This window comes from Bradyrhizobium betae, assembly GCF_008932115.1.
GTDB lineage: Bacteria > Pseudomonadota > Alphaproteobacteria > Rhizobiales > Xanthobacteraceae > Bradyrhizobium > Bradyrhizobium betae.
Genome location: NZ_CP044543.1, coordinates 6257727 through 6312872 on the forward strand (window position 1 = coordinate 6257727; position 55146 = coordinate 6312872).

58 protein-coding genes (2 of these 58 running past the window's edge) are annotated in these 55146 nt (G+C 65.0%); 26 read left to right on the plus strand and 32 right to left on the minus strand.

The genetic code is table 11. From position 1 onward, the window contains the following. From F8237_RS30125 to F8237_RS30135, 3 genes are all read left to right on the plus strand, one after another. A protein-coding gene (locus tag F8237_RS30125) for a division plane positioning ATPase MipZ (RefSeq protein WP_151649765.1) crosses the window boundary here: on the plus strand, nucleotides 1–518 show its 3' portion. Its footprint begins 406 nt before the window's first position; only the last 518 of its 924 coding nucleotides appear in the window; the start codon falls outside the window, past its left edge; its stop codon occupies nucleotides 516–518. 344 nt (nucleotides 519–862) lie between these two features. Beyond that, nucleotides 863–1723, plus strand: coding sequence for an alpha/beta fold hydrolase (locus tag F8237_RS30130; RefSeq protein WP_151649766.1), 861 nt, complete (start codon nucleotides 863–865; stop codon nucleotides 1721–1723). A 138-nt stretch (nucleotides 1724–1861) separates the two neighbouring features. Further along, nucleotides 1862–2611: a VWA domain-containing protein gene (locus F8237_RS30135; protein WP_151649767.1), complete on the plus strand. Its 750-nt coding sequence runs from the start codon at nucleotides 1862–1864 to the stop codon at nucleotides 2609–2611. Between the two features lie 4 nt (nucleotides 2612–2615). Here F8237_RS30135 and tehA read toward each other — a convergent pair whose 3' ends face one another. After that, on the minus strand, nucleotides 2616–3611 hold the full coding sequence (gene tehA, locus F8237_RS30140) for a dicarboxylate transporter/tellurite-resistance protein TehA (protein ID WP_151649768.1): 996 nt from the start codon (nucleotides 3609–3611) through the stop codon (nucleotides 2616–2618). Nucleotides 3612–3756: 145 nt separating this feature from the next. Between tehA and F8237_RS30145 the strand changes: the two genes are divergently transcribed. After that, on the plus strand, nucleotides 3757–4491 hold the full coding sequence (locus F8237_RS30145) for a DnaJ domain-containing protein (RefSeq protein WP_151649769.1): 735 nt from the start codon (nucleotides 3757–3759) through the stop codon (nucleotides 4489–4491). A gap of 217 nt (nucleotides 4492–4708) precedes the next feature. On the opposite strand, the gene F8237_RS30150 is transcribed toward F8237_RS30145, so the two are convergent. After that, nucleotides 4709–6550, minus strand: coding sequence for a D-alanyl-D-alanine carboxypeptidase (locus F8237_RS30150; RefSeq protein WP_151649770.1), 1842 nt, complete (start codon nucleotides 6548–6550; stop codon nucleotides 4709–4711). A 391-nt stretch (nucleotides 6551–6941) separates the two neighbouring features. On the opposite strand from F8237_RS30150, the gene F8237_RS30155 reads away from it, so the two are divergent. From F8237_RS30155 to clpA, 3 genes are all read left to right on the plus strand, one after another. Continuing rightward, complete coding sequence (locus F8237_RS30155) at nucleotides 6942–7280, plus strand: phasin family protein (protein WP_015685562.1); 339 nt, start codon at nucleotides 6942–6944, stop codon at nucleotides 7278–7280. Between the two features lie 444 nt (nucleotides 7281–7724). After that, nucleotides 7725–8057, plus strand: coding sequence for an ATP-dependent Clp protease adapter ClpS (gene clpS, locus F8237_RS30160; RefSeq protein ID WP_015685564.1), 333 nt, complete (start codon nucleotides 7725–7727; stop codon nucleotides 8055–8057). A gap of 305 nt (nucleotides 8058–8362) precedes the next feature. Continuing rightward, complete coding sequence (gene clpA / locus F8237_RS30165; RefSeq protein WP_151649772.1) at nucleotides 8363–10762, plus strand: ATP-dependent Clp protease ATP-binding subunit ClpA; 2400 nt, start codon at nucleotides 8363–8365, stop codon at nucleotides 10760–10762. 71 nt (nucleotides 10763–10833) lie between these two features. On the opposite strand, the gene F8237_RS30170 is transcribed toward clpA, so the two are convergent. The 6 genes from F8237_RS30170 to F8237_RS30190 all read right to left on the minus strand — a co-directional run bounded on the left by F8237_RS30170 (nucleotide 10834) and on the right by F8237_RS30190 (nucleotide 14556). Next, a complete protein-coding gene (locus tag F8237_RS30170; RefSeq protein WP_162006278.1) occupies nucleotides 10834–11292 on the minus strand; it encodes a peptidase associated/transthyretin-like domain-containing protein in 459 nt (152 codons plus the stop codon). A gap of 128 nt (nucleotides 11293–11420) precedes the next feature. Beyond that, a complete protein-coding gene (locus F8237_RS30175) occupies nucleotides 11421–12842 on the minus strand; it encodes an MFS transporter (RefSeq protein ID WP_151649774.1) in 1422 nt (473 codons plus the stop codon). A gap of 155 nt (nucleotides 12843–12997) precedes the next feature. After that, entirely contained in the window at nucleotides 12998–13327 is a 330-nt protein-coding gene (locus F8237_RS30180) for a c-type cytochrome (RefSeq protein ID WP_151649775.1), read from the minus strand. A 1-nt stretch (nucleotide 13328) separates the two neighbouring features. After that, the gene (locus F8237_RS36525) at nucleotides 13329–13490 is read right to left on the minus strand and encodes a hypothetical protein (protein ID WP_167527499.1); all 162 of its coding nucleotides are present in this window, start codon (nucleotides 13488–13490) and stop codon (nucleotides 13329–13331) included. A gap of 129 nt (nucleotides 13491–13619) precedes the next feature. Then, the gene (locus F8237_RS30185; protein ID WP_310473108.1) at nucleotides 13620–14003 is read right to left on the minus strand and encodes an aldo/keto reductase; all 384 of its coding nucleotides are present in this window, start codon (nucleotides 14001–14003) and stop codon (nucleotides 13620–13622) included. Then, nucleotides 13918–14556 (minus strand): HAD family hydrolase, encoded by a 639-nt coding sequence (locus tag F8237_RS30190; RefSeq protein WP_151649776.1) that lies wholly within the window; start codon nucleotides 14554–14556, stop codon nucleotides 13918–13920. The genes F8237_RS30185 and F8237_RS30190 overlap by 86 nt, the downstream gene beginning before the upstream one ends. 502 nt (nucleotides 14557–15058) lie before the next feature. On the opposite strand from F8237_RS30190, the gene F8237_RS30195 reads away from it, so the two are divergent. Continuing rightward, nucleotides 15059–15253: a hypothetical protein gene (locus F8237_RS30195; RefSeq protein ID WP_151649777.1), complete on the plus strand. Its 195-nt coding sequence runs from the start codon at nucleotides 15059–15061 to the stop codon at nucleotides 15251–15253. Between the two features lie 34 nt (nucleotides 15254–15287). Here the strand turns inward: F8237_RS30195 and F8237_RS30200 are convergent, their stop codons facing one another. Then, nucleotides 15288–16304, minus strand: coding sequence for a TRAP transporter substrate-binding protein (locus F8237_RS30200; RefSeq protein WP_162006423.1), 1017 nt, complete (start codon nucleotides 16302–16304; stop codon nucleotides 15288–15290). Between the two features lie 39 nt (nucleotides 16305–16343). On the opposite strand from F8237_RS30200, the gene F8237_RS30205 reads away from it, so the two are divergent. The 4 genes from F8237_RS30205 to tsaA all read left to right on the plus strand — a co-directional run bounded on the left by F8237_RS30205 (nucleotide 16344) and on the right by tsaA (nucleotide 19078). After that, a complete protein-coding gene (locus F8237_RS30205) occupies nucleotides 16344–17363 on the plus strand; it encodes a lytic transglycosylase domain-containing protein (RefSeq protein WP_244626014.1) in 1020 nt (339 codons plus the stop codon). A gap of 103 nt (nucleotides 17364–17466) precedes the next feature. Beyond that, nucleotides 17467–18207, plus strand: coding sequence for an AzlC family ABC transporter permease (locus tag F8237_RS30210; RefSeq protein ID WP_151650723.1), 741 nt, complete (start codon nucleotides 17467–17469; stop codon nucleotides 18205–18207). Beyond that, nucleotides 18204–18554 (plus strand): AzlD domain-containing protein, encoded by a 351-nt coding sequence (locus tag F8237_RS30215; RefSeq protein ID WP_151649780.1) that lies wholly within the window; start codon nucleotides 18204–18206, stop codon nucleotides 18552–18554. The genes F8237_RS30210 and F8237_RS30215 overlap by 4 nt, the downstream gene beginning before the upstream one ends. Nucleotides 18555–18586: 32 nt before the next feature. Beyond that, nucleotides 18587–19078, plus strand: a complete 492-nt coding sequence (tsaA, locus tag F8237_RS30220; protein ID WP_015685586.1) for a tRNA (N6-threonylcarbamoyladenosine(37)-N6)-methyltransferase TrmO — start codon at nucleotides 18587–18589, stop codon at nucleotides 19076–19078. Between the two features lie 338 nt (nucleotides 19079–19416). On the opposite strand, the gene F8237_RS30230 is transcribed toward tsaA, so the two are convergent. The 5 genes from F8237_RS30230 to F8237_RS30250 all read right to left on the minus strand — a co-directional run bounded on the left by F8237_RS30230 (nucleotide 19417) and on the right by F8237_RS30250 (nucleotide 23639). Next, on the minus strand, nucleotides 19417–20442 hold the full coding sequence (locus F8237_RS30230; protein WP_151642626.1) for an IS110 family RNA-guided transposase: 1026 nt from the start codon (nucleotides 20440–20442) through the stop codon (nucleotides 19417–19419). Nucleotides 20443–20626: 184 nt separating this feature from the next. Beyond that, nucleotides 20627–21055, minus strand: a complete 429-nt coding sequence (locus F8237_RS30235) for an HIT family protein (RefSeq protein ID WP_151649781.1) — start codon at nucleotides 21053–21055, stop codon at nucleotides 20627–20629. Between the two features lie 66 nt (nucleotides 21056–21121). After that, a complete protein-coding gene (locus F8237_RS30240) occupies nucleotides 21122–22363 on the minus strand; it encodes a GNAT family N-acetyltransferase (RefSeq protein ID WP_151649782.1) in 1242 nt (413 codons plus the stop codon). A 56-nt stretch (nucleotides 22364–22419) separates the two neighbouring features. Further along, nucleotides 22420–23166 carry a glycerophosphodiester phosphodiesterase gene (locus F8237_RS30245; protein ID WP_151649783.1) on the minus strand — a complete coding sequence of 249 codons (747 nt, stop codon included), beginning with the start codon at nucleotides 23164–23166 and terminating at the stop codon, nucleotides 22420–22422. Nucleotides 23167–23171: 5 nt separating this feature from the next. After that, nucleotides 23172–23639: a RidA family protein gene (locus F8237_RS30250; RefSeq protein WP_015685590.1), complete on the minus strand. Its 468-nt coding sequence runs from the start codon at nucleotides 23637–23639 to the stop codon at nucleotides 23172–23174. A gap of 248 nt (nucleotides 23640–23887) precedes the next feature. Here F8237_RS30250 and F8237_RS30255 point away from each other — a divergent pair, with 248 nt between their 5' ends. Next, the gene (locus F8237_RS30255; RefSeq protein ID WP_015685591.1) at nucleotides 23888–24733 is read left to right on the plus strand and encodes a cell envelope integrity EipB family protein; all 846 of its coding nucleotides are present in this window, start codon (nucleotides 23888–23890) and stop codon (nucleotides 24731–24733) included. A gap of 74 nt (nucleotides 24734–24807) precedes the next feature. Beyond that, a complete protein-coding gene (locus tag F8237_RS30260; RefSeq protein ID WP_151649784.1) occupies nucleotides 24808–25209 on the plus strand; it encodes a RidA family protein in 402 nt (133 codons plus the stop codon). Nucleotides 25210–25221: 12 nt separating this feature from the next. Here the strand turns inward: F8237_RS30260 and F8237_RS30265 are convergent, their stop codons facing one another. Then, nucleotides 25222–26511 carry a DNA polymerase IV gene (locus F8237_RS30265; RefSeq protein WP_151649785.1) on the minus strand — a complete coding sequence of 430 codons (1290 nt, stop codon included), beginning with the start codon at nucleotides 26509–26511 and terminating at the stop codon, nucleotides 25222–25224. Further along, nucleotides 26508–26819 (minus strand): DUF3572 domain-containing protein, encoded by a 312-nt coding sequence (locus tag F8237_RS30270; protein WP_143845793.1) that lies wholly within the window; start codon nucleotides 26817–26819, stop codon nucleotides 26508–26510. The genes F8237_RS30265 and F8237_RS30270 overlap by 4 nt, the downstream gene beginning before the upstream one ends. A gap of 229 nt (nucleotides 26820–27048) precedes the next feature. Between F8237_RS30270 and F8237_RS30275 the strand changes: the two genes are divergently transcribed. After that, complete coding sequence (locus tag F8237_RS30275; RefSeq protein WP_015685597.1) at nucleotides 27049–27414, plus strand: response regulator; 366 nt, start codon at nucleotides 27049–27051, stop codon at nucleotides 27412–27414. Nucleotides 27415–27428: 14 nt separating this feature from the next. Then, nucleotides 27429–28802, plus strand: a complete 1374-nt coding sequence (locus F8237_RS30280; RefSeq protein WP_151649786.1) for a PleD family two-component system response regulator — start codon at nucleotides 27429–27431, stop codon at nucleotides 28800–28802. Between the two features lie 297 nt (nucleotides 28803–29099). On the opposite strand, the gene F8237_RS30285 is transcribed toward F8237_RS30280, so the two are convergent. Beyond that, nucleotides 29100–29702 (minus strand): TetR/AcrR family transcriptional regulator, encoded by a 603-nt coding sequence (locus F8237_RS30285; RefSeq protein ID WP_151649787.1) that lies wholly within the window; start codon nucleotides 29700–29702, stop codon nucleotides 29100–29102. A gap of 127 nt (nucleotides 29703–29829) precedes the next feature. On the opposite strand from F8237_RS30285, the gene F8237_RS30290 reads away from it, so the two are divergent. Next, complete coding sequence (locus F8237_RS30290) at nucleotides 29830–31062, plus strand: MFS transporter (RefSeq protein ID WP_151649788.1); 1233 nt, start codon at nucleotides 29830–29832, stop codon at nucleotides 31060–31062. A gap of 118 nt (nucleotides 31063–31180) precedes the next feature. Here the strand turns inward: F8237_RS30290 and F8237_RS30295 are convergent, their stop codons facing one another. From F8237_RS30295 to F8237_RS30310, 4 genes are all read right to left on the minus strand, one after another. Next, nucleotides 31181–31702 carry a DUF6789 family protein gene (locus F8237_RS30295; protein WP_244626015.1) on the minus strand — a complete coding sequence of 174 codons (522 nt, stop codon included), beginning with the start codon at nucleotides 31700–31702 and terminating at the stop codon, nucleotides 31181–31183. A 388-nt stretch (nucleotides 31703–32090) separates the two neighbouring features. Further along, complete coding sequence (locus F8237_RS30300) at nucleotides 32091–33329, minus strand: acyltransferase family protein (protein WP_244626016.1); 1239 nt, start codon at nucleotides 33327–33329, stop codon at nucleotides 32091–32093. A gap of 344 nt (nucleotides 33330–33673) precedes the next feature. Beyond that, nucleotides 33674–33841 (minus strand): 50S ribosomal protein L33, encoded by a 168-nt coding sequence (gene rpmG, locus F8237_RS30305; protein ID WP_008139339.1) that lies wholly within the window; start codon nucleotides 33839–33841, stop codon nucleotides 33674–33676. Between the two features lie 124 nt (nucleotides 33842–33965). Continuing rightward, nucleotides 33966–35291 carry an LLM class flavin-dependent oxidoreductase gene (locus tag F8237_RS30310; RefSeq protein WP_151649789.1) on the minus strand — a complete coding sequence of 442 codons (1326 nt, stop codon included), beginning with the start codon at nucleotides 35289–35291 and terminating at the stop codon, nucleotides 33966–33968. A 232-nt stretch (nucleotides 35292–35523) separates the two neighbouring features. On the opposite strand from F8237_RS30310, the gene F8237_RS30315 reads away from it, so the two are divergent. Continuing rightward, complete coding sequence (locus F8237_RS30315) at nucleotides 35524–36066, plus strand: hypothetical protein (protein ID WP_162006279.1); 543 nt, start codon at nucleotides 35524–35526, stop codon at nucleotides 36064–36066. On the opposite strand, the gene F8237_RS30320 is transcribed toward F8237_RS30315, so the two are convergent. From F8237_RS30320 to topA, 4 genes are read right to left on the minus strand one after another with little or no spacing between them, the layout of a single operon-like run. Continuing rightward, nucleotides 36067–36816: an NUDIX hydrolase gene (locus F8237_RS30320; protein ID WP_151649791.1), complete on the minus strand. Its 750-nt coding sequence runs from the start codon at nucleotides 36814–36816 to the stop codon at nucleotides 36067–36069. It abuts the gene before it with no gap. A 33-nt stretch (nucleotides 36817–36849) separates the two neighbouring features. Then, on the minus strand, nucleotides 36850–37290 hold the full coding sequence (locus tag F8237_RS30325; protein WP_151649792.1) for a DUF983 domain-containing protein: 441 nt from the start codon (nucleotides 37288–37290) through the stop codon (nucleotides 36850–36852). Then, the gene (gene rnr, locus F8237_RS30330; protein ID WP_151649793.1) at nucleotides 37284–39641 is read right to left on the minus strand and encodes a ribonuclease R; all 2358 of its coding nucleotides are present in this window, start codon (nucleotides 39639–39641) and stop codon (nucleotides 37284–37286) included. Before rnr ends, F8237_RS30325 begins: the two co-directional genes overlap by 7 nt. Before the next feature lie 8 nt (nucleotides 39642–39649). Continuing rightward, entirely contained in the window at nucleotides 39650–42397 is a 2748-nt protein-coding gene (gene topA, locus F8237_RS30335; RefSeq protein ID WP_151649794.1) for a type I DNA topoisomerase, read from the minus strand. A gap of 281 nt (nucleotides 42398–42678) precedes the next feature. Between topA and F8237_RS30340 the strand changes: the two genes are divergently transcribed. Continuing rightward, nucleotides 42679–42864 carry a hypothetical protein gene (locus F8237_RS30340; RefSeq protein WP_244626017.1) on the plus strand — a complete coding sequence of 62 codons (186 nt, stop codon included), beginning with the start codon at nucleotides 42679–42681 and terminating at the stop codon, nucleotides 42862–42864. Nucleotides 42865–43201: 337 nt separating this feature from the next. Further along, nucleotides 43202–43510 (plus strand): GIY-YIG nuclease family protein, encoded by a 309-nt coding sequence (locus tag F8237_RS30345; protein ID WP_151649796.1) that lies wholly within the window; start codon nucleotides 43202–43204, stop codon nucleotides 43508–43510. A 115-nt stretch (nucleotides 43511–43625) separates the two neighbouring features. Here F8237_RS30345 and F8237_RS30350 read toward each other — a convergent pair whose 3' ends face one another. Continuing rightward, nucleotides 43626–44093: a winged helix-turn-helix transcriptional regulator gene (locus tag F8237_RS30350; RefSeq protein ID WP_151649797.1), complete on the minus strand. Its 468-nt coding sequence runs from the start codon at nucleotides 44091–44093 to the stop codon at nucleotides 43626–43628. Nucleotides 44094–44215: 122 nt separating this feature from the next. On the opposite strand from F8237_RS30350, the gene F8237_RS30355 reads away from it, so the two are divergent. Next, nucleotides 44216–44995, plus strand: a complete 780-nt coding sequence (locus F8237_RS30355) for an SDR family oxidoreductase (RefSeq protein WP_162006280.1) — start codon at nucleotides 44216–44218, stop codon at nucleotides 44993–44995. Nucleotides 44996–45172: 177 nt separating this feature from the next. Further along, nucleotides 45173–45355, plus strand: a complete 183-nt coding sequence (locus F8237_RS30360) for a hypothetical protein (RefSeq protein WP_151650726.1) — start codon at nucleotides 45173–45175, stop codon at nucleotides 45353–45355. A gap of 58 nt (nucleotides 45356–45413) precedes the next feature. On the opposite strand, the gene F8237_RS30365 is transcribed toward F8237_RS30360, so the two are convergent. After that, complete coding sequence (locus F8237_RS30365; RefSeq protein ID WP_151649799.1) at nucleotides 45414–46022, minus strand: FMN-dependent NADH-azoreductase; 609 nt, start codon at nucleotides 46020–46022, stop codon at nucleotides 45414–45416. Nucleotides 46023–46105: 83 nt separating this feature from the next. Between F8237_RS30365 and F8237_RS30370 the strand changes: the two genes are divergently transcribed. Beyond that, nucleotides 46106–46516, plus strand: coding sequence for a winged helix-turn-helix transcriptional regulator (locus F8237_RS30370; RefSeq protein WP_151649800.1), 411 nt, complete (start codon nucleotides 46106–46108; stop codon nucleotides 46514–46516). A gap of 77 nt (nucleotides 46517–46593) precedes the next feature. Here the strand turns inward: F8237_RS30370 and dprA are convergent, their stop codons facing one another. Continuing rightward, entirely contained in the window at nucleotides 46594–47736 is a 1143-nt protein-coding gene (gene dprA, locus F8237_RS30375; protein ID WP_151649801.1) for a DNA-processing protein DprA, read from the minus strand. Nucleotides 47737–47826: 90 nt separating this feature from the next. On the opposite strand from dprA, the gene F8237_RS30380 reads away from it, so the two are divergent. Next, on the plus strand, nucleotides 47827–49071 hold the full coding sequence (locus tag F8237_RS30380) for an amidase (RefSeq protein ID WP_151649802.1): 1245 nt from the start codon (nucleotides 47827–47829) through the stop codon (nucleotides 49069–49071). Here the strand turns inward: F8237_RS30380 and F8237_RS30385 are convergent. From F8237_RS30385 to F8237_RS30400, 4 genes are all read right to left on the minus strand, one after another. Beyond that, nucleotides 49063–50262 (minus strand): patatin-like phospholipase family protein, encoded by a 1200-nt coding sequence (locus F8237_RS30385; RefSeq protein ID WP_162006281.1) that lies wholly within the window; start codon nucleotides 50260–50262, stop codon nucleotides 49063–49065. The two genes, F8237_RS30380 and F8237_RS30385, sit on opposite strands and share 9 nt — an antisense overlap. Before the next feature lie 149 nt (nucleotides 50263–50411). Continuing rightward, nucleotides 50412–51008, minus strand: coding sequence for a glycerol-3-phosphate 1-O-acyltransferase PlsY (gene plsY, locus F8237_RS30390; protein ID WP_151649804.1), 597 nt, complete (start codon nucleotides 51006–51008; stop codon nucleotides 50412–50414). Nucleotides 51009–51055: 47 nt separating this feature from the next. After that, entirely contained in the window at nucleotides 51056–52357 is a 1302-nt protein-coding gene (locus F8237_RS30395; protein WP_151650727.1) for a dihydroorotase, read from the minus strand. Between the two features lie 5 nt (nucleotides 52358–52362). Continuing rightward, nucleotides 52363–53310, minus strand: a complete 948-nt coding sequence (locus tag F8237_RS30400) for an aspartate carbamoyltransferase catalytic subunit (protein WP_151649805.1) — start codon at nucleotides 53308–53310, stop codon at nucleotides 52363–52365. Between the two features lie 225 nt (nucleotides 53311–53535). On the opposite strand from F8237_RS30400, the gene F8237_RS30405 reads away from it, so the two are divergent. Continuing rightward, nucleotides 53536–54300, plus strand: a complete 765-nt coding sequence (locus F8237_RS30405) for a M15 family metallopeptidase (protein ID WP_151650728.1) — start codon at nucleotides 53536–53538, stop codon at nucleotides 54298–54300. Between the two features lie 19 nt (nucleotides 54301–54319). Then, on the plus strand, nucleotides 54320–55146 hold the 5' portion of the coding sequence (locus F8237_RS30410) for an acyl-CoA dehydrogenase family protein (RefSeq protein WP_151649806.1). Its footprint extends 817 nt past the window's final position; only the first 827 of its 1644 coding nucleotides appear in the window; its start codon is at nucleotides 54320–54322; the stop codon falls past the right edge of the window.

Sequence of the window (55146 nt, forward strand, 5' to 3'; positions counted from 1 at the left end):
ACACGCTGGTCACGCCGATCAACGACAGCTTCCTCGATTTCGACGTGCTCGGCACCGTCGATCCCGCCAACTATGCCGTGACGGGCGAGAGCCACTACGCCGAGATGGTGCGGGATGTCAGGCGCAAGCGCCGCCAGCTCGACGGCTCCTCGACCGACTGGATCGTGGTGCGCAACCGCCTGTCGATGCTCGGCTCCCGCAACAAGCAGCTGGTCGCCGACGGCCTGAAGGATTTGTCGCTACGGCTCGGCTTCCGCTACGTCGACGGTTTCGCCGAGCGCGTCGTCTATCGCGAGTTCTTCCCGCGCGGCCTGACCGCGCTGGACGATATCGACGAGGCCACGCTGGGCATGCGGCCCAATCTCGGCCATCTCACCGCGCGGGAGGAGGTGACGAGCCTGCTCCGCCAGCTCAAGCTGCCGCTCGACGAGCGTGGCCGCCGCCGTGCGGCAAATCGCGCCGAATGGTTCAGCCAGGTCGACAAGCCGCTCGAGGTTCACGACATCCTCGGCGCCTGACGCGGCGGTATGCCGCTACTTCAGGTCGATCGAAACAGCCGGTTCCCGCGGGAACTGCGGCTTCGCTCGGCCGTTTTCATCTCACGTTTACCGCGAAATTGAACCGACCCGAGACTGGTTGCGTCCGATGGTGACCTGCACCCCGACGTAGCCGTATGAGAACGGGATGCCCAAGAAACGTGTGCGACGCACAATGAAAGGGCTGCCAGTTCACAATATTTGGCCTTCCTGTCACGCGGCCGTGACGTATATTAGGGAATAGGCGACCAGGGGCCGAAAAGCCCCGGAAGAACACGATTTTCAACAGGGGTTCAGGCCGGAAGTGCCTGAGGCTGAGGACGAAAATGAAGCGTGGAATTGCCGTTCTGGTTTCGGTCAGTGCCCTCTGCGGCATCGCCTATTTCACGGCGAGCAAGTGGGCGATCAGGCACGAGACCATCACCTTCTACGACGCCTCGCGCGACAACCGTCCCGTGCCTGTCGATATCGCGATCCGTCGCGACAAGGAAATGCAGGCCAATGCCGGCATGATCACGATGCCGGTTGCCGTGATCAATCACGGCAACACCGTCAAGAACACCGAATACGGTTTCCTCGCCAACGTTTTCGCGGCGCGCGGCTATCTCGTCGTCAGCCCGCAGCACGATCTGCCGACCGATCCTCCGATGGTGACCAAGCCGGGCGAGCTCTATGTCGGCCGTTTGCCGCAGATCCTTCGCGGCGTCGCCAACATCCATCTCGCCATGCAGGAGATGAAGAAGGTTCAGCCCAACGCCGACTATGAAAAGGTGACGATGGTCGGCCATTCCATGGGCGGCGACATCACGATGTATTTCGCCAAGCAGTACCCGGATGAGGTCAAGAAGGTCGTCACGCTCGACAATCTGCGCGTGCCCTTCGTCACCGCGGGCAAGTTCAAGATCCTGTCGTTCCGTTCGTCGGATCCGCAGTTCAAGGTCGATGCGGGCGTGATCCCGACCGACGAGGAATGCGAAAAGGCCGGAATCCAGGTCGTGAAGACCGAATTCCAGCACAACGACATGCGTGACACCGGTCCGGATGCCGCCAAGAACTCGATCCAGGGCATGCTCGATAAATTCCTGAGCGACACCGACAGCGAGGTGGGCCCTGTCGACACGCGCTCGTCGCCTCCCAATATCCTCGAGCCCGGTCCGGTCGCCTTGATGGCACCAGCCAAGAGCTAGCTACAACTCAGCTAGCGGCAACTCGCAGCGATTCCCGACCTTCAGAGCCTCCGCCGGCCACCGCCTGCGGAGGCTTTGCACATTGACCGGGCCGTGTGCGCTGACCACATTAGCCGCTCACGGAAGGTCAAAGCAGGAATGTCGGGCGAACCCATCAAACCGCGCGGCCGCGGTGCCGTCTCGGCGCAGCAAGAGGGCGCGCTGCCGCAGGCCAGGACCTCGACCGCGGAGGATATCGCCGCCTTCGTCGCCAAGGCGCAGGCGCTGTCGCCGCATGCGCCCGGCGCCAGGGGGCGGTTGATCTTCGCGCTCGATGCGACGATGAGCCGGCAGCCGACCTGGGACATGGCCTGCGCACTCCAGGCCGACATGTTCCGCGAGACGGCCGCGCTCGGCAGTCTCGACATCCGCCTGGTCTATTATCGCGGCCTCAACGAGTGCCGCGCCTCGGGCTGGATCTCCGACAGCGCCAGGCTCGCGACGCTGATGAGCAAGATCGATTGCCGCGGCGGTGACACCCAGATCGGCAAGGTGCTGAGCGAGGCGCGGCGCGAGGCGGTCGCCTCCGGCGTGCGGGCCGTGGTGTTCGTCGGCGACGCCATGGAGGAGAAGGTCGACGATCTCTGCGCCAAGGCCGGCGAGCTCGGCATGCTCAAGGTGCCCGTATTCCTGTTTCAGGAGGGCCACGACGCCGCGGCCGAGCAGGCGTTTCGCGAGATCGCTCGGCTGACCGGCGGGGCCTGGTGCCGGTTCGATCCAGGTGCCGCGGCGCAGTTGCGCGAGCTGTTGCGGGCTGCTGCGGCCTATGCCGCCGGCGGCCGCGAGGCGCTGCTGAAATTGGCGAAGAGCGCGAGCGGCGCGGCGAAGCTGATCGGCCAGATGAAGTAACTGGTCAGGCTGGCGTCGCTTGCGTCGGAGGTGGTGCTGCGACCGACGGTGGTAACAGCCGTCCTTGCAGGATCAGGCGCAGAGTGCCGAGCGCGATCAATCCGACCACGATGTTGGCGGCTCCGAACAGATACGGCGCAAGCAGCGCGATCGCTCCGGTGTCGCCGTGTCCGGCCATGCGGATCGGCGCGATCGCAAGCGCGGTGGCACCGAAGGTGAAGCCCCAATACGACACGGAGAACGGCTGCTCCATGATCCATGGCAGCAGTCGAAGCAGCAGGAGCGCCATCATCAGACCGTAGCCGACCAGGACATGCGCGACCATGTCGGGCACGCCGCCATTGATGGCGAGATAGGCGACCGCGCCGACTGCGGGCGGTGCGAGCTGGATGCCGAGCGTCGGCCGCAGCGCGACCGGAAGCGTCGCGGCCGTGTAGAGCCGGTGCAGCAGCACGGATTCAATCGCGAGCCAGGAGAACAGCGCGACACCGAAGGCGAGCTGTCCCCAATCGGGATAACCGAGCACGGAAGAGGCCGCGGCGGTGACGAAGCCACCGGCAACGGTCGGCAGGTAGAGGACCGGCGTCGTCGAGGTGTGGTCACGGTTGCCCCGCCACAACAGGCCGGTTCGCCACAGGGCGAAGCCGAGCGTGAACGTTGCGCCAAGGCCGAACAGGATGACGGCGGAAGGCCGCGAATAGGGTTCCGCGGCGATCGCGATCAGCATGGTGGAGACGCCGGCGAGGCCAATGAAGCAGCACTGTATCGGGTGATGGGCTTCGCCGAGCGACTCGGCGCGCGCGAGGATCCAGCGCAGGATGAAGAGAACGAGCAGGAGCGCCCAGACGATGAAGGCGAGGGCGAGCAGGATCTCGCCGACGATCGCCGGCAAGTGCCAGACCTGGTGCGCGGCGCGCCATGCATTGCCGAGGCCAGCGAACCCGAGCACGATGCCGAAGAAGGCGGCCGGCACGATTGGCGGCTTGAATCTCTGGCTCATCGTCTTCCCTGATATCCACCTGGACAAGCGTGTGATTGCCGACGCGCCGGACTATCGGGCAAACCAACTCATGCTGTCACCATCCAGCGGTGGACGCACCGAAGGACGCCATGCTTTTTGACAAGAGGGCGACTATATTCCGGCCATGACCCTGATCCTCGGCGCTGTCGCTGTTATCACGCTTTATCTGCTGCTCCAGATGTTCCGATCCGCCAACCCGGCGGTGCTGGCGCGCACCATCAAGTTCGGTGGCGGCGTGCTGGCGCTGGCTGTCGCAGCCTTCACGGGCCTGCGGGGCGAGCTGGTGGTGGCAATCCCGCTCGGGATTTTCGGTGCCGGGCTGCTGGGCTGGACGCCATTGGCGAACGCCGGCTTCGGCAATATCGGCGGGTTGTTCGGCGGCGGCGGCGGCGGTGCGACGCGCCCGGCCGGTCAGGCCTCGCGCGTGCGCTCGCCATTCCTGGACATGCGGCTCGACCACGATTCCGGTCAGCTCGCAGGCCAGATCGTCGCGGGGCCTCATGCCGGGCGCGATCTCGACGAGTTCGATCTCGCCGGCCTGTTGGCGATGGCTCCGGGGTTCGACGCCGAGAGCGTGGCCTTACTTGAAAGCTATCTGGACCGCCGGTTTCCCGCCTGGCGTCAGAACGCGCAAGGCGATGCGGCAGGGCGGCAGCGCCACACGGCGGCGAGCGGCAAAATGACGGCGGAGGAAGCCTATCAGATCCTTGGCTTGCAGCCGGGCGCGGGGCGCGACGACATCAGCCGGGCTCACAAGTCCCTGATGAAGAAACTCCATCCCGACCAGGGGGGCTCGACGTATCTCGCTGCCCGTGTGAACGAGGCCAAGGATACTCTGCTTCGTACGCATAACGGCTAACTCCGGCACCACGCTACAAACGCCCGTCCGTATAAGCTCCGCTTGCTCTGTCTGCCGTCGCCCCGATGCCCGCCATTGTCGGCGTGGTCGATCCCTTGAGTAAAAATTTAACCGTAAATCGTTGACGAGAGGTTGTCGCGGAACCGGCATCGGTGCCCGCCCAAAACAAAAATGCCCGCGCAAGGCGCGGGCATTTTGATTGGGGCGGTACGAAAGATCAGTTGCGGACGGTGATGCAGGAGATGTCGGCGCGCTTCAGGGCGCGGCAGACGGCTTCGGCCTGGTCACGTTCGAGCCCGGCGAAGCGGGCGCGGTAGAGCTTGCGGTTGTCCTTGGCGACGACAGGCTCGGTGAACGGATCGGCCTTGCTGAGCAGGCCGCGGGCCGAGCTGCGCGCGGCATCGATGCGCTGCTGGGCTTCGTTCTCGCTCTCGAGCGCACCGACCTGAACGATCCACCCGCTGTGCATGACGACCGGCTTGGTGGTGGCGCTCATCTGGATCGGCTGCGGCGCCGGATCGGCGGACGCAAGCTTCGCCGTGGCAGGGGCGGGCGCGGCGGCGGTCGCGGCCGGCAGCACGCCGAGGATGCCGTTGCCGGTGCCAAAGCCCGCCGGCTGACGGGGCATTTCGTTGCGGGCAATCTCGGCCTTGGGCGTTTCCGGCTGGCTTGCGATCTCGGGCTTGTTGATGAGATCGGCGCGGGCGACGACGGCGCCGGAGGTCTCCGCGACGTCGGAGCGGGACGCAATCGTGTTGGTCACCTGCGGGGCAACCTGAGCTGGCGCGGCGGAGGCGAGCTTCACGGCGCCGGCCTTGACCTGAACGGTCTTGACCCGAACCGGCTTCATCGGCTCGGACGACCCGGGGATGATCGAGAGCGGCTGGCTCGAGATCACGCCATTGGTGAGCGGCGCGGGTTCGATCTTGGACTCAGTCGGCCGAACTTCAGGCTTGGCTTGAGCCGGCGGCATCGCAGCGGTCGCAGCGGCAAGCGCCGACAGGCGCGAGGCGAGGCGCGACGGAGCGGCCTCGGGAGCAGGGGCGGCCGCTGCCTGAACCTGCGGAGCAGCGGCGCGGACCGGGGTGTCCGACGCATTGGCGACCTCGGTGTTGGCCTCAGCGCCATTGCGCTCGGTCACCGCGGCGACGGTATGGGTGGTGGCGCCCTTCTCGAGATTCTCGGCGAGCAGGTTGCGCATGATGGCATCGCGCGAGCCGCCGCTGCGGCCGCCCAGCACCACGCCGATCAGATGACGGTTGCCGCGGCGCATCGAGGTCACGAGATTGAAGCCGGAGGCGCGGGTGTAGCCGGTCTTGATGCCGTCCACGCCCTCGACGCTGCCGAGCAGGTGATTGTGGTTGCGGATCGACTGTCCGCGCCAGTTGAACGTCGAGGTCGCGAAATAGCGATAGTAGCGCGGGAAGCGTTCCTGGATGGCGCGGCCGAGCGTCGCCTGGTCGCGTGCGGTCGTGACCTGCTCGTCGTTGGGAAGGCCGTTGGCGTTGCGGTAGACCGTCTTGGACATGCCGAGCGAGCGCGCCTTGCGCGTCATCATCTGGGCGAAGTCGTCTTCGTCGCCGGCGATCGCTTCCGCGATCACCACGGCTGCGTCGTTGGCGGAGCGGGTGACGAGACCCTTGATCGCGTCCTCGACGCGAATGGTCTGGCCGGCGCGCAGGTTCAGCTTGGTCGGATCCTGATCGGCGGCGTGCTGCGACACCGGCATCTCGGTGTCGAGCTTCATCTTGCCGGAGTCGAGACGCTCGAACAGCAGATACAGCGTCATGATCTTGGTGAGCGAGGCGGGGTGGCGGATCCCATCGGGGCTGTTTGCCTGAAGCACGGAGCCGGAATTGCCGTCGACGATAATCGACGCGAATTTCGGGCTGGAACTTTCGGACACGTCGCGCTGCACCCGGTGGTGCGCGTAGGAGCGATGCCGATGGCGCCGCGCCTCGGCTGCATCGGTGGTGAAGATGACCGCGGCTGTGACCGTAAGAAGCCCGAAAACGCCAACCCGCGCCAAGCGCGAGGAAGACAAGTTTTTACGAAGCATGGAACCCCGTCCCCGTTTCTGACTTGATCACCGGCTCGTGAGGCGAAATTGTGCCCATGGACCCGGGATCATTACCTGCTCAGGCTGTCCCTCCGCTGGTGTTCACTGCGGGAGACGTTGGGCCTGAGCCGCTATTCTGGCTAAGGTGATGTTCTCAAACGGCTTTCGGCCGCTCTCTGAAGATGAACACGTCCAGGGAATCAGGGTAGGGGCCTGGAGTTTCCAAAAGCTTAAGGAACCATTGCGGGAAAGCCCGGGAATCTCCGCGACTTGCATCTATTTTTGTGCGTCGCACAAAGATTCTTGACATATTTTGTGCGTTGCACTATTTTTGGGCGAAGTCAGGGAGCCGGGGCTTCCGGACGAAAGCTAGGGATAAAGGGATTCCGAGATGTTCAAGGTTGAAGACATTCAGAGCTACGGCAAAGAGCACTTCGAGCAGTGCGTTGCCTCCGCGACCACGGTTCAGCACGGCCTCCAGGCGATCGCCAGCGCTTACGGCGACTACACCAAGAAGTCGTTCGAAGACACCAAGTCCTTCGTCGAGAAGCTTTCCGGCGTGAAGTCGCTGGACAAGGCGATGGAAGCGCAGACCGATTTCGCCCGCTCCGCCTACGAGACCTTTGTTGCGGAATCGCAGAAGATCGCCGGCCTCTACAGCGACCTCGCCAAGCAGGCTTTCAAGCCGGTCGAGACCATCGTGTCGAAGTTCACCCCGGCCGCCAATTAACGCTTTCTGGAAGTCCTGGAATCAAGAAGCCCGGCTGATGCAGCCGGGCTTTTTCTGTTTGCGCAACGGAGTCCCTGCCGGGTTCCTGGCCAACATGTTCTAAACAGGCTGGCCGGAAATTTTTGTCAAATCGGTCCGGATTGATTAACCTCGGACAGGATCGTCTGGGCCGGGAATCGGCGGCGCCGCTGCCGCAGAGGCCGGACCTTTGCGCGCTTGCGGCAGGCCGGGGGCAGGCCCATATTGCTTGCAATCGATCCGGATTTGACCGGACCGGTTGGAAGCGGCGATCCAACAAGGCGGTGCGCCTGTGCGAGGCTCCGAAGGGCAGGGTCGCGCGGCGGACCGTTATTCGCTTCTGTGGGGAATTTGAACGCCTGAGCCATGCCGCACCTGACTTCCAGACTCGACCTGTCCGCGCCAGCCGCTGTCGACGCTCCCATTATGAGCAATGACGAGAACCGTTCGGGCGGCCCGACGGGTCCGAATACATCCGTCATAACCAAGGTCAAACCGAAGACCAAGCGGCCGAACCTGTACCGTGTGCTGATCCTGAACGACGACTACACGCCGATGGAATTCGTCGTCCACGTGCTGGAGAAGTTTTTCCAGAAGGACGTGGAGGCTGCGACCAAGATCATGCTGCACGTCCATCATCACGGCATCGGCGAGTGCGGCGTGTTCACCTACGAGATCGCCGAAACCAAGGTGACGCAGGTGATGGACTTCGCCCGCAAGCACCAGCATCCGCTGCAATGCGTGATGGAGAAGAAATAAGAAGCCTCACGATGCTCTCGTAGGCGGTCTTTGCGTCCGTCCAAACTTTGCGTGCGTCATTGTGTGATCGTCGCATGATGCCTGCGCGATGCCCGTTCCAGCCGACCAGCGTACGGAAAATCTGTCTCGGCGCCGATCCCGCCCAAATCGGAACGGGTTTTGCATCGAAAATACCGCAAGTGTGTACCCGCTCGAGTCGCGGAACCGGTCTTTCGCCGCGATCTTGGATAACTATATGTGACAAAGGTTGTTGTTGCCTGACCGGGCGATGGCGATCATGATGGTGGGGGCCATAGAGGACGCGAATGCCGACTTTTTCTCAAAGCCTTGAACAATCCCTGCATCGTGCACTGGCGATCGCAAACGAGCGTCATCACCAATACGCGACGCTCGAGCATCTCTTGCTCTCCCTGATCGACGATTCCGATGCGGCCGCGGTCATGCGCGCCTGCAGCGTCGATCTCGACAAGCTCCGCACGAGCCTCGTCAATTACCTTGAAACCGAATTCGAGAACCTGGTGACGGATGGCGCCGACGATGCCAAGCCGACCGCCGGTTTTCAGCGCGTGATCCAGCGCGCCGTGATCCACGTGCAGTCATCCGGTCGCGAAGAGGTGACCGGCGCCAACGTTCTGATTGCGATCTTCGCCGAGCGCGAAAGTCATGCTGCGTATTTCCTGCAGGAGCAGGACATGACGCGCTATGACGCCGTCAACTACATCAGCCACGGCATCGCCAAGCGGCCGGGCGTCTCCGAGGCGCGGCCCGTTCGCGGCGTCGACGAGGAGACCGAGACCAAGGGTAGCGAGGACACCAAGAAGAAGGGTGAGGCGCTCGAGACCTATTGCGTCAACCTCAACAAGAAGGCGCGTGACGGCAAGATCGATCCGGTGATCGGACGCAATTCCGAGATCAACCGCGCGATTCAGGTGCTGTGCCGCCGGCAGAAGAACAATCCGCTGTTCGTGGGCGAAGCCGGCGTCGGCAAGACCGCGATCGCCGAGGGCTTGGCCAAGCGTATCGTCGACAGCGAGGTGCCGGAGGTTCTGGCGGCTGCGACCGTGTTTTCGCTCGACATGGGCACGCTGCTCGCCGGCACGCGCTATCGCGGTGACTTCGAAGAGCGCCTGAAGCAGGTTCTGAAGGAACTCGAGGCGCACCCGAACGCCATCCTGTTCATCGACGAGATCCACACCGTGATCGGTGCGGGCGCGACGTCGGGCGGGGCAATGGATGCCTCGAACCTGCTCAAGCCCGCGCTCGCTTCGGGCACGATCCGCTGCATGGGCTCGACCACCTACAAGGAATACCGCCAGCACTTCGAGAAGGACCGCGCGCTGGTGCGGCGCTTCCAGAAGATCGACGTCAACGAGCCGACCGTCGAGGACGCTATCGCGATCCTCAAGGGCCTGAAGCCGTACTTCGAGGACTACCACCGGCTGAAGTACACCAACGAGGCGATCGAGGCCGCGGTTCAGCTCTCCTCGCGCTATATCCACGACCGCAAGCTGCCCGACAAGGCGATCGACGTGATCGACGAGTCCGGCGCGGCCCAGATGCTGGTCGCCGAGAACAAGCGCAAGAAGACCATCGGCATCAAGGAGATCGAAACCACGATCGCCTCGATGGCGCGGATTCCGCCAAAGAGCGTGTCCAAGGACGATGCCGAGGTGCTCAAGCATCTCGAGCAGACGCTGAAGCGCACCGTGTTCGGTCAGGACAAGGCGATCGAGTCGCTTGCGGCATCGATCAAGCTCGCCCGTGCCGGCTTGCGCGAGCCGGAGAAGCCGATCGGCTGCTACCTGTTCTCGGGCCCGACCGGTGTCGGCAAGACCGAAGTCGCAAAGCAGCTCGCGGCATCGCTCGGCGTCGAGCTGTTGCGCTTCGACATGTCCGAATACATGGAGCGGCACACCGTGTCGCGCCTGATCGGCGCGCCTCCCGGCTATGTCGGCTTCGACCAGGGCGGCCTGCTCACCGACGGCGTCGACCAGCATCCGCACTGCGTGGTGTTGCTCGACGAAATCGAGAAGGCGCATCCCGATCTCTACAACGTGCTGCTCCAGATCATGGATCACGGCCGGCTCACCGACCACAATGGCAAGCAGGTCAACTTCCGCAACGTGATCCTGATCATGACCACGAATGCGGGTGCTTCGGATCTCGCCAAGCAGGCGTTCGGCTTCACGCGCTCAAAGCGGGAAGGCGACGATCACGAGGCGATCAACCGGCAGTTCGCGCCGGAATTCCGCAACCGCCTCGATGCCGTGGTCTCGTTCGGCCATCTCAGCGTCGAGGTGATCGGCACGGTCGTGGAGAAGTTCGTGCTTCAGCTCGAGGCGCAGCTCGGCGATCGCGACGTCACCATCGAACTCTCAGAGCCCGCCAAGGCCTGGCTGGTGAAGCATGGCTATGACGAGCAGATGGGCGCGCGGCCCATGGCCCGCGTGATCCAGGAGCATATCAAGAAGCCGCTGGCCGACGAGGTGCTGTTCGGCAAGCTGAAGGGCGGCGGCCACGTCCGCGTCGTCCTGCTCAAGGACGAGGCCGACGAGACCAAGGACAAGATCGGCTTCGAATTCGTCGAGGGGCCGGTCACGCCGAAGCAGGAGAAGCTGCCCGGCGCCCGCAAGCGTCCGCCGGGCAAGTCCAAGCCGGGCGGCGGCTCCAAGGGGCCGACCAAGAGCCCGCTGGTCAAGGCTTGATCGCGAGCGTCATCAATCGAAGAAGGCCGGCTGCAAAGCCGGCCTTTTTGTTTGTGTCGTGGTGCGGGAAACTAGGTGCCCGTGTCAGGCGCGGGTGCTGCCGGCGGCCTCGGTTTTCTCGGCGCGGGCGGCCGCGCGCGGGCAGGGGCTGACGGCTGCATCGTCACGATGACCGGATTCGGCTTGTGATCGGTTGCCGCCCCCGTCGCGGCATCGACGCCCATGCCGACGACACCGCCCAGCAAGAGATTGCCGGCAAAGCCGGCGGCGCCGGAGCTCGGTATGTCCCGGCTGAGCGGCACGATCTGCGGCTCATAGCCTTCCTTCTGGAAGGTGATCGAGATGTCGGCGTTGCGCTTGACGACCACGGCGCAAGGCGTCGTGCAGGTCGTCGGAACCTCCAGTCCGCTGATGATGGCTTCCACGCCTGATGGTGTCGATGAGATGCTGATGTTTTCGGTCGTGCCGCGCGTGACAGACGCGCAGCCGCCCAGCATGACGCTGAGCGCCACAATTCCAAATGAACGCATGAAATGCCCCTTGTCCCGGCCGCAGTGAAGCGCAACCTGCGCGCGAGTGCAATACGGCATTGATCCGGATAGTTAAGGCAGGCACGGGTTGTTTGCGGGAGTAGCGATAGCCTGGGCGTGGCCCGGGCCTATTCGCCCCGCAGCCGCTGGTCGTCCTGCACGCGGACGTGCTCGGCGCCGCGGGCGCCTGCGGGAGACAGCCGAAGCATGCTCAGCACTGCGCCGCAGAGTGCAAATCCAACGCCGGCGAGAAGCGCCAACCGCATTCCTTCGATCGGATAGCGGCCGAGCAGCAGCGCGACCAGCGCCGCACCCGTGGTCTGGCCGAGCAGCCGCGCCGTGCCCAGCATGCCGCTGGCGCCGCCGGCGCGCTCGCGCGGGGCGGCCGCGATCATGGTCCGGTTGTTGGGAGTCTGGAACAGGCCGAAGCCGGCGCCTGCGAGCGCCATGCGCCAGATGATGTCGAACGGCGTCGGGGCTGCCGGCAGCAAGGCGAGTGCCCCGAGACCGCAGGCGAACAGCGTGAGCCCGATGCCGCCGAGCAGGCCGGCTGGATAATGCTCGACCAGGCGGCCGGCCAGCGGTGCCGCGAACGCCACCGCGATCGGCCATGGCGTGATCAGCAGGCCCATATGCACCGCCGAATAGCCGAAGCGGCTCTGGAGATAGAAGGGGATCGAGACGAAGGCCAGCATCTGCCCGCAGAACGAGGCGATCGAGGTCGCGATCGACAGCGCAAACACCGGGATGCGCAGCAGATCGACCGGCAGCAGCGGCGAGGTCATGTGGGTTTCGCGGTAGATCAGCAGCGCGCCTGCGACGATGGCGATTGCGAATTGAACGAGGCAGGTGATCACGGCCTCGCCATGGCCGACGCTGTCGACGGCCGCGATCCCGACGCCGAAGGTGATCGCCGACAGCCCCGCGCTCTGCCAGTCGAAAGATCGGCCGGCGGGTGTCGTGTGAGGCAGGCTGCGCAGGCCCAGTACCAGCGTCACCACGCCGAGCGGGACGTTGATGGCGAACAGCCAGGGCCAGCTTCCGAACGCGAGGATGCCAGCGGCCAGCGTCGGGCCCACCGCGGCCGAGAAGGCGACGACGAGCGCGTTGAGTCCGATGCCGCGGCCGAGCTGGCTGCGCGGATAGGTGAAGCGCACCAGTGCCGCGTTGACGCTCATGATGCCGGCCGCGCCAAAGCCCTGGATGATGCGCGCGATCGTCAGCAACGGCAGCGTATCCGCCAGTGCGCAGAAGGCGGATGCAAGCGTGAACAGCACCAGCCCGACCAGATAGACGCGGCGATAGCCGATGATCTCGCCGAGCGAGGCCAGCGGCAGCAGCGAGATGGTGATCGCGAGCTGATAGCCGTTGACGATCCAGATCGAGAAGGCCGGGCTCGCGTCGAGGTCGGCCGCGATCGTCGGCAGCGCCACGTTGGCGATGGCGCTGTCGACCACGGCCATGATGATCCCGAGCGCAATGGTCAGGACCGCCTGGTTGCGCAGGGGTTGCGGCAGTCCGTCGGCATGCTCGATGGGGGCGGACGACATGATGGAGGCGCGCCTGATTCGGGCCGTGATGCATCCCCGGATTAGGGAATTGCAGGGTGGATCGCAACCCGGCAGGACCCGGACGGTTCCAGCGCCCGACGCCGTTCTCCCAGCGGCAAGAGCATGTGCCAAGGGTTTGCAGCAGGTCGGGGAGGCTAGTCCTTCTTTGTCTGGATAGCCTTGAGGTAGCTGGCGACGGCCTCGGCGCTCTCCCGGTCGAAGCGGAAGGTCGGCATGGCGCGATGAATGCTGCTGTAGCCGTCCTGAAGGCGCTGCACGAAGTCGGGATCATAGAGCTTGTTCTCGCCCAGATGGCGGAACGGCGGCGCAAGCTTGTTGGGGCTCCTGCCGGTGGGGCCGACGGCATGACACCGCGAGCACATCTTCTCCAGGAGATTTTGGCTGTGCCGCTGTTCGGCATCCATTGCGTGGGCGAACGAACTCCACAACAACACGATCAGAGGCGCGAACGCGAATATCTTCATCTCACCATCGCAAAGTTGCCTTGCCATAGGCGTAAAGCACGAGCAGCCCGATGGTCACCAAGGTGGAAAGAACCAGGATGAGGCGATCCCAATTGATCCGCTCTCTCTCGGCCTGGCTGAGGTTGAGGACCGTGAACAGGGCCTTCATGGCAAATCGGCGCATCGGGAGCCTCGCGAGCACGCAGCGTGACACGGCCGGCGGCCGGTCGCTTGATGCAGCTCAAGGTCGAAACGCGCCTCGACGAGGCCGGCATCGTGCGCGCCTCGCCGCAACGCGCAACGCTCCGCGTCGCTACACCGCCGGCGGATTGCGGTCGGTGAAGGTCGTGCGCTGGTGCCAGTCAGGATAGGGCAGCGTGACCTTGCTCGCGGCATCCAGCTTTGCGATCTGGTCCTTGGTCAGCGACCAGCCGACCGCGCCGAGATTTTCGCGGAGCTGCGTCTCGTTGCGTGCGCCGATGATCAACGTCGAGACGGTCGGACGCTGAAGCAGCCAGTTGAGCGCAATTTGTGAGACGCTCTTGCCGGTTTCCTTCGGCAGGTCCTTGTACGATCGGAGCTGATCACCGAGGCCTCGTCGACGACGGAGGTTATGCCGCGCAATGGCCGAGCAATTCCGGATGCGCCGCGCAGATATGATGCGCGCCGGCATCCCGCAGTTCGGCCTCGCTGCCATAGCCGTAGAGCACGCCGATCGCGGTCATACCGTTGGTGCGGGCGCCGACAACGTCATGGCTGCGGTCGCCGATCATGATCGCGCTGCTCGGATCGACCTTGGCCTCGTCGAGCGCGTAGCGGAGCAGGTCGCGTTTGTCGACGCGCGTGCCGTCGAGCTCGGAGCCGAACACCCGCTCGAAATACGGCTTCAGGCCGAAATGCTCGACGATGCGGTTGGCGTAGACCGCGGGCTTGCTGGTCGCCACGAACATGCGCGGCGTGGTCGCGGCAAGCGTCGTCAGAGTGTCCATGATGCCGGCATAGGCCTCGTTCTCGAACAGGCCGATATCACTGAAACGCTCGCGATAGAGCAGCAACGCACGGTCGGCGAGTTCCGCGCTGCCGGTCAGCTTTTGCAGGCTGGCGTGGAGCGGCGGGCCGATGCACCAGGTCAGATCGTCCTCGCTCGGCACAGCGAGGCCGAGCCGTTCCAGTGCGTACTGGATCGAGCGGGTGATCCCGGGTTTCGGGTTGGTCAGCGTGCCGTCGAGATCAAAATAGATTGTCACCATGCTGGTCGTGCCCGTGCTGATATTGCCGTCTGTTGCGTGACCTAAACGAGGCCGCAGGCCAAGGCAATGTGCAACGGTTGGCAGGTTGAAATCAGCCTCGTCGATGCGGTGCTCCGCTTTAAAAGCTCGCTATTGGCGGGGCTTAGGCGTAGGGTCCAGCGATCACCGCCCTTCCCATGGCATCGATCGGTGACTGAGGGTCACTCACGCTCCCGCCGACTGAGGAGGAGCGCGCATGCCTCGATTGCGCCTGGCCGACTGGATCGTGCCGCCGGTGATCGTTCCGTTGTTTCTGTTGCTTCTGGTGGCCGCTGCGGCGCTCCTGCGTGGATAGGACGCAGCTGCAATACCTTGTGAGCGGACGCGATCAGAGCGGTTACGTCAGCTTGGGCCGCACCACGACGGCCGCGAGCCGACGGTGTTCTTCCGGAAGGGCGAGCTTCCGTCTGGATTCGACTGAGCCATTGGTTGCGGTTGGCTAGGTATTGGCAGAGGAGCACAGATGAACGCGCGACTGGATATGTTGAAGAAGGCCCGCGATCGCATGATCGAGGACAGGGACGAGCACGCCAAAGTGCTGGCCGCTCCCTTTGACCGTGACAAGGCCGAGCGAGCACGGAACAAGTTCGTCGAACTTCAGACGCTGATCGATGCCTTGGACCGTGCGATCAGCGCAGAGAAACCCGCCTCGGCATAACGCCGAGAAGAGGGAAGGGCGGGGCTGGCGGGCGCTATTGCTGCTTCGCCCATTCGACAATCGCCGTGGCGTCCGCGCCCGCCTGCGCTTCCCAGGTCGAGAGGGCGCTGGTTGCAGCTGTCCGAAGTGCGGCGATGAGCGAGGTGGGCGCCGGTTCGGCGATGCGGACGCCGTTGTCGCGCATGCGCGCGTAGTTCTCGGCGGTGCGATGGGGGAGCAGCGCGAACTGGCTCTGCTCGGTCTCGGCCGCCGCGGCCAGCACCTCGCGCTGCATCGGCTCGGACAGCTCGGCAAAGGCGTCGCTGCGGACAAAGGCGATCGAGACCGGCATCGCGTAATTGATAGCCGTGAAATAGGGCAGGAAGTCCCAGAGCTTGCGCCCCGCGCCGCCGTCTCCGGAGGTGAGGAACGCATTCAGCCGGTGCTCCCTGAGGCCGGCGAGCGCCGCGTCCATGGGCAGGAATTGCGCATTCGCGCCGGCCGCGCGCATGACTTCGCTGGAGTTGGCGTCGTAAGCCCGCAAGTTCAGTTTCGGCAGGTCGTCGGCATTTGCGAGCGCGTGTTCGGACCAGAGACCCGTCACGGGCCAGATCGTCACATAAAGCAGCTTGAGGCCACGTGCTGCGAGCGCCTTCTCGTAGAGCGGGCGCGCCCGCAGATTGGTGGCGCGGGCGACGTCCACCGATTGCACCAGGAAGGGCAGGGTGGACAATGCGAGCACCGGGTCAAGGCCCGAGAGCGCGCCCGCGAAGGCATCGCCGCCGGCAATGCGGCCGTCCGTCGCCGCGCGCGGCATCGCGCCCGAGTTGATCTTGAGCTCGTTGTCGAAGGCGTTGGCCACGGTCACGAAACCGTTTGTGCGCGTGGCGACCCGTTCGGCGAAGGTGGTGAGCCCGATCCCGGAAATGTTGTTTTGCGGGTATTCCGTGGTCATCCGCCAACTGACCTGGGCTGCGGCCGGCACGGCGGACAGCAAGAGCGCGGTGAGGGCAAGGATCGCGTGGATCCGTTTGGCGGGGAATCGCATTGGGAGAAGCAGGTCAGGCAGCATAGATTGGCAGCTCGTCGAAACATGGCACGATGCCACAACATGGCGGATCATCTTGTCGCATGGCGCGCCGGCGCGCGCCACGGCGATGCTTGGGCAGTGCTGCCGCGATTTGCATCACTTGTCGTTGCCACGCTGCTGTTCTCGACGTCGCAGGCCGCGGCGTGGGACAGCTCGCCTGCAAAGACCGGTGTCGCCATCCCAAGCGTCGAAGAGCTCGCGGGGCCCTCCGCGAAGCCTGATGCGCGCGAGAGCGACACGCGGGAATCGATCTGTCTGATCGTGGAGGCGGCCGCGCGCGATGCCAGTTTGCCGCTGGAATTCTTCGCCCGCGTGATCTGGCAGGAAAGCCGCTTCCAGGCCGATGCTGTGGGCCCCATGACGCGCAGCGGCGAGCATGCGCAGGGGATCGCGCAGTTCATGCCGGGCACCGCGAGCGAGCGCGGGCTGCTCAATCCGTTCAATCCGGTGCAGGCGCTGCCGAAGTCGGCCGAATTCCTCAACGAGCTGCGCAACCAGTTCGGCAATCTCGGCCTTGCCGCCGCCGCCTACAATGCCGGGCCGCGGCGGGTGCAGGAATGGCTCGCGGGCACCGGTCCGATGCCGGAGCAGACGCGCAACTATGTCGTCGCCATCACCGGCACGAGCGTCGATGCCTGGGCAAAGGCCGGCAGCACCGGCAAGGGCCCGCCAAGTGCGCCGCTGACGAGCTGCCGCGATCTGATGGCATTGTTGAAGCGTGCGCCGAATGCCTTCGTTGCCGAGCTCGAGCAGCATGTCGAGCTGGCTGCCGCAAAGGTCTGGGGCGTGCAGCTTGCCGCCGGGTTCGACCGCAACAGGGCGCTGGCGATGTATTCCCGCGCCGTGACGCGGCTGAGCGCTGTGATCGGCGAACGAGACCCGAGCCTGCTAAGTTCGGTGGTGCGCAGCCGCGGCACCCGCGCCTTCTACCAGGTGCGCATCGGTGCCGACACGCGCAGCGAGGCGGACGAGTTGTGCAGCCGCATCCGCAAGGCCGGCGGCGCTTGCTTCGTGCTGAAGAACAGGGGTGTGAGCGGGTAAGGGCGTGTCGTCGTGCATGCCAGCCCCGCCGCGCGCTTTCTTGACGCAGGCCACCGCATTGCCCGTTATGCAGGCACGATTCCTCATCCAGGCCGGCCGTCCCGTGGCGCTTCCTCCGCTCGATTCTCCGCAATGGCAAAGCCCCTGGCGCGCTTTCGCATGGGGGCTGCGCTCGATCACGCAGACGATTCTCACCCTCGTCCTGTTTGCGACCTATCTCGGCATCGGCGCGCTCTCCCACGATTCGCATTTCAGCCTGCTCTGGACGCTGTGCTCGACGCTGTTCGTCTGGGCAGGGCCGGCGCAGATCATCCTGATCACCACGCTCGGCTCGGGCGCGACCGTCATCCAGTCGGCGATCGCGGTGACTGTCAGCGCCATCCGCCTGTTTCCGATGGTGGTCTCGGTGCTGCCCCTGATGCGGACGCCGACGACCAGGCGGCGCGAGCTGTTCTTCGCCGCGCATCTCACGGCCGTGACGCTGTGGGTCGAATGCCATCGCTTCCTGCCGCAGGTGCCGCGCGATCGGCGGATTGCCTTCGTCAACGGACTTGGCTTCGGCCTGGTCTCGGTGTGCCTCACCGCCAACACGGTCGGTTATTTCCTTGCCGCCAATCTCACGCAGACGCTGGGCGCCGCGATCCTGCTGCTGACGCCGCTGTCCTTCCTGTTCTCGACCGCGCGCAACAGCCGCGAGGTCGCCGACGTCGTCGCGCTGGCGCTGGGGATCCTGCTTTATCCGCTGGCGGCGAAGATGAACTCCGGCCTCGACATCCTCGTCAGCGGCGTGGTTGCCGGGACGATCGCCTACGGCGTGCACTGGTGGCGGGAGGTGCGGGCATGAGCGCTGCGCAGCTCATCGGCGATTGGCACGCGTTGTTCGTGCTGTTCGTCGCTGGCGTCATTCCCAACCAGATCTGGCGCATGCTGGGCCTGTGGTTCGGCGGCGGCATCGACGAAGGCTCCGAGCTACTGGTCTGGGTGAGGGCGGTCGCCACCGCCATCTTGGCCGGTGTCATCGCCCAGATCGTGGTCGAGCCGCCGGGGGCGCTCGCCAGCGTACCGGATGTCCTGCGCTATGGCGCGGTCGCCGCCGGCCTCGTCGTCTTCCTGCTGGCCCGCCGCTCGATCTTCGCGGGGGTGGTGACGGGCGAAGTGTTCATGCTGGCCGGCACGTGGTGGTTGGGCTAAAACCGCTTCCGAATAGCTGAGGAACTGGAAATATGGTTCGCGAAAACGAGCTCCGCGAGGGCGAGGTCGCCATCGAGCTGCCGCCGACGCAGGATGCCGGCCTGGTCTTCATCGGTCGTATCCGTACGCCCTGGACCTCGCGCCTGGAGACGCCGCGGCAGGGCCGCGCCGACGGCCCGATCTGCCGCCTCGAGATCTTCGAGCCGTTCGTGCCGGCGATCAAGGGTGTGGACTTCTACGGTAATCTCGAAGTGCTGTACTGGCTCGACCGCTCGCGCCGCGACATCGTGCTGCAAAGCCCGAAGAACAACGAGAAGACCCGCGGCACCTTTTCGCTGCGCTCGCCGGTCCGGCCCAATCCGATCGGCACCTCGATCGTGAAGCTGGTCGGCATCGAGGGAAACGCCATTCTCGTGCGCGGCCTCGATTGCATCGACAACACGCCGCTGATCGACATCAAGCCCGACCGCTGCGAGTTCACGCCGTTGGCCGCGCCGCAGGCCGGGGATTTTCAGTCGGAGTGAGGGGCGGCGATCGTAGCCCGCATGGAGCGCAGCGGAATGCGGGGAAGGTCCCGGATTGTGCTCCGCTCCATCCGGGCTTCTGTAACGGGCCCTGGTTAGTCAATCCCTTTTTGCGTCGTCCACTCGCCGGGAACCTGCTTCTGTACGGGATCGGCGCGGAGGCCGTCGCCTGATGGGGTTCTAGAGAGGAGCAGGTCGGCCAATCTACGGAAGCGTGATCGCATCGACGGATGCGTCGACAACCCGGATGACGGCCTGGCCTGATCCATCGTCCCGGCGAAGGGACTTCGCTTCGGGGAGGCTGGTGTGATGCCCGCCCGAATCTGTGTGCTCTTGCTTTAAGCCATGGCAGTCGTCCTGAACGGTGCGTTGTCCTTGAGCATGCGCAGCATGATCACGGCGAGCTTGCGTGCTAACGCTACCTTGGCCTTGTTCATGCCGGCGCGCTTGGCGATCCGCATGGCCCAGCTCTTGAGCGGCGCGCAGCCCTTGATCGGCTTGGTCAGGATGATGTGGGCGGCTTCATAGAGCGCCTCGCGCACGGAGGCGTCGCCATTTTTACTGATGCGGCCGCAGTAGTCGGTCTCGCCTGACTGGTACTTCTTCGGCGTCAAGCCGAACAACGGTCCCGCGCGCTTCGCCGAGTTGAAGCGCGAGGGGTCATCGATGGCGCTGGCAAAGGTCAGCGAGATGATCGGTCCCACGGCCGGTGTCGACATCAGCAGCTTGGCTTTGGCATCCAAAAGCGACATCGCCCGCACCCGCTTCTCAAAGCCGTTGAACTCGCGCAGTAGCACTGCATGAACCGCCAGCGTCGCAGTAGCGATCGTCTCGAGGGCCGGATGGCCGGCCACCAGCTCACGGATGCGTGCCGCAAAACTGCGCTTCGTCGTTTTGCCAACCTTCAATCCGAAGCCGCGCAGGATCCCGCGCAGGCTGTTCTCGATGTCCTGAAGCTTGGCCTGGATCAGCTTGCGCGCCGTCAGCATCGCACGGGTCTCCTGGGCACTCATCGACTTGCAATGCACCGGCCGGAACCAGCCGAGCCGCATCAATTGCGCGATGTTGCGGGCGTCGTTACGGTCCGACTTCACCGGCATCGCCTTGAAGGCATCGCTCACGTGCCGCGTTTCCAGGAGCTCGACCGCGAGGCCCTCGTGCTTCATGGCTGTATAAAGCCACTGAGACAGCGGTCCGGCCTCCAGCCCGATCCTGGCGAGTTCGAACCCGAGCGAGCGGAACCAGCCAATCAGCGCCACAGGCTCGCTGGCAACCTTGACCTCCCGAACGATCTTTCCGCTCGCGTCGACAACGCACACGCTGGAGCATTCCAATGACACGTCGATTCCGGCATAGTAGTCCATGGTCGTTCCTCCTTGATGCTTGGAGCGAAGCTTAGGCCTCGACTCCGCTACACCATCAATGTGAGGGACGACCGCAAACCTTCCAGTCAAGCCGCGCGACGCGCGCAATCAAAATAGCGCCGTAGCTAGCGCGGCTTGACTGGAAGGCCGCCGGGGCCCGTTACCCCATCTACAGGACAGATACCTAGCCCGCCTTCAGCGCCGCGATCAGCTTGGTCGCATTCTCTTCCAGCACCTTGACGTCTTCCTTGCGACTGGCCGGCGGCAGCATCGCGACGCCGTCATGGCGCGGCATCACGTGCATGTGGAGGTGAAACACCACCTGTCCGCCGGCGGGCTCGTTGAATTGCTGCACGGTGATGCCGTCGGCATTGAATGCCTTCATCGCGGCCGCGGCGATCTTGTGCGCGCCGCGGGCGACATGGGCGTAGTCGTCCGGCTTGATGTCGAGGATGTTGCGGGCAGGGGCCTTCGGGATCACCAGCGTATGGCCAGGCACCCGCGGCATGATGTCGAGGAAGGCCAACACATGCTCGTCCTCATAGACTTTGTGGCAGGAAAATTCGCCGCGCAGGATTTTTGCAAAGATGTTGTTGGTGTCGTAGGCGGTCATAGCGGCGGCTCCCAGGAACTTTGCGCTTGGAATTTCGCGCTTACTGTCATCAGCCACAGTGAACCGTCAAGGCGCCTCGTCGATGCCTTTGCGGAACGGGCCGAGCTCGGCGAGCTCCCGTCCGGCCTCGGCGACATAGGCACGCTCGCGCTTGAGGTAGTCGTCGATGGCGCGGCGCAGGCCCGGATCGGCGATGAAGTGGGCGGAGTAGGTGGTTCGCGGCAGGTAGCCGCGCGCGATCTTGTGCTCGCCCTGCGCGCCGGCCTCGACATTCGTCAAGCCGCGCTCGACGGCGAAATCGATCGCCTGGTAGTAGCAGACCTCGAAGTGCAGGAAGGGATGATGCTCGACCGCGCCCCAGTTGCGGCCGAACAGCGTGTCCGAGCCGATGAAGTTGATCGCGCCCGCGATCCAGCGATCGTTGCGGCGGGCCATCACCAGCAGCACGTCGTCGCTCATGGTCTCGCCGATCAGCGAGAAGAATTCGCGCGTAAGATACGGGCGGCCCCATTTGCGCGAGCCGGTCTCCATGTAGAACTCGAAGAAGGCGTCCCACGCATCCTCGGTGATGTCCTTGCCGGTGAGCCGGTGGATGCTGATGCCGGCGGCGAGCGCATCGCGGCGTTCGCGCTTGATCGACTTGCGGTGGCGCGAATTCAGGGTGGCGAGGAAGTCGTCGAAGCTGGCAAATCCCTCATTGTGCCAGTGGAACTGCTGGTCGGTCCGCTGCAGGAAGCCGTGCTCGGCGAGCAGCTTCCACTCCGCCTCAAGTGCGAAGGTGACGTGCACCGAGGAAGCCTTGCTGACGCCGCTTAGCGCCACCAGCCCGCTTGCGAGCGCCTCGGTGATGCGCTCGCGGTCGTCGCCATCGCGAACCAGCAGCCGCGGCCCCGTGGCCGGGGTGAAGGGAACCGAGACCTGAAGCTTCGGATAGTACCGCCCGCCGGCGCGCTCATAGGCGTCCGCCCAGCCGCGGTCGAAGACGTATTCGCCTTGCGAGTGCGATTTCAGATAGCAGGGCACGACGCCCGCGACCCGGCCATCGATCTTGACCACGAGGTGCCGTGGTCCCCAGCCGGTGCGAATCGTGGCTGAACCCGATTTCTCAACGGCCGAAAGAAACGCGTGCGAAACGAACGGGTTATAGGCGGGTTTTAAGAGGCCGAGAGAATCGCCTGGAAGGGCAGGTGAGGTTCCGTTGCCCCCTCCAGTGCACCGGCCGCCTGGATTGGCGCAGGCGTCCCAATCCTCAGGAGACACCTCGGCAATGGAAGGTACGGCCTCGAGCGTGATTTCAGATGATCCCATCTCACCCAAGATCGTGCATTGCAGCAGCGACTTCAAGAGGGCGGGAACGTCGGGCGCTAAGGCACGAACCCCTCAAAAATCATCTGGTCCGCATACTGCCCGACCCGCGTCCGCTGCTCCGGGGTACGGACGGTCCAGCCGAGCAGGGCGCAGCCGAAGATGTTGCGGGCGATCCAGGGGGCGGGCGCCGGGAGGTGGTCGACCTTGAAAGCGACGAAGTGGGGCTGGGTCTCGAAGCCGTGGCGCAGGTAAAGCATGCTGTCGCGCTGCGGCTGGGTCAGGGTGGCCCAGTACTCGTCCTCGTAGCTCCGCTGGGCGACGATGCCGCGCGGGCGGGACGGCAGCAACTGGCGCAGCGCCAGCACCTGGTCGGGATCGAACGACATGCCGACGGCGGGTCCCTGATAGGACGCCAGCACCTCGGCCATCCGCGTCACCAGCTTGCGGTCGCCGTCGAAATGGCTCTTGACCTCGATTACCAGCGGCACGCGGCCGGCGACCATGGCGCAAAGGTCGGAGAGCGACATCATCCGCTCGTCCGTATCCCTGAATTTGATGGCTTTCAGCTCCGCGGCTGTCTTCGACACCACCTCGCCGGTCGCCTCGGTGAGGCGGCCCAGCGCATGGTCGTGGTGCACCATCGCCTCGCCGTCGGCGGAGAGCTGGATGTCGACCTCGATCGAGAAATTGCCGGCGACGGCAGCCTGTACCGCGCCGGGCATGTTCTCGACGATGCCGCGGGAAATGTCGTGCAGGCCGCGATGGGCGACCGGCCGGGCTGTCAGCCAATCCGGAGCGCGCATTCGTGTCAGGCGACCTCGAACACGCCTTCGACCTCGACCGCCGCATCGGCGGGCAGCGAGGCGACGCCGACCGTGGTTCGGGCGTGGCGGCCCTTGTCCCCGAACGCGGCGACCATCAGGTCGGAGGCGCCGTTGAGCACCTTCGGCCCGTCCAGGAAGTCCGGCGCCGAGTTGATGAAGCCGCCGAGGCGCACCACGCGCACGACCTTGTCGAGGTCGCCGAGGGCCGCCTTGACCTGGGCCAGCAAATTGACCGCGCAGCCGCGTGCCGCGGCGGCACCCTCTTCGATGGAGACGCCGGCGCCCAGCTTGCCCTTGGCGATCAGCTTGCCGTCAGGGGCGAAGCAGACCTGGCCCGAGACGAACAGCAAATTGCCGGTGCGCACGAACGGGACATAGTTGGCCACGGGGGTCGGAGCCTCGTGCAGCTTGATGCCCTGTTCCGCCAGTTTCTGCTCGACCGTGCCCGCCATGTTCGACCTCGTTGTCCTGAAAATCATCCGCCCGGGCGCGTCCATCGGCGGCCGGGCGGGCCCTGTTTCGCCCATCGTGCCGCCACATGCAAGCAACCGGAATGGGATGCATTTTGTTGAGGCAGGGCGGGAGGTTCAGCACGCGGGCCGCAACTTTACGTGAGACCGCCTCAGTTGCGACGCAATGGAACGGTCACTAAACTGTCGAATCTGCGCTTTCCCCAAGGACGCATCTTCAAGGAACAGACATGGTGCACCTTTTCCGGACTTCGCTCGGTGTGATGGCGCTCGCGGCGGCCGCCTTCGGCTCCAGCGGCGGAGCGCAGGCGGCCAGCGGTCCGTTCCTCGCGCATCAGGCTCTCTATGACCTCAGCCTCGTGAAATCGCGCTCAAATTCGGTCAACAGCGCGCGCGGCCGCATCCTCTACAATTTCACTGGGAGCTCGTGCGAGGGCTACACCTCCGAATTCCGGCAGGTGTCCGAGCTCGACAGCGGCGAGGGCAAGATCACGCTGAGCGACCTCCGCTCCAATTCCTGGGAGGACGCCGCGGGCAAGAGCTACCGCTTCAAGATCGAGACGCGGATGAACGAGGCCGACGCCGGCCGTGTCGACGGTTCGGCCGAGCGCGACGGCGACCATATCAACGTCAAGCTGAAGCTGCCGGCGCCGAAGAGCTTCACCCTCGACGGCAAGATCGTGTTCCCGACCGAGCAGATCCAGCGCATCATCGCCGCCGCCAAGGACGGCAAGTCGCTGCTGGAGCTCTCCGTCTATGACGGCTCCGACGACGGCCAGAAGGTCTACAACACCCTGACCGTGATCGGCCAGCCGATCCCCGCCGACCGTACCGCCTCGCCCGATGCATCGACGTCGGACGAGCACATGAAGTCGCTGAAGCGCTGGCCAGTTACCGTCAGCTATTTCGACCGCGAGTCCCAGCAGAAGGAAGGCGAGCAGACGCCGGTCTACGCGATGGCGTTCGAGCTCTATGAAAACGGCGTCTCCCGCCAGCTCGTGCTCGATTACAACGATTTCGTGATTTCCGGCGCGATGGGCAAGTTCGACGTGAAGGACAGCAAGCCCTGTAATTGAGGGCGAGACGTCTAGCCCTTGTCGCACTCTGCGGCTACGCTTGCTCCAAACCTCTGACCTCGGGGAGAAAGCACATGCCCAAGCTCGACCATCTCCGTCCCAGCGGCCTTCACAACAATCCTGCCTATTCCCACGTCGTCACCGCCACGGGCGCACGCACCATCTACATCTCCGGCCAGGTGGCCGTGGACGAGGAAGGGCGTATCGTCGGTGAGGGCGATCTCGCCGCGCAGACCACGCAGGTGATGCAGAATCTCGGCCACGCGCTGAAGGCGGCCGGCGCGAGCTACGCCAACATCGTCAAGATCACGACCTTCGTCGTCGGCTACAAGCCGGAGCTGCGCCCGATCATCGGCAAGGCCCGCTCGGTCTTCTTCGAAGGCATGGAGCCGCCGGCCTCGACCCTCGTCGGCGTCTCGGCGCTCGCGGCGCCGGAATGGCTGATCGAGATCGAGGCGATCGCCGTCGCGGATTGATCCCGTAGCCCTTCACTCTTCTGCCTTCTCCGGCCCCTCATATGCAATGCCGCGGATCACCGCGGCGCTGCCGAACTTCTTGCGCAGGCTGTCCACCGCGCGCTCGGCATGGGCGGCGCGGCGGTCGAGCATGTCGGTGTCGTCGGCAGGCGAGCCTTCGCGGAGCGCGCTGACGCCGGCGCCCATCAGGCGGAAGGCGGTGCCGTCGATCTCCTTGGCCAGCATCTCGCGGCAGATCGAAAAGATCTTTGCGGCGAGCTGCGTCGGGGCGACGATCGACTGCGAGCGGGTGCGCTGGCGGAAATCTGAGGTCTTCAGCTTCAGCGTGACCGTCGAGCCGGCAAGCTCGCTGCTCTTGAGGCGAAACGATGTCTTCTCGCACAGCCGCCACAGGATCTTTTCCAGCGCAGCGAAATCGCGGATGTCGGTTTCAAAAGTGGTTTCGCTGGAAATCGTCTTGGCGCCGCGATCCGGCTCGACGCGGCGGTCGTCGATGCCGTGCGCGAGCCGCCACAGCCTGCGGCCGTCGCTCGGAAACTGCCGCATCATCTCGATCTCGTCGGCCTTTTGCAGGTCGGCGATGATGCGGAAGCCGCGCTCCACCAGGCGCTCCTGCGTCGCCGGCCCGACACCGAAGATGAAGCCGACCGGCTTTTCCGCCAGCATCACACGGGCTTCCTCCTGATCGAGCACGGCAAAGCCGCGCGGCTTGTCGAGGTCGGAGGCGATCTTGGCGAGAAACTTGTTGCAGGACAGGCCGACCGAGACGCTGATGCCGATGTCGCGTTCGACCTCGCGGGCGAAGCGCGCCAGCACCTTGGCCGGGATCATGCCGTGAACCCGCTCGGTGCCGGAGAGATCGAGGAAAGCCTCGTCGATCGAAAGCGGCTCGACCAGCGGCGTCAGCGCCTGCATGGCCTGGCGCACCTCGCGGCCGACGCGGACGTACTTCGCGATGTCCGGCGGGATCACGATCGCATGCGGGCAGGCGTCGAGCGCCTTGTACATCGGCATCGCCGAGCGCACGCCATAGGTGCGCGCGATGTAGCAGGCGGCCGACACCACGCCGCGTTTGCCGCCGCCGATGATGACGGGCTTGTCGGCGATATCAGGGTTGTCGCGCTTCTCGACCGTCGCATAGAAGGCGTCGCAGTCGATATGGGCGATGGTCAGGCTCGCGAGCGCGCGGTGGCGGACGAGGCGAGGGGAGCCGCAAGCGGAACATCGCCGCACGCCCACATCCAGATCGGCCGAACAATCCCGGCAGAAGCAGCGGGGCCCGGCCGCCTCTGGGGCGGTCACGGCACGTCGCGCTCCCAGGTCCGGTCGCCCAGCGCGTCGCCGAGGACCTGCCGGGCCGCAGCCACGTTGGTGGGGTGCAGTTCCACAGAGCTGGCAAAGGCTTTCACGGTGGCGTCATCGCGCATCACGAAATCGAGCACGCTGAGCAGGAAACCGGGATCCGAGGCGGCATTCCGGAGCGACTCCGGGCCGACGCCTGTCTCAGCCAGGAACAGGCCCAGCCGCTCGGGATCGCCGGCGACGAAGGACAGGGCCTGAATCGCAACGATTTCAGCGACTTCGCGGGGGTTGTGAACAGGCTTTTTCAAGGGCCCGGTTTGCCTTTCCGTTAACTTTCGGTGTCTACTTTGAAACCATCATGCCCGAGTCTCTGGACCCTCGACAAGCAACTGGAAACCACATCGCAGAAAGTGGGCCCTCGGGTTTAACGAAACTAGAGCGAATCTGAGGCTAGTTTGAATCCAGTTTTCGAAGCGCCCGCGAGCGGCGCCTGAGGCGTCACATGCATCGGTCTTCAGGACCAAACAGGAGGGCGGGATGGCTAAGACCGTCCTGATCGTGGAAGACAACGAGCTCAACATGAAGCTCTTCCGCGACCTGTTGGAGGCGCACGGCTACCAGACCACCGGCACCAGCAACGGCTACGAGGCGCTCGATCTCGTTCGCAAGATGCGGCCCGACCTCGTGCTGATGGATATCCAATTGCCGCAGGTCTCCGGCCTGCAGGTGACGCGCTGGATCAAGGACGATCCGGAACTGCGTGCCATTCCCGTCGTCGCGGTCACCGCGTTCGCGATGAAGGGCGACGAAGAGCGCATCCGCGAGGGCGGCTGCGAGGCCTATTTGTCCAAGCCGATCTCGGTCGGCAAATTCATTGAGACGGTCCGGCGTTTCATCGGATAGGAAGTGAGTTAAAAGTGTCCGCGCGTATCCTCGTTGTCGATGACGTCCCTGCCAACGTCAAATTGCTCGAAGCCCGCCTGTCGGCCGAATATTTCGACGTGATGACCGCCTCGAACGGCACCGAGGCGCTTGAGATATGCGCCCGCGCCGAATGCGACATCATCCTGCTCGACGTCATGATGCCCGACATCGACGGCTTCGAGGTCTGCCGCCGCCTCAAGAGCGATCCGGCGACGCACCACATCCCCGTCGTGATGGTCACCGCGCTCGACAGCCCCGCCGACCGCAATCGCGGGCTGGAGGCCGGCGCCGACGACTTCCTGACCAAGCCCGTCTCCGACGTCGTGCTGATCGCGCGCGTGCGCTCGCTGACGCGGTTGAAGATGATGACCGATGAGCTGCGCATGCGCGCCATCACCTCGCTCGAGATCGGCATGCAGGCGCCCGAGCGCAGCGCGGTCGCCGACACCGGCAAGGGTGGCCGCATCCTTCTGGTCGACGACCGCCAGTCCTCCTACGAGCGGCTGGCGGGCCTGCTCGCGGCCGAGCACACCGTCGACGTCGAGCCGAACCCGACCGAAGCGCTGTTCCACGCCGCCGAGGGCAATTACGACCTGCTGATCGTCTCGCTCGACCTCAACAATTTCGATGGCCTGCGGCTCTGCAGCCAGGCGCGCTCGCTGGAGCGCACGCGCCATGTGCCGATCCTGGCGATCGCGGACCCCGAGAACTCGACGCGGCTGCTCCGCGGCCTCGAGATCGGCGTCAACGACTATCTGCTGCGTCCCATCGACAAGACCGAACTGCTGGCGCGCGCCCGCACCCAGATCCGCCGCCGCCGCTACACCGATCATTTGCGCGACAACGTGCAGAACTCGATCGAGATGGCGATCACGGACGCGCTGACCGGCCTGCACAATCGCCGCTACATGGAAAGCCATCTGGCGACGCTCGCCGAGCAGGCCTCGACCCGCGGCAAGCCGCTGGCGCTGATGATCCTCGACATCGACTATTTCAAGTCGATCAACGACAATTACGGCCACGACGCCGGCGACGACGTCTTGCGCGAATTCGCGGTGCGCGTGCGCAAGTCCATCCGCGGCATCGACCTGGCCTGCCGCTACGGCGGCGAGGAGTTCGTCATCGTGATGCCGGAGACCGACCTGCACGTCGCCGGCATGGTCGCCGAGCGCCTGCGCCGCTCGATCGCGGGCGAGCCGTTCGCGGTCCACAAGGGCACCAAGCGCATCGAGGTCACGATCTCGATCGGCCTGACCACGCTGGAGCAGAAGGGCGAGGCGGTTGCCGACGTCCTCAAGCGCGCCGACACCGCCCTCTACCGCGCCAAGCACGACGGCCGCAATCGCGTGGTGTCGCAGGCGGCGTGACGGCCGGCGCGACACGAAAGCGCGAAAACAACCCCATGCACAGTAGCCGGCGCCAGCCGGATCAATAGCTTGCGGGCAGCTGTGAGTGGTGTTCGGATTTTATGAATTTTGCTTGACCCGTCGGGCAAAACAGGTGCATGTTGCCAGGGTCGCAAGAGGCCCGCAAACTCCGCTGTCATTCCCCGCGCAGGCGGGGAATCCAGTACGCCGCGGCCTCTCGGTTCAATCACAATTGCCTCTGGAATACTGGATGCCCGCCTTCGCGGGGCATGACACCGAATGACGCGGAGACAGCTTTTATTGGGACGCGGGCCTGCGCTTCCCGACCGGCTTCGCATCCCCCACATCCACGCCCGCATTCCGCAGCAGCACCTTCGCCGCTTCCTTCGCCGCGCGCGCCATCGCGGGGTCGTCGCGGACGAGGTCCTGCGCGATCGAGCCGTCGACCAGCAGCACCAGCTGGGTGGCGAGCGCGTCCGCATCGGCAACGCCGAGCTCGGTCAGCCGGTCGCGAAACCAGACGCGGCGGCTTTCCTTGAAGGCGATGGCGATCTTCTTCACGGCGCGGTCCCTTGGGCCGAGCTCGGCGACCGCATTCACGAACGGGCAGCCGCGAAAATCCTTGGCCGCAAAACGTCGCTCCAGCGAATCGAACGTCGCCAGAATCTGCTCGGCAGGCGGCTTGTCCGAGGGGCGGGCGTGTACGAAACGGCGCTCCAGATAGGCCGCGATCAGCGCGTCCTTGGAGGGGAAGTGGTTGTAGAGCGTGCGCTTGGAGATGCCGATCTCGGCCGCGATGGTGTCGACGCCGATGGCGCGAATGCCCTGTAGATAGAACAGCTTGTCGGCGGTCTCGAGGATCCGCTCCTTCATCGTGTGTGGGGCGGGCGGGGGAGCCATGCGATAGCGCGCGTCCTCTTGGCTTGACAGCACCATCCACTCATAGCCTAAGTACACAGGTCTGTGTAACCAAAATCAATGCGAATTGCAGACGCCGGCGCGCGCCGCGCCCACGAGGGAGAATGAAATGCCCCTGTTGCAGGTCCTGCGTCCGACCTTGCCCATCCTGATCGGCGCCTCGATCATGCTGACGCTGAGCATGGGGCTGCGGCAGAGCCTCGGCATCTTCATGCAGCCGCTGACGCACGACATCCATCTTTCGATCTCGGATTTCACGCTGGCACTGGCCGTGCAGAATCTCGCCTGGGGCTTTCTCCAGCCGCTCGCGGGTGCGATGACGGTGCGCTACGGCTTCCGTCCGATCATGATCGCGGGGTCGCTGATGTACATCGCGGGCCTCGTTCTGATGACGACCGCGAACGGGCTCGTCAGCATCATGATCGGTGCCGGCGTGCTGATCGGGACGTCGCTGGCCTGCACCGCGGCCGCGATCGCGATGTCGGTGGCGGCACGCGCGGTGCCGGAGACCGTGCGCTCCACCGTGCTCGGCATCGTCTCCGGCGCGGGCTCGCTCGGCGCGCTGCTGTCGGCGCCGATCGGACAGATGCTCAACGAAGGATTTGGCTGGCGCGTCGGACTTGCCGGTTTTGTCATCATGTCGGTGCTGATGATTCCCGCTGCGTGGTATGCGGGGCGCATCGACCGGATTCCGCTGCCGAAGCCGTCCGCCGACGACATCGGCGATGCCACCGCGGCGACCGCGGCGCGGAACGCGTTCGGCAACGCTTCCTTCGTGGTGATGACCTGCGCCTATCTGGTCTGCGGCATGCAGCTGGTGTTCCTCACCACGCATCTGCCGTCGTATCTCGCCATCTGCGGCCTCGACCCGATGCTGAGCGCGCAGACGCTCGGCATGATCGGCGGCTTCAACGTGCTGGGCTCGCTGTTCTTCGGCTGGGCCGGCCAGCGCTGGAACAAGCTGGCGCTGTTAGGAGGCATCTACGTGCTGCGCTCGCTGGCGCTGGCCTGGTATTTCATGCTGCCGGCGACGCCGGCCTCGACGCTGCTGTTCGGCGCGATCATGGGCTTCCTGTGGATGGGCGTTGGCCCGCTGGTCGCAGGCGCAGTCGCCGAGATGTTCGGCCTGCGCTGGCAGGCGATGATCCAGGGCCTCGCCTTCATGAGCCACCAGATCGGCAGCTTCCTCGGCGCTTACGGAGGCGGGGTGCTCTACGATGCGCTCGGCTCCTACACCATGGCCTGGCGCATCGGCGTCGCGCTCGGTCTTGCCGGAGGGATCGTGCAGGTGGCCTTCGCGCTGATCCGGCCGTCGCATCCGCCGGTGTTGCGGACGGCGTAGGCGGGCCTGTTGTCGTCAGCGTCAGCCTTGGGGTGTCATGCGGAGCGTCCGAAAGTAGGGCATCACAGGCGGTCCTGCGGCAGGAGCGGTCATATGCTTGGTCTCATATTCGAATGAGTCAGGAATTGAGGGCGCCGTAAACCATGCCCAAGATTACGCTGTAAGTCAGGAGCATTGCCAGCGAGAACAGTGCTGGCGAAATGCCAAGTCCAACCTGCAGTCCGAATAATCCAAGGCCGATCATGGGAAAGAACACCAGCCCCATGATCGCCCATCCGAGCACGCCATAGGTCAATCCCTTGATTGCACCGGCATTGCCCGGCAGCCATCGATAAAGATGTCCAAAAGCAAGACTGACGAAGGTTGAGCCATTCAGGAATGAAAGTAGCCACGGCACCACTGGATGGATTGCTGTGCCGGTCACATGGCTCAACGTCGTCTGGAAATTTTCATAGGGCTGGAACGATGGAAGCAGTCCGGCCCAAGACTTGAAGTACATCAGCAGCGAATGCGCGATGCTTCCGCACAGCCCTGCAACAACGGCTCTCCAAATCCTGTTGCCTGAAGGCATGCTCCGTCGCCCATTCTCAGCATTGGCTTCCAACATGGGCGCGCGGTCGCTGCTACTCGTCGCGATCATGGACGCAATTCGGTTGAGGGCGTCAATCTGGCCTCGCCAGCCACGGCCTTATTGACCGGGGAGAAGAAGACCGGTGATGAGAAACGCCATGCCGAGCCACATGGAGGTCGCGAAGACGTTGCGGAACTGCTCAAGCGTGAAGGGAAGCATGGCGCGCTCCTGCCCGATAATTTCACTTCAGCGTAGAGGACTGCGTTGCTTCGCTGCTTGATGAGGATCAACGTCCCCCGGGGGCAACTCGTGGCCCAGCGGGAGTCGTTTGGAGGCAACGTCGTCTTCTGCGCGCATGAAGGACGTCGAGGCGTAGCGCGGTGCCCTGCGGCGGGCAGCTTGTCTCAGCCGCCGTCGCCGACGGCGTCGCAGGACAACAGGCTCTTCTGAGAGCCGGCTAAGACGCCACGACGTTCGCCTTCACCGAGACGGGCAGCGGAAGGCGCAGCCCTCTAGCCAATGTCGGACGTCTCGATTTCGGCTGTCGCTCCGGCAGCTTTCCGAGATGCGCGAGAGCTTGCATCAGCGAGTACCTGACGGCTGGCTCGATCTTCGCGCAAATGAACCAGCCCATCAGGACAAGCATGCCAAGAGCCATCCAGACGGCCGAGGTGGCATCCAGGCCTGAAACGACCAGGGCGCGAACGATCGCGGTGCCGATGACGTTGTGGGTGAGATAGAGCGGGTAGGTGATCAGCCCGAGCGTTCTCAAATAGGCCGGTGCTGCGGGAGAAACGGTGCCCACCGAGCGCCTGCTTCGCTTCGCGGCTCGGGCAATGAGGAGCACGGCGGCCGCCCAGACCATGATGGGCACGAGCGCGGATTGATCCGCGATGGCGGGGATCGACGTCAGAAAGAACGAGGCGAAGACGTAGATCTCCGCGGCGCCCGAGAGACACGTGACGGCAACGGCGACCTGTTCGAGCGCCGTCAATTCCCTGTTCGCGGAAATGAACAGCCAGATTCCCAGCGCGAAGAAGCAACCATGGCTCAACAGGAAGGCTGCGCACGGCACCCGAAACATCAGGATGACGAGATAGGGCAGGTCGGACGGCGTCGTGCAGGACGCGACCAGCAGCGCGACCGCATTGAACATTGCGCTGTAGATGGTGAGACCCCAGGCCAGGTGTCGCAGGGTGATCCTCTTCGTGAGCATCGCGCAAAACACGAGTCCGTAAAACGCGGTCTCGGCCGCCAGCGTCCAGTAGACTTCGTCAAGCCACTCACCTGTGACCCCCTTGGGCACCATCAGCATGGCGTGGATGTAGGGCAGGATGAATTCGGATGCCGGGCCACTCCCGAAGAGAAGCAACACGAGGAAGGTCGCGGTGGCGCAAACCCAGACGGCCGGATAAAGCCTAAGTGCGCGGCCGAGAAGAAACTCGCCCGGTGAAGCCTGGCTCGCGGAATTGGCGATGACGAAACCGGAAATCACGAAGAAGATCTCGACGCCGACCCAGCCGAACCATGTGTAGGGCGCAGCGGACGGGTACAGCACATCGGCGGCGACGGTGCGCTCGAAACCCGGCACGCCAATCGAAACCCAGGCCCATGACCAGAACATCTGGTGAAAGATGGCGACTCCGAGCGCGGCGGCGAAGCGCAGCGGATCCAGCAGCGGCAAATGGCTCTTCACGGGAATGGACCAAATTCATTGAACGATCCCGCTTGAGATATTGAAAGCCGTCGCTAGGCACTGCGAGGTGCGTCACACTTGGTTCGCTGGCGTCGGAATGCGCAGATCGTAGCGAGGGCTGACGTAACCTGCAGCTCGCGTGCCCCGGACGCAACGCAGCGCTTTTTTAGCGGTGCGTTGCAGAGCCGGGGCCCATGTCTCCGTATTCCGACTGCGCGACATTCTGGGTCCCGGCTCTGCGCAGCAGCGTTCCACGCTGCGGCGCGTCCGGGACACGCGGGGTGGGAGCAAAATAAAAACGGGGCCCGAAAGGGCCCCGTCAAAGTCCGTAACGTCCCGCGATCTTACTTGATCTTGGCTTCGCGGAATTCGACATGCTTGCGCGCGACCGGATCGTACTTCTTCTTGACCAGCTTGTCGGTCATGGTGCGCGAATTCTTCTTGGCAGTGTAGTAGAAGCCGGTGTCAGCCGAGGACACGAGCTTGACCTTGATGGTGACCGCTTTGGCCATGTTCAGAACCTCAGGAATGAAGGGAATCTGGAGCCGGCCAAACGGCCCGCGTTGGCCGGCAACCTAGCCAGAAACCGCCTGATGTCAAGGTTTCAGGGCCCGAAAACCACCCAAATCGGCCCGATTACCCCTCGAAGAACCGGTTTTTCGGCCGCGGCAGGCCCAGATTCTCCCTGAGCGTGGGCCCTTCGTACTCTTTCCGGAAAATCCCGCGCTTTTGAAGCTCGGGGACGACCTTGTCGACGAAATCGTCGAGGCCGGCGGGCAGGGACGGGAACATGATGTTGAAGCCGTCGGAGCCGCGCCCGACCAGCCATTCCTCCATCTGGTCGGCGATGGTCTTGGGCGTCCCGACGAAGGACAGCCCGCCATAGCCGCCGACGCGCTGGGCGAGCTGGCGCACGGTGAGTTTTTCACGCGCGGCGAGATCGACCATGCGCTGGCGGCCGCTCTTGCTGGCGTTGGTCTCGGGGATGTCGGGGAGCGGGCCGTCCGGATCGAAGCCGGAGGCATCGGTGCCTAGGATGACCGAGAGCGAGGCGATGGCGCTGTCGTAATGCACGCGGCTGTCGAGCAGCGCGCGCTTCTCTTTGGCCTCGTCGACGCTGTCACCGACTACGACGAAGGCGCCGGGGAGAATCTTCAGATGCTCGGGATCGCGGCCGACCTTCTCCATGCGGCCCTTGATGTCGGCGTAGAGCTTCTGCCCGTCGGCGAGGCTGCCGCCGCCGGTGAACACGGCTTCCGCGGTCTCTGCCGCAAGTTGCTTGCCGTCCTCGGAGGCGCCGGCCTGCACGATCACCGGCCAGCCCTGCACGGGGCGGGCGATGTTGAGGGGGCCGCGCACCTTCAGGTATTTGCCGTGGTGGTCGAGTGTGTGCATTTTCGCGGGATCGAAGAATAGCCCGCTTTCGACATCGCGCTCGAAGGCGTCGTCGGCGAAGGAATCCCAGAGGCCGGTGACGACGTCGTAGAATTCACGGGCGCGCTTGTAGCGCTCGGCGTGCTCCATGTGATCGTCGAGGCCGAAATTCAGCGCCGCGTCAGGGTTCGAGGTGGTGACGATGTTCCAACCCGCGCGGCCGCCGCTGAGATGGTCGAGCGAGGCGAAGCGCCGCGCCACGTGATAGGGCTCGTCGAAGGTGGTCGAGCCCGTCGCGATCAGGCCGATCCGTTCGGTGACGGCGGAGAGCGCCGACAGCAGCGTGAACGGCTCGAACGAGGTCACGGTGTGGCTGCGCTTGAGCGCGTTGATCGGCATGTTCAGCACGGCGAGGTGATCGGCCATGAAGAAGGCGTCGAACTTGCCGGCCTCGAGCTTCCGGATCAGCGTCTTGATGTGACTGAAATTGAAATTGGCGTCGGGCCAGGCCCCGGGATAGCGCCAAGCGCCGGTGTGGATGCTGATCGGGCGCATGAACGCGCCAAGCTTGAGTTGCCGTTGTGCCATCGCCCCGTATCCGTTCTGGGTGTCGTTCACGGACACATAGGCATGCCGGGGAACTCCGCCATTGGGGCGGACGGGAAGATTCTTTTGTTTTTCAGTGTCCGCTCAGCACATTCTCGTCATTCCGGGCTCGCGCTGCGCGCGCCCCGGAATGACAGCGGAGGGTGGCGCGCCTTTCTTCGAACCAATCCACCGTTCAGCCCGACCAAGCCATGTCCTCTCAGGGAGATTCGACATGGCCGGCGCAATGACAGTGGATGGCGGCATGGTCCGCATCGACCGTCCCATGCCCTGGGTCGGCCGGCTGCTGGCGCTGCCGCTGCTGGCGGCGAGCGGCTATCTGCTGTGGAATGTCGCGCTCGGCCTGCGCCAGGATTTTTCCGGCTTCGGGAGGCTCGCCGACGATCTCGTGCCGGTGCTGGTGTTCACGGGGCTTGGGCTGCTGGTCGGCATCCCCGGACTCATCCTGCTGACGTTCCGCACTTTCGTCGTGCTCAACGAGACGCTGCGCCAGATCGTCATCACCAGGCAGTTCGGCCCGCTGAATCTGCGCAAGCACCGCGATCTCGCCAACTATCACTTCATCAGCATCACGGAGGACTATGATCCGGAGCTGACCGCCTATGACGTCAATCTCTGCGGCGACAAGGGCACCGAGCCGATCACGCTGATGAGCTTTACCAGGCGCGAGGAAGCGGACGAGCTCGCAAGCCAGATCGCACGTGTCCTCAAGCTGCCGGCGCGCGACTATGTCGGCACCGAGCCGGATGCCGACTAATCAGCCCAAAATATCCTTCTGCATCTTGCCGCCGTAGAAATGGAAGAACGGCACCGGCGCATCGTGGCGGAGCGGGCCGGTGGCCAGACGCGTGTCGAGCTCGTTGAGCACGTTGCGCGTCATCGGATGCAGATCGGCGAGCGGCTTCGAGCCGAGCTCGACCCAGACCAGCTCCACCAGCTCTGCATCCGCATGAATCACGCCGTCGACGCGGTGGGTGATCGCGGAGGCATCCGCCGTGAAGAAGCGCGTGTCGAACCGCTTGACGCGGCCGGGCGGGGTGATGGCGCGCGCGATCAGGAACAGGCTGGAGGGATCGGGCAGCAGGCCGGCATCGGCGAACGGCTTCCAGTTGCCGTCGAGCTTGGGCGCCTTGCCCTCGATCTTGCGCCCGAGGCAAAGGCCGGTCTCCTCGCAGGCTTCGCGGATCGCGGCGATCGCCAGCGACTTTGCGCGCGAGGCCGGCGTCTTCGGGCTGCCCTTGGCGAGATTGGCTTCAAGCTCGGTGGTGATGGGGGCGGCGACCGGCACGCGATAATCGGCCTTGTCGACGCGGCCGCCGGGGAAGACGAACTTGCCGGGCATGAACACCACCTTGTCGTGGCGCTTGCCGACCAGGACTTTTGGAGTCGCGCCGCTGCGATCGACCAGGATCAGTGTCGCCGCATCCTTCGGGCGGAAATAGGGATGGTGGTCGGCTTCCTTGCCCTCGTGAATCTTTGCCTTTTCCGCCTGCGCGATATCCGTCATGTCCTCACCCAAACCGCTTCTTGCTTATCTTGCCTATACCGGCGGAATACCATCCGGAGGGTTGTCGTCAAAGCCGTGCATGCGCAGAGCCCATTGCAATCCGACCACGGCTCCCTTCACCGGCTGCAGCAGCGCCAGCGAGGCGACGAACGTGAACGGCAGATAGGCCGCGAAGCTGATCCAGACCGGCGTGGTGTAATTGGTCTCGATCCAGAGGATGGTCGGCACCACGATATGGCCGACGATGACGATCACGAGATAGGCCGGCAAATCGTCGGCGCGATGCGGCGTGAAGTCGAGGCCGCACACTGAGCAATTGTCCGCGGTCTTCAGGAAGGCGCGGAACAGCTTTCCCTCGCCGCAGCGCGGACAACGGCCGCGGAAGCCGCGCTTCATCGCCGTCAAGAGGTCGCGCTTCTCGATGAGGCCAGTCTCGCGCGTCCATATCTTTGACGCTGTGCTCGTCGCTACCATGCCTTGCCTTTCTGCCCCCCGCCTTTGCCTTTGTTCTTGCTCTTGTTCTTCTTCGGCTTGCCGGATTTCGGCTTCGCCGGCTTGCGTTTTCTGTCCGGGCTGCGTCCGGGCTGTGCCTTGAACGAGGGGCGGCGTTGCGGACCGGGTTGCCTGCCATCGCGCGGCGAGGTCTCGCTGGAGGACGACAGCAGCTCGAAGCGCAGCGCTCCGGCGATGGGAGCGGCTTCGATCAGGCGGACGTCGACCACGTCGCCCAGCTGATACATGGTGCGGCTGCGCGTGCCGACGAGGGCGTGGCGGCCCTCGTCATAGTTGAAATATTCCGTGCCGAGGGACCTTATCGGGATCAGGCCGTCGGCGCCGGTCTCCGCGAGCTTGACGAACAGGCCGGCGCGCGTGACGCCGGAAACGCGGCCCTGGAAGGTCGCGCCGATGCGGTCGGCGAGGTGATGGGCGATCAGGCGATCGACGGTCTCGCGCTCCGCCTTCATCGCGCGGCGTTCGGTCACCGAGATGTGGGCGGCGACCTCGCTCAAGGTTTCCGGCGTCTCGGTGTCGGGCAGGGCACCCTCGCCGAGCCCGAGCGCACGGACCAGCGCGCGGTGCACGACGAGGTCGGCATAGCGGCGGATCGGCGAGGTGAAATGCGCATAGCGGCGCAAATTCAGGCCGAAATGACCGTAATTTTCCGACGAATATTCGGCCTGCGCCTGCGCGCGCAGCACCACCTCGCTGACCAGCGGGAAGTGGTCGTGGCCTTCGAGCTGGGCCAGCACGCGGTTGAACAGAGCCGGGCGCAGCGCGCCTGATTTCGCGAAGGGGACGTCCAGTGTCTTCAAAAACTCCTGGAGCGCGTGGACCTTTTCCAGCGTCGGCTCGTCGTGCACGCGGTAGATCAGCGGCAGCGACTTCTTCTCGAGCATCTCCGCCGCCGCGACGTTGGCGAGGATCATGAACTCCTCGATCAGCTTGTGCGCATCGAGCCTGTCGGGGACGATGACGCGATCGACCGTGCCGTCGCTCTTCAAGAGGATTTTTCGCTCGGGCAGATCGAGATTGAGCGGATCGCGCTCGTCGCGGGCGCGCTTGACGCAGGCATAGGCGGCATAGAGCGGCTTCAGGATCGGATCGAGCAGGGGGCCGGTGGTGTCGTCCGGCCGGCCGTCGATCGCGGCCTGAGCCTGCGCGTAGCTCAGCTTGGCGGCCGAGCGCATCAGGATGCGGTGGAAGCTGTGCGAGCGCTTGCGCCCGTCAGGCGCAATGATCATCCGCACCGCGAGCGCGCCGCGCGGCTCGCCCGGCACCAGCGAGCAGAGATTGTTGGAGATGCGCTCGGGCAGCATCGGCACGACGCGGTCGGGGAAATAGACCGAGTTGCCGCGGTCGAGCGCGTCGCGATCGAGCGCGGTGCCCGGCCGGACGTAGAAGCTCACATCCGCGATGGCGACGTCGACGATGAAGCCGCCCTTGTTATTCGGGTCGGGATCAGCTTGCGCATGCACCGCGTCGTCGTGATCCTTGGCATCCGGCGGATCGATGGTGACGAGCGGGACGTCGCGCCAGTCCTCGCGCCCCTTCAGGTTGGCGGGCTCCGCGGCTTCGGCTTCACGCTCGGCCGCAGGGCGGAATTGCAGCGGGATGTCGTGCGCGTAGATCGCGATCAGGCTGATCGCCTTCTCGGACTTGACCGAGCCCAGCTTCTCCTTGACGCGGCCCGAAGCGAGGCCAAAACCGCGCGAGCGGATGATGTCGACGCTGACGAGGTCGCCGTCCTTCGCCCCGTGCGTGTCGCTTGCTGCGATGTTCAGCTCGCGGTCGGCCCCCTTCTTGTCGACCGGGATCAGCCGTCCGCCGCCTTCGGGAAGCTCGCGGAAGACGCCGAGGATGCGGCTCCTGGTCTTGTCGAACACCTTGATGATGTGGCCGCGATAGGCCGGGCCTTCGCTCTCGTCCAGGCGCTCGACGCGCAGCAGCACGCGGTCGCCGCTTCCGGCCGCGGTGCCGGGCTTCGGCCGGCGCGGCAATACGATCAGGATCTTTGGCGCCTCGCCGCTCTCGACCTCGTCCCATTCGGTGGGGGAGGCGATCAGCTCGCCGTCGGCGTCGCGGCCGGTGATGTCGGCGACCAGCGTCGACGGCAGGGTGTCCGGCTCTGAAATTGTCCGGCGTTTCTTCTTGACGAGGCCGTCGTCGGCGAGCTCGCGCAGCATGCGCTTGAGCTCGATGCGATCGGCGTTCTTCAGGCCGAACTCGCGCGCAATTTCGCGGGTCCCGACCTTTCCGGGATTTGCCTTGATGAAGGCGACGATGGCTGCCCGGTCGGGAAAGCCACGGTCATTGTTGCGTTTCACTTAACCTCTTAAGTCGTGCCGGCACTCTTCTTGGCCGGAGCTTTGGCGGCCGCCGCCTTGGTCGGCGACGTCTTGACTGGTGAAGTCTTGGCGGTCGACGACACGGCTGCGCGCGCCTTGCTGGTGGAATCGGATTTGGTCTTGGCCGCCTTCTTCGCGGCCGGTTTTTTGGTTTTTGGCGCAGCGTCATCGCCGGACTTGGTTGCCTTCGCCTTCTTCGCCGGCTTGGCAGCCTTCTTGGGCTTGCCGCCGCCCTTGGCGGCGCGCTCGTCGATCAGCGCGATCGCCTGCGGCAGAGTGACCGCGTCTTTCTCGATGTCGCTCGGGATCGTCGCGTTGACGCCGCCGGCCGTGACGTAGGCGCCGTAGCGGCCGCTCTTCACGGTGATCGTGCCGAGCGTCGGATGATCGCCGATCGCCTTGCCGGGGTCGGCGCCGAAGCGGCGGCTCGGGCCCTTGGCGATCTTCTCCGCGATCAGCGTCACCGCGCGGTTGAGGCCGATGTCGAACACCTCGTCGCCGGCCTCCAGGCTGGCATAGGTCTTCTCGTGCTTCACGAACGGCCCGAAGCGGCCGAGGCCGGCGGTGATCGGCTCACCTGTCTCCGGATGCTTGCCGATCTCGCGCGGCAGCGACAGCAGCTTGAGCGCAAGCTCGAGCTCGACATCGCCGGGCGAGGTGCCCTTCGGGATGCCTGCGCGCTTCGGCTTCTCGCCTTCCGCATAGTCCTTGGCTTCGCCGAGCTGGATATAGGGGCCGAAGCGGCCGGCCTTGACCCAGACGTCGCGCCCCGTATCGGGATCCTGGCCGAGCGAGCGGTCGGCGGTGGTCTCGCTGTCGGCGGCGAGCTGACGGGTGTAGCGGCATTCCGGATAGTTCGAGCAGCCGACGAAGGCGCCGAACTTGCCGGCCTTGAGATTGAGCCGGCCGTTGCCGCAACTCGGGCACTGCCTGATGTCGCCACCATCGGCGCGCGGCGGATAGATGTGCTGTCCGAGCATGTCGTCGAGCACGTCGAGCACCTGCGCGACGCGCAAGTCCTTGATCTCGTCGACGGCGCCGATGAAGCCGGTCCAGAAATCCTTCAGCACCTGCTGCCAGGAAATCTCGTTGTTGGAGATACGGTCGAGCTGCTCTTCGAGATTGGCGGTGAAATCGTATTCGACGTAGCGGGCAAAGAAGCTCTCGAGGAACGCGACCACGACGCGGCCCTTGTCCTCGCCGTGCAGGCGCTTCTTCTCCAGCTTGACGTAACCGCGGTCCTTCAGGACCTGGAGGATCGAGGCGTAGGTCGAGGGCCGGCCGATGCCGAGCTCTTCCATGCGCTTGACCAGCGAGGCCTCGGAGAAGCGCGGCGGCGGCTCGGTGAAATGCTGGGTGACGGCGAGCGATTGCCGCTTCAAGGCATCGTTCGGGCTCATCGCCGGCAGACGGCGCGAATCCTCGTCCTCCTCGTCGTCGCGGCCTTCCTGGTAGAGCGCGAGGAAGCCGTCGAACTTGACGACCTGACCGGTCGCGCGCAGGTCCAGCGTGCGGCCGCCGACCTTTGCCGCGATGTCGACGGTGGTACGCTCGAGCTCGGCCGATTCCATCTGGCTGGCGATGGTGCGCTTCCAGATCAGCTCGTAGAGCCTCGCCTGATCGGCGTCGAGCTTGCGGTTCATGCTGTCGGGGCGGCGCGACATGTCGGTCGGGCGGATCGCTTCGTGCGCTTCCTGGGCGTTCTTGGCCTTGGCCTGGTACTGGCGGGGCGCCTCCGGCACGTAGGCTTTGCCGTAATCCTCGCCGATCACCTGGCGCGCCTGGGTGATCGCGGACGGATCGATCTGCACGCCGTCGGTACGCATATAAGTAATGAGTCCGGTGGTCTCGCCGCCGATGTCGATGCCTTCATAAAGGCGCTGCGCGATGCGCATCGTGTGCGCCGGCGCAAAGCCGTATTTGCGGCTGGCCTCCTGCTGCAGCGTGGAGGTGGTGAAGGGCGCCTGCGGATTGCGCCGGGCCGGCTTGGCGTCGACCGCGGTGACCGCGTAGCTGGCGGCTTCCAGCGCCTTCTTGAAGTCCTCGGCTTCCGCGCCGGTGCCGATGTCGAGGCGCTGGATCTTCTTGCCGTCGGCGCCGACCAGACGGGCCTCGAAGGCATCCCCGCGCGGCGTCAGCAGGGTCGCGATCAGAGACCAGTATTCGCGCGCGACGAACTTCTCGATCTCGAGCTCGCGATCGCAGACCAGCCGCAACGCCACCGACTGCACGCGGCCCGCCGAGCGGGCTCCCGGCAGCTTGCGCCACAGCACGGGGGAGAGGGTGAAGCCGACCAGATAGTCCAGCGCACGGCGCGCCATATAGGCGTCGACCAGCGCGCCGTCGATCTGGCGCGGATGCTTCATCGCGTCGGTGACGGCCTGCTTGGTGATGGCGTTGAACACCACGCGTTCGATCTTCTGATCCTTCAGCGCGCGCTTTTCCTTCAACACCTCCAGCACGTGCCAGGAGATGGCCTCGCCCTCGCGATCAGGGTCGGTGGCGAGAATCAGGCGGTCGGCGTTCTTCAGGGACTTGGCGATATCGTTCAGCCGGCCGGCCGCCTTGGGGTCGATCTCCCAGATCATCTTGAAATTGGCGTCGGGATCGACGGAGCCGTTCTTCGCCGGCAAGTCCCGGACATGGCCGAACGAGGCCAGAACCTCGTAGGACGAGCCCAGATACTTGTTGATCGTCTTGGCTTTCGCCGGCGACTCCACAATGACGATATTCATGTAGTTCCAGTAACTTACGGGGAAATTCTGGGCCAGATTCGACGAGATTCGGGTCGGCCCTTTCGACCCGAACATGGGTGGTGAGGCCCCCGCTGTCAAATCGAGGGGTGTTGACAGCGGCGGCAATGGGAAAAGTTTCATATCGAGAAAGTTGCAAAATACCACCTTGGAGTTGCGATCGATGTCAGCGTAGAGTTCCCGCGGGGCATGGATTCGGGTGGGGTCTGGTGACAAAGCCAGGAAAGAAACGAGCGCGCGCCGCGTCCGGCGCGCGAGGAGGCTTGCGCATCGAGGAACCGGGGGAGGGCGGCGTCGATGAAGCCGTGGCCTTCATCGCCGAGCAGGTGACGGCGCTGCGCAAGCTCGCCGAGCGTCACAAGCTCGATGTGCTGCATTATCTGCTGGGCATGACCAAGCTCGAGGCTGACGAACACCTCCGGCTGCGGAGCAAGCGCAAGCTGTCGTGAGCGGGCGTTGTCGCTATCTGACCCGTCATCCTGAGGCGCGAGTGGCGCGATGCAAAGCATCGCGCCGGGAGCCTCGAAGGATGGGCGGCCCCGCTAATGCAGCCGGGCCGTCGCCCTTCGAGGGCCGCTGAAGGAGCGGCCACCTCCAGCGACAACGGCTCCGCCGTTGCGCGGGGATGACGGAATAAGCCGAGCTCGGCTTAGACAAACTCAGCACATTCGAAGACACACTCAAACGTTGCTCCGTCGCATGTTGACAACAAGAACGCTGCCGTCATCCTGAGGTGCGAGCCGTGCGGTGCGCAGCACTGCGCGGGGAGCCTCGAAGGATGATGTTGTGGGTATCTATGTCTACATGCTCCGCTGCGCGGACGGCTCTTTCTACGTTGGAAGCGCGACCGGCGATGACACATCCAAGCGGGTCGATGAGCACAACGCCGGCGCTTATCCGGGATATACTTACTCCCGGCGCCCGGTCGTCCTGGTGTGGTCGGAGCATTTTGATCGGATCACGGACGGCATTGCCGCGGAACGTCAACTCAAAGGCTGGAGTCGCGCCAAGAAGGAGGCGCTCGTTCGCTCGGATTGGACGTCGGTAAGCCTGCTTGCGCGGCGACGCGCGGGGGAGCCTCGGTCGAAGAAGTAATCCGAGGTGTGGCCGGCAGCCGTGCTGTCGCCCTTCGAGGCTCGCCGAAGAGGCGAGCACCTCAGGGTGACGGTGAGAGAGCGCGCAATGACGGGGTGGCGGCAGTTGCGGCCCTTCACGCCGACCGCCTTCGCGGCGCCGGTCGCACCTTCACCATCGTATCCGCCTGACTGAGCAACCGCCCGTCCTCTGCGTGCAGTTCGAGCTTCTTGACCGGGCGGCCGTTCTCGCGATCCACCAGGATGGTCGCGATCTCCTCGGGCCGGTCGTCGAACGCCTCGCTCCATTGCCGCAGCGCCACCAGGATCGGGAAGACGCCGCTGCCCTTCGGCGTCAGCACATATTCCTGATAGGCGCTGCCGTCGGAGGCAGGCGCCGTCGCCAGGATGCCGTGGTCGACCAGGGATCGCAGGCGCGCGGACAAGATGTTCTTGGCCATGCCGAGCTTGCTCTGGAACTCGCCGAAGCGGCGTAGGCCGAACAACGCCTCGCGGATGATGAGGAGCGACCACCAGTCGCCGATCGATTCCAGCGACCGTGCGATCGGGCAGGCATCGCCTTCGAAGCTGGTTCGTTTCACCATCGTCTTTCGTCCTGTCGCATTCGCACGATTTCGGCGCTGATCACGCGCTTGTGTGGTTGCATCATAAAACCATGTGGCCTAGATCGCAACATAGTTTCATTATAAAACCACTGGAGGCAAGCATGAGACTGAAAGACAAGACGGCACTCATTACCGGCGGCAACAGCGGCATTGGCCTGGCGACGGCAAAACTGTTCGTGGCCGAGGGCGCGAAGGTGATCATCACCGGGCGCAACAAGGAGACGCTGGACGCCGCGGCAAAGGAACTCGGGACGAACGCGATTGCGCTCGTCGCCGACGCCACCGACATCGCGGCGACCGATGCCGCGATCAAGAAGGGCACCGAAAAATTCGGCAAGCTCGACATCGTGTTCGCCAATGCGGGCATCGCCGGCGCCGGCGGCACGCCGCTCGGTTCGGCAACGCTGGAGGCCTTCGAAAAGGTCATCCGCACAAACCTCACCGGTGTGTTTTTCACAGTGCAGTCCGCGCTGCCTTACCTCAACGACAATTCCTCGATCATCCTCAACGGCTCGGTGATCTCCGTGCTCGGCATTCCCGGCTACTCCGCTTACGGCGCGGCGAAGGCCGGCGTACGCGCGATGGCGCGGATCATGGCCTCGGAACTGTCGCCGCGCGGCATCCGCGTCAACGTCGTCGCGCCCGGCGCGATCCGCACGCCGATCTGGGGCGCCGCGATCGCAACACCGGAAGCCGAGAAAGCCTTCGAGAAGCGCATTGGACTGGCGACGCCGCTCGGCCGCATTGGCGAACCCGATCACGTCTCGAAGACGGTGCTGTTCCTCGCGTCGGACGATGCCGCGCATGTGCAGGGCCAGGAGATCTTCGTCGACGGCGGCGCGGTTGCCTCTCCGGCTGGCGCGCCGATCTATCGCGGCTGATCAAGTGAAGTGAAAATTGAAGCAGCCGGCGCGACGACATCGGTTGCGCCGGCCGGTTCCTGCATCTGGCGAGATGTAATTCTCTGAACCTTGCCTGAGGTGTTGAACCTTCGCTTGCGCTGCCAAGACACTTCTACGGGCAGGGGGTCATACGACTCATTTTTCAGGGAGCCCGTGATGCCAAAGGCAGCTCGCATTTTTTCGTCGATTTCAGCGCCGCGTATTTACACCGAACGTTCCGCCATTCCCGCCAAGCGCTCCAACATTTCAGAGCTGATCGGCGTGGCGATTTTCTCCGGCATAGGCCTGTTCATTTCGCTCGTCGCCGTCATTCTCGGCGTTCAGGGCGCCTGGTTTTAGCTCGATCGATCGGTCAGCCGCCGCCGGGGTCCGGCAGCGGCTGTTGCAGGCGCGACTCTTATGCCGCGCGCAGGCTCGTTGCCGCCTGAAGTGCGTTCGCGAGTGACTTCTCGCGATGCTCTGGGCCGACCTGGATGCCGTCGGCGACAATGAATTCGGGGCTCGTGATGCCCATGAAAGCCAACACGCCGCGCAAGTAGGTTTCGAGGTGCTCCAGCGACGCCGCAGGCGTGCCCGCGCCATAATAGCCGCCGCGCGAGATCGCCACGATCACACGCTTGCCGCCGGCAAGGCCCTCCGGACCGTTAGCGCCGTACTTGAACGTCTTCCCCGCCACGAGGACGCGGTCGATCCAGGCCTTGAGCTGGCTCGGGATGGTGAAATTGTACATCGGCGCGCCGATCACGACGATGTCGGCATCGAGAAACTCGTTGAGCACCGCGGCGCTCGCGGCAAGGTCGGGTCCGAGTTCCGCGGGCGCAGGCGCGCCTTGGGCGGCTTCAAGGTGCGAGCCGGAGAGATGGGCGAGCGGGGTCTGGGTCAGGTCGCGATAGACGACATTAAGCGATGGCGTTGCCTGCCTGAGGCGGTCGACGATGGCGGCGGACACCTGCCGGCTGACGGAGTGGGGGCCGAGCACGCTGGAATCGATGTGGAGGAGTTTCATTGGGGTCACCCATGGTATATGTTTGTAACCAGAGCTACATGAGTGACTGTCAAATTTCCCGCAAGAACGCACTTTTTTGAGCCATGGGCACATCCTTGAAACCTGCACACACCGATTTGCCTGCCGCGCAGATGCCGGATCGCGACCATGCCGACTGCCGCGGCGTGGCCTCGATCCTGTCCCGCGTCGGCGACAAATGGAGCGTGTTCGTCATCATGATGCTGAGCGACGGTCCGAAGCGCTTCAACGAGCTGAAGCGCATGATCAACGGCATCTCGCAGCGGATGCTGACCCTGACGCTGCGGGGCCTCGAGCGCGACGGCCTCGTCACGCGCACGATCTTCCCGACCATCCCGCCGCGCGTGGATTACGAGCTGACCGATCTCGGCCGCGGGCTGCAGCAGCCGGTCAAGGCGCTCGGGCAGTGGGCGATCGAGCACCAGGAGCAGATCGCGACGGCGCGGACGCGGTTCGATGAGCGGAACGGCGGCTGAAGCGGATGAGCTCGCTCACGTCGCGTGGGCGCTTCTTACCCTCCAGGGGAGGGTTAAGAGTTCGAGCCTGATTTCCATCAAAGCAGCGAGACCAATCCGCCGCCATGGCGTTCGAGCCGCCCCGCCAGTTCGAGCTCCAGCAGGACCGTGCGCACGATCGCGGGCGAGGCGCCGGACATCCGCACGAGGTCGTCGATCGAGATGGGGGTGGGGCCGAGCAGGCCGGTGATCTGGTCGCGGTCGTGCCCTTGCGGATCGCTCTCGAACGGCTCGCTGTCGGGCTCATCGGCGGAATGCATCAACGGCCGCTCCATGATCGGTGCGACCGCGTTGATGATGTCGGCGGCTTCGGTGACGAGTGTCGCGCCCTGCTTGATCAGATCGTTGGTGCCGGCGGCGCGTGGATCGAGCGGGGAGCCCGGCACCGCGAACACCTCGCGGCCCTGTTCGGCCGCCATGCGCGCCGTGATCAGCGAGCCCGAGCGATGCGCGGCTTCGACCACGACCACACCGAGCGAGGCGCCCGAGATCAGCCGGTTGCGGCGGGGGAAATCGCGGGCGCGCGGCTCGTGGCCGAGCGGCATCTCGGAAATCGCCGCGCCCGTCTGATCGAGGATCGAGGCCAGCAGATCGCCGTGCTCGGGCGGATAGATGCAATCGTGGCCGCCGGCGAGCACTGCGATCGTGCCGCTCGCGACGCTGGCGCGGTGCGCGGCCTGGTCGACGCCGCGGGCGAGCCCGGAGATGACGATGAAGCCGGCCTCGCCAAGTTCGCGGGCCAGCTGGCCGGCGAATTTCAAGCCGGCGCCGGAGGCGTTGCGCGAGCCGACGATGGCGATCATCGGCCGCATCAAGGTTTTGGCATCGCCGCGCACGGCGAGCAGCGGCGGCGCATCGTCGATCATCGCCAGCCGCGTCGGATAGCCGTCCTCTCCGGGGGCGAGCCAGGCGATGCCGAATTTGCGGCTGGCGGCGAGCTCGGCCTTCGCTTCCTCAGCGCTGCAGATCCGTCCCGATCGCGCGGCCCCGCCGCGGCGTGCCAGATCGGGCAGCCGCTCCAGCGCGACGCGCGCTGTGCCGAAATGATCGACCAGCGAACGAAAGGTGCGCGGCCCGACATTGTCGCTGCGGATCAGCCGCAGGCGGTCGATCCTGTCAGCCTCGGTCAGCTCCATGCTGGGATTGATGGCGTCCACGGCGTCTCCTTGCAGGGACAGCATGGAACAACCTGAGGGCGTGGGCAACGGCTTCGTGCGCTTGCGCGACCCCATCGCGATGCTAAAAGCGATGCCAATAAGAAGGGTTTTGCCATGATCTCACTCGCCGACCTCCAGCGCCGCATTGAAGCCGGCGAGCTTTCGCCTGATGACGCCATCGCCCAGTCGCATGCGGCGATTGAGGCGAAGGAGAAGGATGTCCGCGCCTTCGTCCGCCATGACAAAACCGCGAAGGCGCAAGGCGCCGGGCCGCTGCGCGGCATCGCGGTCGGCATCAAGGACATCATCGATACCGCCAACATGCCGACCGAGATGGGCTCGGAGATCTATCGCGGCTGGCAGCCGCGCTCGGATGCGCCGGTCGTGATGATGCTGAAGCGGGCGGGCGCCACCATCATCGGCAAGACCACGACGACGGCGTTTGCCTCGCGCGATCCGACCCCGACGCTCAATCCGCACAATCCCGGTCACACGCCGGGTGGCTCGTCCTCGGGCTCGGCGGCAGCGGTCGGCGCCGGCATGATCCCGCTGGCGCTGGGCACCCAGACCGGCGGCTCGGTGATCCGCCCCGCTGCCTATTGCGGTGCTGCCGCGATCAAGCCGTCGTTCCGGATGCTGCCGACCATCGGCGTGAAGTGCTATTCGTGGGCGCTCGACACGGTCGGGCTGTTCGGATCTCGCGCGGAAGATCTCGCGCGCGGATTGCTGGCGATGACCGGCCGCACCGAATTCTCCGGCATCGTGCCGGCCAAGGCGCCGCGCATCGGCGTGGTCAGGCAGGAGTTCGCCGAAGCCGTCGAGCCGGCGGCGGAAGAGGGCTTGCAGGCGGCGATCAAGGCGGCCGAGAAGGCCGGCGCGAGTGTGAGGACCATCGAGCTGCCTGAAGCGGTCCAGGAAGCCTGGCGCATCCATCCCATCATCCAGGATTTCGAGGCGCATCGCGCGCTTGCCTGGGAGTTTTCGGAGCATCACGACGAGATCGCGCCGATGCTGCGCGCCAGCCTCGATGAGACCGTCGGACTGACGCCGAAGGAATATGACGACGCGCGCCGGGTCGCCCGTCGTGGCCGCCGCGAGCTCGGCGAGCTGTTCGAAGGGTTCGACGTGCTGCTGACCTATTCGGCCCCGGGCACCGCGCCGGCCAAGGAACTCGCCTCGACTGGCTCGCCGCGCTACAATCGGCTGTGGACGTTGATGGGTAACCCTTGCGTCGCCGTGCCGGTGATGAAGGTCGGCGGACTGCCGATCGGCGTGCAGGTGATCGCGCGCTTCGGCAACGATCCCGCCGCATTGGCGGCGGCGTGGTTCCTGGAGGATGCGCTGGCGAAGTCAGGCTAGCGCCGGCTCGGCCGCCGCAGGCGCGGCGCCTGGCGTCACGGCCGCGCCTTGCCCGAGCCAGCGTTCGGCGGCCTCGCGGCCGCTCCGGTGCAGAAGGCGGATGAAGCCGCGGCCGAGATCGGTGGACGAGCGTTGCGCCAGCCCGTCGACGGAGTCTTCGGCCGCGATCCTGAACAGGCGCAGCGACGGGGCCGCGTGCGTCTGCGCCCATTCGATCGCGGCGATCTCGGCCTTCAGGGCGGCATTGGCCGCAATCTGGTCGAGCCTGCGGTCGATCGCGGCGAGCGTGATCGGCACGAAGCTGTCGCGCGCCGGCGTGACCTGGACCAGCAGCAGGTCGGTCGCCGTGGTTTCCTGCGCCAGACGCAGCAGCGGCGGATTGCCGCCAAGGCCGCCATCCCAATAGGCTTCGCCCTCGATCTCGACCGCGCAGTGAACCAGCGGCGGACAGGTCGAGGCCAGCGCGACGTCGGCGGTGACGTCGTCGTTGCCGAAGATCTGCTGCTGCCCGTCGCGGATTCGCGTCGCTGCGATCAGCAGCTTTGGACAGGCCGCGTCGCGCAGCGCCGCAAAATTGATGTCCCGCGACAGCGCCTGCCGCAGCGGATCGAGGTCGAACGGATCGAACTGGCCGGAGCGCAGCGTCGGTCCGAACGCGACCGAGCTTCCCGCCGCCGAGAAGCCACCGACCAGCATCAGCGAGCGGAACGAGGCCTCGTGCATCAGGCGGATCCAGAAACGGTTCAGCCGGCTGCGCGCCGCTTCGCGGCCACCCTCGGCGAGGCCGCACGCGAGCAGAATCGCGTTGATGGCGCCGGCGCTGGCGCCGCTGATCGTGTCGAATTCGATCGACGGCTCCTCCAGCAGCCGCTCCAGCACGCCCCAGGTGAAGGCCGCGAAGGTGCCGCCGCCCTGAAGCGCCAGCGACAGTCTTCGTGGCGGCCATTGGCCGGAGCGGATGCGCGCGGCGGCGACCGGCGCGGCGGTGATGGCGACCTCGACCGTGACAGGCACCTGCGCGACGGGATCAGGTGGTGACGCCGGTGGCACAACGGGGATTGGTTGTGATGCGGGAGGCGGCGAGGGCGCATCGGACCAGATGTTGGTCGCCGAGAGCAGCTGGCTCGCCGCGGTGCGCGCCGCACCCTGCGAACCACCGTCGATATGCCCGCCGAAAATCTTCTCGCTCATTCTGAGCAACCGCGTGACGCCATTTCCGCCGTCAGGATGACAGGCATGGAACCTGTTCGCCACTCCCTGCCGCGATTGGCTTCCGAGTTGCGAACAGGATTTGGCATATAATGCGGAGGAGGTGCGGCGGTATCCGTACTTTTTCCGGTTTACGCCTTCTCGCCGATCCGGCTTTCCTTGCCTGATTGCAGCCGCTTGATGTTCTCGCGATGCGCGTAGAACAGCAGCAGCGTCAGCACCGCGGCCAGCGCTGCGAGCGCGAGGTGGCCGAACCACCACAGGAACAGCGGCGTGATGAACGACGCCACCAGCGCCGAGAGCGAGGAATAGCGGGTGGTGAACGCGGTCGCCAGCCAGAGCAGGCAGAACACCAGTGCGGCCGGCCAGAACAATCCGAGCAGGATGCCGATATAGACGGCGACGCCCTTGCCGCCCCGAAACTTGAGCCAGACCGGGAAGAGATGGCCGAGGAAGGCGCCGAGCCCGGCCAGCATCGCGGCATTGGGGCCGGCGATGTAGCCGGCGATCACCACGGCCACGGTGCCCTTGAGCGCGTCGAGCAGCAGCGTGCCCGCGGCAAGGCTCTTGCGTCCCGTGCGCAGCACGTTGGTGGCGCCGATGCTGCCGGAGCCGATCGAGCGAATGTCCTGCGTGCCGGCGAGCCTGGTGAGAATCAGCCCGAACGGAATCGAGCCGAGCAGGTAGCCGATGACGAAGGCGATCGGCAGGAAGGCTTCAAGCCCCATCGTTGCATCTCCATGTTGCACCGAGACGCCACGCATGAACTCGCCCATCAGACATGTTCGTAGACCGTCCGTCCGCCGACAATCGTGCGCACGACGCGGCCTGTAAAGCGCGCTTCGTCGAACGGGGTGTTCTTGCAGGGCGATTTGAGGTCGGCGGGATCGACCACCCAGGGCACATCAGGATCGATCACGATGACGTCGGCCGGGCTGCCTGCGCGGAGAGTTCCGCCCGGCAGACCCAGGATCTCGGCCGGCCGCGTCGACATCGCCCGGATCAACGTCTTCAGGTCGAGCTCGTCATTGTGGACCAGCCGCAAGCCTGCCGGCAGCATGGTCTCGAGCCCGATGGCGCCGGATGCCGCTTCCGCGAACGGCAGGCGCTTGACCTCGACGTCCTGCGGATTGTGGTCGGACATGATGACGTCGACGAGGCCGGAGGCCACCGCGGCGACCAGCGCGCGGCGGTCGTCCTCGGTGCGGAGCGGCGGCGACAGCTTCAGGAACGAACGGTAGGGGCCGATATCGTTCTCGTTCAGCGCAAGATGATTGATCGAAGCGGAGGCGGTCACGGCGAGGCCGGCGTCGCGGGCGCGCTTCAGCACGTCGAGCGAGTCGATGCAGGTCAGCGAGGCCGCGTGATAGCGCCCGCCGGTGAGCGCGACGAGGCGCATGTCGCGTTCCAGCATCACGGCCTCGGCGGCATTGGGGATGCCCATCAGGCCGAGGCGCGAGGCGAACTCGCCCTCGTTCATCACGCCTTCGCCGACCAGATCGGGATCCTCGGTGTAATGCACGATCAGCGCGTCGAAATCGCGCGCGTAGGTGAGGGCGCGGCGCATCACCTGCGCATTGGTCACGCTCTTGTCGCTGTCGCTGAAGGCGATCGCGCCGGCCGCCTTGAGCAGGCCGAACTCCGTCATCTCCTCGCCGTGCATTCCCTTTGTCAGCGCCGCCATCGGCTGGATGTTGACGATCGCGGTGTCGCGGGCGCGGCGCATCACGAAGTCGACGGTCGCCGAATTGTCGATCACCGGAGACGTATCGGGCTGGCAGATGATGGTGGTGATGCCGCCGGTCGCGGCCGCCTGGCTCGCGGACGCAAATGTCTCGCGATGGCTGAAGCCGGGCTCGCCGACGAAGGCGCGCATGTCGATCAGGCCGGGAGCCACGATCTTGCCGGCGCAGTTGACGACGTCGGTGCCCTCGGGGACGCCGGCCGCGCCAATGCCGCGGCGGGTCTCGCGGATGATGCCGTCGGCGATCAGGACATCGCCGGGGCCGTCGAAATCCCTGGAGGGATCGACGACGCGGGCGTTGGCTAGCAGGATGGGGCGGCGGTCAGTCAGCATGAGCATCACGCGTTCGGCAGATTGCGGGCGAGCGCTTCGAGCACGGCCATGCGCACGGCCACGCCCATCTCGACCTGTTCGCGGATCAGCGATTGCGCGCCGTCGGCGACCGCGGTGTCGATCTCGACGCCGCGGTTCATGGGGCCGGGATGCATCACGAGCGCGTCCGGCTTGGCGTAGGCGAGCTTCTTCTGGTCGAGCCCGAAATAGTGGAAATATTCGGAGGTCGACGGCACGAAGGAACCGTTCATGCGCTCGCGCTGGAGCCGCAGCATCATGACGATGTCGGCGCCGTTGAGCCCCTCGCGCATGTCGCGCGCGACCTCGACGCCCATCCGCTCGATGCCGGGCGGCAGCAGGGTGGAGGGGCCGACGACGCGGACGCGGGCGCCCATGGTGTTGAGCAGGATGATGTTGGAGCGCGCGACGCGCGAATGGAGCACGTCGCCGCAGATCGCGACCACGAGACCCTCGATCCGGCCCTTGTTGCGGCGGATGGTGAGCGCATCGAGCAGCGCCTGGGTCGGATGCTCGTGCGCGCCGTCGCCGGCATTGATCACGGAACCGTCGACCTTGCGGGCCAGCAGTTCCACCGCGCCCGAGGCGTGATGCCGGACCACCAGGATATCCGGGTGCATGGCGTTCAGCGTCATCGCGGTGTCGACCAGCGTCTCGCCCTTCTTGATGGACGAGGAGGACACCGACATGTTCATGACGTCGGCGCCGAGCCGCTTGCCGGCGAGCTCGAACGAGGACTGGGTCCGGGTCGAGGCCTCGAAGAACAGGTTCACTTGCGTCCGTCCACGCAGGACGGTGCGCTTCTTGTCAACCTGGCGGTTGAGCGCGACATATTCTTCGGACAGGTCGAGGAGGCCGGTGATGTCGGCCGCGGAAAGGCCCTCGATGCCCAGCAAATGCCGGTGGCCGAGGACGAAGGTCGATTTCGATGTCATTAAAGCGAGAGCTATAGGCGCGGATGGCTGGGGGGGCAAGGGCCAATGCCGGGGCGGGGAGTTATCCCCTGATCTGTCGGTCTAGCTCACACTCTCCGTCATGCCCGGGCTTGTCCCGGGCATCCACGTACTTCATCGCATTTGACGTAAAAAGGTCGTGGATGGCCGGGACGTAGGCGAGCGGAAGCGACGCCGTCCTTCGGACGGCTTTGCCCGGCCATGACGATGGAGAGAGATCACGTGAAGGTAACGGCAGCCGTGGTCTTGGCGACTGGCTTCATCTCATCCGCCCACGCCCAATCGCTCCCCGGCGGCTTCGTCTATCTGCGCGAGATCGATCCCAGCATCATCCAGGACATCCGCTACGCCACCTCGAACAATTTCGTCGGCCGTCCGCTCGCAGGCTACGGCGCCGGCGAATGCGTGGTGAAGCGGGAGGTCGGGCTGCGGCTGAAGGCGGTTCAGCAGGAACTTGCGGCGCAAAACCTGTCGCTGAAAATGTTCGACTGCTACCGGCCGGCGCAGGCCTCGCTCGACATGGTGAAGTGGTCGCAGAATGGCCATGAGACCGCCGCTGAGCGGCGCTATAATCCCAAGATTGCCAAGACCGAGCTGTTCCGCCTCGGCTATATCGCGAGCCGCTCGCAGCATTCCACCGGCGCGGCGCTCGATCTCACGCTGGTCGATCTGAAGGCTGACAATTCGGCCAAATACGACCCGTCAAAAACCTATGCCGACTGCACGGCGCCGGTTGAGGCGCGGCTGCCTGAGGGCAGCGTCGACATGGGCACCGGCTACGACTGCACCGACACGAAAGGCCATACTGCGGCACCGTCGATCACGCCGGAGCAACGCGCCTGGCGCAAGCGGCTGGTGGCTGCGATGGCGAAGCAAGGCTTTGTGAACTATTCGAAGGAGTGGTGGCATTTTTCCCTGCCGGAGGCCGGCGGGGCAGCCTATGATTTTCCGATCCAGCCGCGACGGAACTGATTTCGCGCCGAGGAAGCAGATGACCCAGCAGAACTTTGCGACCCATGAGGTCTTCAACCAGTCGCCGCCGTTCGAGGACGTCGACCTGTTCGCCGTGGATCGTCCGCTGGTCGACGCGGTAAAGGCCAATGGCGGCGCCGCGGCGGAGCGCGAGCTGTCGGAGTTCGGCAAGGCCTGGGGCTCGGCCGCGATGGCCGATCGCGGGCGCCTGGCGAACGAGAATACACCGAAGCTGCGCACCTTCGACGCCAAGGGCAATCGCCGCGACCAGGTCGAATTTCATCCGGCCTATCACGAGCTGATGGCGCACAGCGCGCAGGGCGGCGTGCACAATTCGACGTGGACCACGGATGGCAAGCCGGCCGGCGATGCCGCCGAGGTCATCCGCGCGGCAAAATTCTACATGGCCTCGCAGGTCGAGACCGGCCATCTCTGTCCGATCACGATGACGCGCGCCTCCGTCGGTGCGCTGGCGATGCAGCCGGATCTGCTCGCGCGCGTGATGCCGGTGCTGTCGACGAAGAGCTACGATTCCACTTTCGCGCCGTGGTGGGAGAAGCGCGGCATGACGCTCGGCATGGGCATGACCGAGAAACAGGGCGGCACCGACGTGCGCGCCAACATGACGCGCGCGGTGCGCGACGGCGATGCCTATCGCGTCACCGGCCACAAATGGTTCATGTCGGCGCCGATGTGCGACGCATTCCTGGTGCTGGCGCAGGCCGAGGAGGGGCTGACCTGCTTCTTCATGCCGCGTTTTGCGCCGGATGGTTCGGTCAATGCGATCCAGTTCCAGCGGCTGAAGGACAAGCTCGGCAATCGTTCGAATGCGTCCTCGGAAGTCGA

Bases quoted from the DNA above. Each gene is read 5' to 3' on its own strand.
- F8237_RS30175 (WP_151649774.1), bottom strand. From the start codon at position 12,842: ATGTCGTCCGCCCCCATCGAGCATGCCGACGGACTGCCGCAACCCCTG.
- F8237_RS30325 (WP_151649792.1), bottom strand. From the start codon at position 37,290: ATGGTAGCGACGAGCACAGCGTCAAAGATATGGACGCGCGAGACTGGC.
- F8237_RS30130 (WP_151649766.1), top strand. From the start codon at position 863: ATGAAGCGTGGAATTGCCGTTCTGGTTTCGGTCAGTGCCCTCTGCGGC.
- F8237_RS30195 (WP_151649777.1), top strand. From the start codon at position 15,059: ATGAACGCGCGACTGGATATGTTGAAGAAGGCCCGCGATCGCATGATC.
- F8237_RS30350 (WP_151649797.1), bottom strand. From the start codon at position 44,093: ATGGTGAAACGAACCAGCTTCGAAGGCGATGCCTGCCCGATCGCACGG.
- F8237_RS30190 (WP_151649776.1), bottom strand. From the start codon at position 14,556: ATGGTGACAATCTATTTTGATCTCGACGGCACGCTGACCAACCCGAAA.
- F8237_RS30185 (WP_310473108.1), bottom strand. From the start codon at position 14,003: ATGGCAGCGAGGCCGAACTGCGGGATGCCGGCGCGCATCATATCTGCG.
- F8237_RS30385 (WP_162006281.1), bottom strand. From the start codon at position 50,262: ATGAGCGAGAAGATTTTCGGCGGGCATATCGACGGTGGTTCGCAGGGT.
- F8237_RS30405 (WP_151650728.1), top strand. From the start codon at position 53,536: ATGGAGAGAGATCACGTGAAGGTAACGGCAGCCGTGGTCTTGGCGACT.
- dprA (WP_151649801.1), bottom strand. From the start codon at position 47,736: ATGCTGTCCCTGCAAGGAGACGCCGTGGACGCCATCAATCCCAGCATG.
- F8237_RS30205 (WP_244626014.1), top strand. From the start codon at position 16,344: ATGGCGGATCATCTTGTCGCATGGCGCGCCGGCGCGCGCCACGGCGAT.
- F8237_RS30290 (WP_151649788.1), top strand. From the start codon at position 29,830: ATGCCCCTGTTGCAGGTCCTGCGTCCGACCTTGCCCATCCTGATCGGC.
- F8237_RS30380 (WP_151649802.1), top strand. From the start codon at position 47,827: ATGATCTCACTCGCCGACCTCCAGCGCCGCATTGAAGCCGGCGAGCTT.
- F8237_RS30170 (WP_162006278.1), bottom strand. From the start codon at position 11,292: ATGCGTTCATTTGGAATTGTGGCGCTCAGCGTCATGCTGGGCGGCTGC.
- F8237_RS30245 (WP_151649783.1), bottom strand. From the start codon at position 23,166: ATGCGCGCTCCGGATTGGCTGACAGCCCGGCCGGTCGCCCATCGCGGC.
- clpA (WP_151649772.1), top strand. From the start codon at position 8,363: ATGCCGACTTTTTCTCAAAGCCTTGAACAATCCCTGCATCGTGCACTG.
- F8237_RS30155 (WP_015685562.1), top strand. From the start codon at position 6,942: ATGTTCAAGGTTGAAGACATTCAGAGCTACGGCAAAGAGCACTTCGAG.
- tehA (WP_151649768.1), bottom strand. From the start codon at position 3,611: ATGAGCCAGAGATTCAAGCCGCCAATCGTGCCGGCCGCCTTCTTCGGC.
- F8237_RS30310 (WP_151649789.1), bottom strand. From the start codon at position 35,291: ATGGCACAACGGCAACTCAAGCTTGGCGCGTTCATGCGCCCGATCAGC.
- F8237_RS30260 (WP_151649784.1), top strand. From the start codon at position 24,808: ATGCCCAAGCTCGACCATCTCCGTCCCAGCGGCCTTCACAACAATCCT.
- F8237_RS30200 (WP_162006423.1), bottom strand. From the start codon at position 16,304: ATGCTGCCTGACCTGCTTCTCCCAATGCGATTCCCCGCCAAACGGATC.
- F8237_RS30240 (WP_151649782.1), bottom strand. From the start codon at position 22,363: ATGGGATCATCTGAAATCACGCTCGAGGCCGTACCTTCCATTGCCGAG.
- F8237_RS30235 (WP_151649781.1), bottom strand. From the start codon at position 21,055: ATGACCGCCTACGACACCAACAACATCTTTGCAAAAATCCTGCGCGGC.
- F8237_RS30255 (WP_015685591.1), top strand. From the start codon at position 23,888: ATGGTGCACCTTTTCCGGACTTCGCTCGGTGTGATGGCGCTCGCGGCG.
- F8237_RS30145 (WP_151649769.1), top strand. From the start codon at position 3,757: ATGACCCTGATCCTCGGCGCTGTCGCTGTTATCACGCTTTATCTGCTG.
- topA (WP_151649794.1), bottom strand. From the start codon at position 42,397: ATGAATATCGTCATTGTGGAGTCGCCGGCGAAAGCCAAGACGATCAAC.
- plsY (WP_151649804.1), bottom strand. From the start codon at position 51,008: ATGGGGCTTGAAGCCTTCCTGCCGATCGCCTTCGTCATCGGCTACCTG.
- F8237_RS30150 (WP_151649770.1), bottom strand. From the start codon at position 6,550: ATGCTTCGTAAAAACTTGTCTTCCTCGCGCTTGGCGCGGGTTGGCGTT.
- F8237_RS30315 (WP_162006279.1), top strand. From the start codon at position 35,524: ATGGCCGGCGCAATGACAGTGGATGGCGGCATGGTCCGCATCGACCGT.
- F8237_RS30285 (WP_151649787.1), bottom strand. From the start codon at position 29,702: ATGGCTCCCCCGCCCGCCCCACACACGATGAAGGAGCGGATCCTCGAG.
- F8237_RS36525 (WP_167527499.1), bottom strand. From the start codon at position 13,490: ATGCGCCGATTTGCCATGAAGGCCCTGTTCACGGTCCTCAACCTCAGC.
- F8237_RS30295 (WP_244626015.1), bottom strand. From the start codon at position 31,702: ATGATCGCGACGAGTAGCAGCGACCGCGCGCCCATGTTGGAAGCCAAT.
- F8237_RS30250 (WP_015685590.1), bottom strand. From the start codon at position 23,639: ATGGCGGGCACGGTCGAGCAGAAACTGGCGGAACAGGGCATCAAGCTG.
- F8237_RS30400 (WP_151649805.1), bottom strand. From the start codon at position 53,310: ATGACATCGAAATCGACCTTCGTCCTCGGCCACCGGCATTTGCTGGGC.
- F8237_RS30365 (WP_151649799.1), bottom strand. From the start codon at position 46,022: ATGAAACTCCTCCACATCGATTCCAGCGTGCTCGGCCCCCACTCCGTC.
- F8237_RS30320 (WP_151649791.1), bottom strand. From the start codon at position 36,816: ATGACGGATATCGCGCAGGCGGAAAAGGCAAAGATTCACGAGGGCAAG.
- tsaA (WP_015685586.1), top strand. From the start codon at position 18,587: ATGGTTCGCGAAAACGAGCTCCGCGAGGGCGAGGTCGCCATCGAGCTG.
- clpS (WP_015685564.1), top strand. From the start codon at position 7,725: ATGAGCAATGACGAGAACCGTTCGGGCGGCCCGACGGGTCCGAATACA.
- F8237_RS30215 (WP_151649780.1), top strand. From the start codon at position 18,204: ATGAGCGCTGCGCAGCTCATCGGCGATTGGCACGCGTTGTTCGTGCTG.
- F8237_RS30230 (WP_151642626.1), bottom strand. From the start codon at position 20,442: ATGGACTACTATGCCGGAATCGACGTGTCATTGGAATGCTCCAGCGTG.
- F8237_RS30355 (WP_162006280.1), top strand. From the start codon at position 44,216: ATGAGACTGAAAGACAAGACGGCACTCATTACCGGCGGCAACAGCGGC.
- F8237_RS30360 (WP_151650726.1), top strand. From the start codon at position 45,173: ATGCCAAAGGCAGCTCGCATTTTTTCGTCGATTTCAGCGCCGCGTATT.
- F8237_RS30135 (WP_151649767.1), top strand. From the start codon at position 1,862: ATGTCGGGCGAACCCATCAAACCGCGCGGCCGCGGTGCCGTCTCGGCG.
- F8237_RS30180 (WP_151649775.1), bottom strand. From the start codon at position 13,327: ATGAAGATATTCGCGTTCGCGCCTCTGATCGTGTTGTTGTGGAGTTCG.
- F8237_RS30370 (WP_151649800.1), top strand. From the start codon at position 46,106: ATGGGCACATCCTTGAAACCTGCACACACCGATTTGCCTGCCGCGCAG.
- F8237_RS30395 (WP_151650727.1), bottom strand. From the start codon at position 52,357: ATGCTGACTGACCGCCGCCCCATCCTGCTAGCCAACGCCCGCGTCGTC.
- F8237_RS30275 (WP_015685597.1), top strand. From the start codon at position 27,049: ATGGCTAAGACCGTCCTGATCGTGGAAGACAACGAGCTCAACATGAAG.
- rpmG (WP_008139339.1), bottom strand. From the start codon at position 33,841: ATGGCCAAAGCGGTCACCATCAAGGTCAAGCTCGTGTCCTCGGCTGAC.